The following is a 55989-nucleotide window of genomic DNA, read 5'->3' as shown; positions in this document are numbered from 1 at the left end:
TCGGCAAGCGCGCCCACTCGGAGACCGGCATCGACCGCGCGGGCCAGTCCCTGGTCACCTTCGGCCTTCAACAGCTCTCCTCCGGCACGGCGGTCGAGGCCTGGGCGAAGGGGAAACGGGCCCTGGTCATCGGCGCCGGTTCCATGTCGTCGCTGGCCGCCGCGACCCTCGCGCGTGCCGGGGTCGCCGAGATCGTCGTCGCCAACCGCACGTCCGACCGCGCCGAGCGCCTCGCCCAGATCATCACCGAGAGCCCCGAAACGGACGTGTCCGCCCGCGCGGTACCGATGGATTCGGTGCCGTTCGAGCTGACACGTGCCGATGTGGCCGTGTCCTGCACGGGTGCTACGGGCCTGGTCCTGACGGCCGACGCGGTCGCCGGAGCGGTCGAGGGTCGGGTCTCGCCGGATGCCACGGCCGGTCGTACGGCCGTAGCGGAGGTCGTGCGCGAAGAGCTTCCGCCGACGTCCGTCGGGACCGAGGACGGGTGTCCGCTGGACCTTTCCGCGGTGCAGGGGGCGAGTGGCTTCTCCGTGATGGGGGAGGCCGCCGTGGCCGGGATGGACGCGGCGACGCTGGAGCAGCACGCGGCCTGGGTCGGCGGCAGCGCCGTCGACCGGCGCGAGGCGGCCCGGAGCACGCCCGAGGCCGAGCTCATCACTGAACTTGCCACCATGGCCGCCACGGTCGGGCGGATCCCCGAGCGCCGCAGGCCCGAGCCCGTGGCCCACATCCCGCGCCCCGCGCCGGTGTTGTCGCTCCTCGACCTCGCGATGCCGCGGGACGTCGACGCGGCCGTGCACCGGCTGGCCGGGGTGCGCCTCGTGGACATCGAGTCGCTCGCCGAGGCCTCGGCGGACGCTCCGATGGCGGCGGACGTGGACGCGGTCCGGCGTATCGTCTCCGACGAGGTCGCGGCCTTCGGGGCAGCCCAGCGGGCCGCGCACATCACGCCGACCGTGGTCGCCCTGCGCGCCATGGCCGCCGAGGTCGTCGCCGGCGAGATCGCCCGGCTCGACGGACGGCTGCCCGGCCTCGACGACAAGCACCGCGCGGAGATCACCCAGACCGTGCGACGCGTCGTCGACAAGCTGCTGCACGCGCCGACCGTACGGGTCAAGCAGCTCGCGGCCGAGCCCGGCGGCGCCGGGTACGCGGACGCGCTGCGCACGCTGTTCGACCTGGACCAGGAGACGGTGGCCTCCGTCTCCCGGGCCGTAGAAGACTCTGAGATCAGCAAGAACCGAGGGCCAGCATGAGTAGCAAGGCACTGAGACTGGGGACCAGGCGGAGCAGACTCGCCCTGGCCCAGTCCGGGTTGGTGGCGGACGCCGTGAGCCAGGTGACCGGACGGCCCGTCGAGCTCGTCGAGATCACCACCTACGGCGACACCTCCCGTGAGCACCTCGCCCAGATCGGCGGCACCGGGGTCTTCGTGACCGCGCTGCGGGACGCGCTGCTCGGCGGTGAGGTCGACTTCGCGGTTCATTCGCTGAAGGACCTGCCGACGACGCAGCCCGCGGAGCTGGTGCTCGCCGCCGTACCCGAGCGCGAGGACCCGCGCGATGTCATCGTCGCCAGGGACGCCCTGAAGTTCACCGACCTGCCCCGCGGGGCGCGCATCGGTACGGGCTCCCCGCGGCGCACGGCCCAGCTGAACGCGTACGCGCGCAGCCACGGCCTCGACATCGAGACGGTCCCGATCCGCGGGAACATCGACACCCGCGTCGGCTTCGTCCGGGACGGTGAGCTGGACGCCGTGGTCCTGGCCGCCGCCGGACTGAGCCGGATCGGCCGCCTCGACGACGTGACCGACTTCCTGTCGGTCGACACGATTTTGCCCGCCCCCGGCCAGGGGGCCCTCGCGATCGAGTGTGCCGCGGACAACGCGGACCTCATCGCGGCTCTCGGTGAACTCGACGATCCGCTCACCCGGGTCGCCGTGACCGCCGAAAGGTCCCTGCTCGCCGCCCTGGAGGCCGGCTGCTCCGCCCCTGTGGGCGCGCTGGCCGACCTGCTGGCCGACGGGCAGATTGTCAAGGAAATGCGCCTGCGCGGAATAGTCGGCACGACCGACGGTTCGCGTACGGTGCAGCTGTCCACCACCGGTCCCGTGCCCGAGACGCATGACCAAGCACTGGCGCTCGGTCGCGAACTCGCCGCCGAGATGCTTGCCCAGGGCGCGGCCGGTCTGATGGGGGAGCAAGCCAAGTGAGCCCCACCACTCTTCCCGCCGCCGGTCCGGAACACGGGCACGTCACCTTCCTGGGTGCCGGACCCGGAGATCCGGGACTGCTCACACTGCGCGCCGTAGAGGCGCTGGCGAACGCGGACGTTCTCGTCGCCGAGCACGAGGTGCTCGACGTCGTACGTGCGCACGCCCGACCCGGCGTGGCCGTCGTGCATCCGGATCCGGGTCCTTCTTCGGACTCGTTCCCGGGCACAGGCACGCCTCAACTAACGGTTGTTGACGGTGCGTCAACAACCGTTGGCCTACCCGCTGTGCGGGATGCGGCACATCTTGTCATGGAGGCCGCGCGGGGCGGCAGGCGGGTCGTGCGTGCGGTGTCCGGGGACCCCGGACTAGATACGTACGCCGCCGAGGAAATGCTCGCCTGTGTCGCCGCGGGTGTGCCTTTCGAGGTCGTCCCGGGTGTCGCGGCGGCCGTCGGCGTACCCGCGTACGCCGGTGTCCCGCTGCGGGACGCGCAGGGGGCGGACGTCCGGTTCGTGGACGCCCGTACCGCGTCGGACCGGTGCTGGACGGAGGTGGGGGCGTCGGACGGCACGGTCGTTGTGTCGACGTCCCTGGACTCGGTGGCTTCGGCTGCTGGTGAGCTCGTGGCTGCGGGTCGTAAGCCCGATACGCCTATGACCGTCACAGTGGCTGGTACGACCACTCGTCAGCGGACCTGGTCCGCGACGCTCGGGACGATCGCGCAGACGCTGAAGCAGGCGAAGGTGCTGCCGTCCCCCGATGGTGGCCGGCCGGTGATAGCCGTGGTCGGTGAGCGGTCCGCCGCCGCGCAGCGCGACCAGTTGTCGTGGTTCGAGTCCAAGCCGTTGTTCGGCTGGAAGGTGCTCGTGCCGCGGACGAAGGAGCAGGCGGCGTCGCTCTCCGACCAGTTGCGGTCGTACGGAGCCGTTCCGCACGAGGTGCCGACGATCGCCGTCGAGCCGCCGCGGACGCCTCAGCAGATGGAGCGGGCGGTCAAGGGGCTCGTCACCGGGCGGTACGAGTGGATCGCTTTCACCTCCGTGAACGCGGTCAAGGCCGTGCGGGAGAAGTTCGAGGAGTACGGGCTCGATGCTCGTGCCTTTGCCGGGATCAAGGTCGCAGCGGTGGGGGAGTCGACCGCCAAGGCGCTGGTTGCCTTCGGCGTGAAGCCGGATCTGGTGCCGAGCGGGGAGCAGTCCGCGGCCGGGTTGCTGGAGGACTGGCCTCCGTACGACCCCGTCTTCGATCCGATCGACCGGGTGTTCCTGCCCCGTGCGGACATCGCTACGGAGACCTTGGTCGCCGGGCTGATCGAGCTCGGGTGGGAGGTGGATGACGTGACCGCCTACCGGACCGTGCGGGCGTCGCCGCCGCCGGCCGATACGCGGGAGGCGATCAAGGGGGGTGGCTTCGATGCCGTTCTCTTCACGTCGTCGTCCACTGTGCGGAACCTGGTGGGGATCGCCGGTAAGCCGCACAACGTGACCGTGATCGCGTGTATTGGTCCTGCTACGGCGAAGACGGCCGAGGAGCATGGGCTGCGGGTGGATGTGATGGCTCCGGAGCCGTCTGTGCACAAGTTGGCCGAGGCGTTGGCGAACTTTGGGTTGCGCAGGCGGGCGGCGGCTCAGGAAGCGGGGGATCCCGTTACTCGGCCCAGTGAGCGTCGGCCTGGTGCTCGGCGGCGTCGGACGACCTGAGGTTCAGGGTTCGGTTGCGGTGAGTGGGGGCGGGGGGCGCGGGGATTTTTCGCCCCCGCCGCCCCTACCCGTCCCATCCCTGGGGGCTGTGCCCCCAGACCCCCCTTCGGCCTGAACGGCCTCGTCCTCAAACGCCGGACGGGCTGATGGTGCGCACCGGAACTGGAAAGTGCACCGAAATGTCTACCGACTCACCGTCGGCAAAGGTGCCCCTGAGGCGGGCGTAGCGTAGATGGCATGACGACGTACGGATCCTTTCCCGGCTCGCGGCCGCGGCGGTTGCGGACCAGCCCTGTGATGCGGCGGATGGTCGCTGAGACCCGGTTGCACCCGGCTGACTTCATTCTTCCGGCGTTCGTGCGGGAGGGGGTCAGTGAGCCGGTGCCGATCGGGGCCATGCCTGGGGTTGTGCAGCACACTCGGGACAGCCTCAAGAAGGCTGCCGCTGAGGCTGTTGCCGCCGGGATCTCCGGGATCATGCTCTTCGGGGTGCCGGAGGAGTCCAAGAAGGACGCCCTGGGGACGCCCGGGACCGATCCTGACGGGATTCTTCAGGTGGCGTTGAGGGATGTGCGGGCCGAGGTCGGGGACGAGCTGCTTGTCATGTCTGATCTGTGTCTTGATGAGACCACCGACCATGGGCACTGTGGCGTGCTTGATGAGCACGGGCGCGTCGACAATGACGCGACCCTTGAGCGGTATGCCGAGATGGCTCAGGTGCAGGCCGATGCCGGGGCCCATGTCGTCGGGCCCAGCGGGATGATGGACGGGCAGATCGGGGTCGTCCGGGACGCGCTCGATCAGATCGGGCGGGAGGATGTCGCCATCCTCGCCTACACCGTCAAGTACGCGTCCGCGTTCTTCGGGCCGTTCCGTGAGGCCGTGGGTTCCTCGCTCAAGGGGGACCGCAAGACCTACCAGCAGGACCCGGCCAACGCACGGGAGTCCATGCGGGAGTTGGCGCTCGACCTGGAGGAGGGTGCCGACATGGTGATGGTCAAGCCGGCGGGGCCCTACCTCGACATCCTGGCCAAGGTCGCCGAGGTCTCGGACGTGCCCGTCGCCGCCTATCAGATCTCCGGCGAGTACTCGATGATCGAGGCCGCCGCCGAGAAGGGCTGGATCGACCGGGACAAGGCGATCTTCGAGGCGCTCACCGGGATCAAGCGGGCCGGGGCGCAGAACATCCTCACGTACTGGGCGGTGGAGGCGGCGCAGAAGCTGCGCTGACCTGACCGTCGAACGCCCGCTGAACATCTGTCAATTGACAACGCTTGGAGATCGTTCCGGCGTCGGGGCGATCTCGGTCGGGCGGCCGGGGCATGTCCTGGCGTGAAATCGACGGCCGTTGTGGGTGGGTGTGACCCCAAATAAGCTTCGGCGTCCCGTACTTATGCGGATTTGACGCGTCCGCATCAGCCTCCATACCTTCTGCGCCTGGCCTGATCCGTTCCGGACGGCCCGGACGTCGATCCCTGGGGGACACCATGAGCTCGTTCATCGAGGCACTGAAGAAGTACGCGGTATTCAGCGGGCGCGCGCGTCGCAAGGAGTACTGGCAGTTCGGTCTCTTCTCCGCGATCATCGCCCTCGTGCTGGTCGTGCTCGCCGTCGTGACCAAGTCGTCGGCCCTCTTCGCTCTGGTGGGCATCTTCTACCTCGCGATCCTGCTGCCCGGCCTGGGTGTCAGCGTCCGTCGCCTGCACGACATAGGCCGTTCCGGCGGGTGGCTGTTCTTCTACCTCGTCCCGATCGCCGGTCCGATCACCCTGCTGGTGTTCAACTGCACGGACAGCGCCCCCGGCGCCAACGAGTACGGCCCGAACCCGAAGGAAGCCGCCGGGATCCCGGCGCACGTCTGATCGCAGGCGGCATTCCGACCGCACGCGCCGCGAGGCCCGTCAGGGCGTGGACCCCGTCGACACCGACGACGTGGGGCTCACGCCGGACGGGCCTTCGTCGCGTACGCCCATGCCGTCCTTGCATCCCGAGAGCAGCAGCAGCGCGGTGAGTACGGCCGCCGTGGTGGCCAGGATGCGGGTGCCGGTGCGGGCGGTGCGGGCGGGCATGGGGTCCCCCTCTGGAAGCGAAGCGTCATCGGGTGCAGCTTGGGTGGTCGCGCGGGGCCCGGTCTACGGCTGTCGCCGGATTCGGGACGCCCGAACCGTCCCGCCCGCGCTGACCTGCGGGGATGCCGGTCCGCACGGGCACGTCGTGGGACGCCGGGAAGGGCACGGCGGCCCGTCCCTCGGACTGGGCACCATCAAGTCCCGGCGGGAGTTAGGTTGTTGGCCACTGCTCTTGTTGCCCTTTGAATGACCCACTCTTCTGGGAGACGCGCATGCCCGGTGACGCCCTCAGCCAAGACCCCGCCGAGCTGAGAAGGAGGATCGACACCACCAAGGCCCACCCGGCCCGCGTCTACGACGTCTTCCTCGGCGGCAAGGACAACTACCCCGTCGACCGCGAGGCCGCAGCCGCCGCGCTCGCCGCCAACCCGCGCGGGTATCTCGACGTACGGCACAACCGGGACTTCATGCGCCGCGCGGTCACCCGGCTGTCGCAGGAGCACGGGGTGCGCCAGTTCCTCGACATCGGCACCGGGTTGCCCACCGCGGAGAACGTGCACCAGATCGCGCAGGGCGTCGAGCCCGAATCGCGGATCGTCTACGTCGACAACGACCCGGTGGTCCTCGCGCACGCCCGCGCGCTGCTCACGAGCAGTCCCGAGGGCCGTACCGACTACATCGACGCCGATCTGCGCCGCCCGGCCGACATCCTCGAACAGGCCGCCAAGACCCTCGACTTCAACGAGCCGATCGCCCTGCTGCTGGTGGCGATCCTGCACTTCGTGGAGGACGACGAGGCGTATCCGCTGGTGCGTGAGCTGGTGGATGTGCTGCCGTCCGGCAGCCACCTGGTGCTCAGCCACCTCACCGACGAGATCCACCCGATCCCGACCCGGGCGGTCCAACGGACGTACACGGAGCGGGGGTTCACCTTCGTGTTCCGGTCCAAGGACGACGTCGAGCGGTTCTTCACCGAGACCCCGGGCATCACCCTGGACGAGCCCGGTGTGGTCCCCGCCCACCAGTGGCACCCCGGGCCGGCGCCCGCGCCGCCGGTGGTCGAGCAGGCGTACTTCGAGAGTCTCGACGACATCGAGAAGATCACCTACCGGGACATCAACGACGTGACCGACGACGACATCAACGTCTATGGGGCGACCGGCAAGAAGGCCTGACCGGTCCGGGGGCGGTTCCGTGGCCGGCCCCGGGTCTGTCCGGATCGCGGAAAGCTGCTTGTAGGCGGCACCTACATTCCTACGCTGTCCGGCATGACCGTCATCGAACCCGCCCCCGCCCCTGCCGTTCTCCCGCCCCTCGCCGCGCGCGCCCGTTCGATCGGGGGTTCGCCGGTGCGGGACATCCTCGCCGTCACCGCCCGCCCCGAGGTGATCAACTTCGCGGGCGGGCTTCCGGCGCCCGATCTCTTCGACACGGCCGGTATCGCGGCCGCGTACCAGGCGGTGTTCGCGGAGACGCCCGCGCGGGCGCTGCAGTACGCGACGACCGAGGGCGAGCCGGTGCTCCGGGCCGCGCTCGCCGAGCGGACCTCCGTGCGCGGGCTGCCGACCGGTGCCGACGACCTCCTCGTCACCACCGGTTCGCAGCAGGCGCTGTCGTTGATCGCGACCGCGCTGCTGGAACCCGGGGATGTCGTCCTCGTCGAACAGCCCTGTTATCTGGCGGCACTTCAGGTCTTCGCGTTCGCCGGGGCGCGGGTCGTCGCCGTGCCGGGGGACGGGGACGGGGTCGATCCCGAGGCGCTGGACGAACTCGTCGTGCGGGAGCGGCCGAAGCTGTTCTACACCGTGCCGACCTTCCAGAACCCCACCGGCCGCACCCTGCCCGCCGACCGCCGGGCCGCCGTCGCCGCGGTCGCCGCGCGGCGCGGGCTGTGGATCGTGGAGGACGATCCCTACGGCGAACTCCGCTTCGAGGGCGAGCGGTTGCCGTGGATCGCGGCGCAGGAAGGCGCGGCGGACCGTACGGTGCTGCTCGGCTCCTTCTCCAAGGTGATGGCACCGGGGCTGCGGCTCGGGTGGCTGCGCGCGCCGGCTGGCCTGCTGCGGGCCTGTGTTGTCGCCAAACAGGCCGCCGACCTGCACACCCCGACCGTCAACCAGCTCGCCGCCGCACGGTACTTGGCGGACAACGACCTGGACGCCCATGTGGCGCGGGTGGCCGGTGTGTACCGGGAACGGCGCGACGCCATGCTCGAGGGTCTTGCCAACGCCCTTCCCGAGGAGTCCAGTTGGGAGCGGCCCGAGGGCGGCATGTTCCTGTGGGCGCGGCTCCCGGAGTCGTACGACACGACGGAACTGGTGTCACGCGTGCTGCGGCAGGACGTGGCCTATGTGCCGGGGGCGCCCTTCTACGCCGGGGAGCCCGACCGTTCGACGATGCGGTTGTGCTTCGTGACACAGACGCCGGGGGAGATCCGGGAGGGGCTCAGGAGGCTGGGGGAGGGGCTGCGGTGAACCACCTTTGACACGCGGCGAGTTGGACACGGAGTTGACCGCGTCGACCGCTAGGAATACTTGATGGCGCAAGTATAGAGTTGATCGTCACAGCGCTGCTGATGTCATCGCCCCTGGAAGGAAGTGTCATGGCACCGGTGCTCGTCGGACGTGAGGGTCTGCTGGCGGGAGAGCGCATCCCGATGGTCGACACCCGCGTCACCTTCGGACGCAACGCGGGGAACACGGTCGTCATCGCCAGCCCGAGCGTCTCGCGTTTCCACGCGGAGATCGTCTTCGACCAGGACGAGGGCTACGTCCTGCGCGACTGCGGCAGCAGCAACGGCACGCAGGTCAACGGGGAGGAGGTGGAGGCCCGCCTGCTGCAGCCCGGTGACGAAATCACCATCGGGGACCAGGAGTTCCGCTTCGAGGTCGCCGACGCCATGCAGACCCTGATGGCGCTCAACCTCCCTCGCTCCGTGACCCACCCGGAGGAAGAGGGCTCGCTGTTGCGGGTCACGGTCGTGGGCGGCGGCCCCGTCGGGCTGTCCATGGCCCTGCTCCTCGAACACTTCCTCGGCGCGCAGGTGAAGATCACGGTCTACGAGGGCCGTTGGCGCAAGGACGGCCGCCGCGTCGTCTGGAAGAGCGAGGCCGAGGGCAATGTGCGGCGCCAGCAGGTGGTGACGGTGCAGAGCCGGCAGTATCTCGCCTGGCCGCAGTACGTCCAGGAGCGGCTCTTCGACCCCGAGCACTACACCGAGATGTGGCCGTCCGGCCCGGACTCGATCGGCGACCACCACCCGCGCAACATGCGGATCGCCTACATCGAGGACAAGCTGCTGGAGCTGGCGAACGAGAAGCGGGACCGAATACGCCTGATACCGGCCAAGTTCGACCCGGCGGATCAGCGCGACGAACTCGCCTCGCAGCATGTCCTCGCGATCTGCGACGGCGGCCGGTCGCGCACCCGGGAGCACTTCGCGGCGCGGTTCGGCAAGGCGGACGAGTCGATCTACTCCCTCGACGGGGTCCATCTGCGGGACGTGGTCCTCGGGCTGAGGGTGAAGTCGGAACTGCCCGACCCCATGGCGATCCTGCTGACGGTTGCTCAGAACCGGTTCCTGCTCAACTCGTTGCGCGGCGAGGGCTTCCTCAACATGCGGCTGACCGACACCGAGTTGGGGGAGGTCATCGGCATCGACCCGGTCCGCCGGGTCTTCGAGGAGTGCATCGCCTCCCGCCCGTGCCTGATGAACCGCGACGAGCACGGCGACTTCCAGTGCGCCACCCACGGCACGCTCTTCCTGCCCGCGCTCATCAAGGGATCGCCCTTGTGGAAGCGCGTGCACGAGGGGCTGCGGCTCTTCGACGTCTCGGACCAGGATCTGTCCGCGGTCACCAGCTTCCGGCTGGACATGGTCCAACGCCCGCGTTTCTCCGCCGAGTTGCTGCCCCCGACCGTCAACTCGCCCGGCACGTACGGCTTCCTGCTCGGCGACGCGGCCAACGCGATCCACTTCTGGCCGGGCCGGGGCCTCAACAGCGGCCTGGCGTCGGCCATTTCGCTGGCCCGCTCCCTCAACAGCGCCTGGAACGGGCGGCCGTTCCGCGACGCGGACTTCCTACGGCACGAAGCCGCGATGTCGATGCTCCAGTACCGGCACAAGAGCCGCGCCTGGAAGGCCATGGTCACCACCGACGACCAGGGCGTCACCTGGGCCATCAAGGACATCATCGACCACGGCATCGACGGGATCGCGGAGGAGCCGGACCGCGAGGCGGACACGGCCACGCTGCTGGCCCGCATGGCGGCGATCCGCGACCGGCTCGCGCCCCGGCTGGCGGGCATGCCGGACGACGAGGCGATCCTCGAACGCCTCCAGACCCTGGAGTCCAGGACCCTGCGCATGCTCGTCCTCAGCGGTGCGTGGGACACCCTGACGATGGGCGGTGAGGAGGTCGACATCGACATCTTCTACGGCCAGGACTCGACGGCGGCGGCCGCGGCGGTGGAGGCGCTGGAGTCGGCGACGCAGCAGTGACCGGGGTTCGTCCGGCGACCTCTTCGGCCGGCGCGCCACCCCTGACCGCCGCCATCTCCCGCTCCACGGCCGCGTGTTGACCTGGAGGCGGGCCGACGGGGCGGTGGGCGAGCGGGAGTTGAACGGGCGGTCAGGGGACGGCGGCTCGGCTCAGGTGGTCTTGCGTCGGCGTACCGGCAGGTTCAGCAGGTCCGTGCCCAGCATCATCGGTCCGCCGAAGCCCGCCGTGCGGGCGCTGTCGCGGAGCAGGCTCCGCCAGGTCGTGTCGGAGACGGCGGTCGACTGGCCCGGGCTGATGTGGGTGGCGAGCAGTGTCCGGACTCCGGCCTCGGCGGCGATCCGGCCGAGGTCGGCGACGTCCGTGTGGACGGAGAGGATGTGGTCGATCAGCGCCTGGGGCAGGCCGAGACTCGCGAGCCCCGCCGGGTACAGGGCCTCGTGGACCAGGACGTCCGCCCCTGCCGCGAGTGTGATGATGTTCGGGGTCGGCGCCGTGTCGCCGGAGAAGACGACGCTTCCGTTGTCGGTGTCGAAGCGGTAGGCGTAGGCGGGGAACACCGCGCCGTGCGGGACGAGGACGGCGGTGACCTTCATGTCGTCGTTCTCCATGACCGTGAACGGCGCCATGGCCGGCGCGGAGTTCGTCGCCGAGGCACCGGCACTCGACGGCGGCAGCACGTCGTGGACGTTGAGCATGGTCGCCGGGTCGATGCCGGCGTGCTCGGTCATGAAGAAGGTCGGTGAGGCCGCGTACGCTTGACCGGCCAGCTTCGTCATCTCGACGGTGCCCGGCAGGAGCCCGGGGGCGCCGGTGACCGTCGAGGCGATACCCGCGGAGCCGGGGCCGTAGACGTCGATCGGAGTCTGGAAGCCCTGCACGCCCGCGACGCCCGCCGACAGCATCGGGAAGGAGTAGTAGTCGACGATGTGGTCGGCGTGCAGGTGGGTGAGGAAGATCCCGGACAGGGCCGGCATGGACAGTCCGGCGCGCAGGTACTGGGTCACCGCTCCGCGTCCGCAGTCGACCACATACGTCTTGCCGTTGACCGTCAGTGCGGACGATATGCCGTACCGGGTCGCCAGGGGCGGCGGGCCGCCGTTGGTGCCGAGCAGGGTCACGGACAGACCCGTCGAGGAGGCCGCCGTCGACGTCGTCGACGTGGCCGCGACAGCCGACGAGCTGCCCAGCAGTGGCACGGCGGCGGTCGCGGCGGCGGCCGCGGCCGCGACCGCCAGCACAGTCCTGCGCGACGTCGAGGTGGTGTTGGATTCGTTCGTGCAATCACACATGACGGGTAAGCCCCTTTGTTGCTCGGATGGTGTGCTGCCGCAGTCGTCTGCCGCCACAAGTCGGCCTTCGACGCCGGGTTCTGCGTGGTCCACGTCGGTGACGGGTGCTGTCCTGACGATCAGCCGTCCGTGTCGCAGTAGATGTGTGCGGTGTCCGCGTTGCCCTTGGTCACCAGGCGGACGGTGACGCGTGCGATCTTGTTCTTCTCCTCCTTGCGCAGGAGGCCGAGCGTGTGGGTCACCGCCAGGGCTCCCAGGTCCTGGACCGAGTTGGACACGGTCGCCGCGAACTTCCCGCTCTTGAGGGCGGCGAGCCCCGGATCGGTCCCGTTGACGGTCACGATCTTCACGCTCTGCGCGCCCGCCGCGTCGAAGGCCTGACGCGCGCCGAAGGCCATGTCCTCGTTGGCGACGAACGCGTACTGGATGTCGGGGTGGTCCTGGATCAGCTTCGCCGCGGCGGCCTTGGCCTTCGGCTGGTTGTACATGCCCAGCTCTTCGCCCACCACCTGCACGTTCGCCGGCAGGTTCTTGGTGAATCCGGCGACCATCATGTCGGACGACGTGCTCCCGTCGCCGGAGATGACACCGGCCTTGACGGACTTGCCGGCGGCGTCGTCGCCGACCCATTGGGCGTCCAACTTGCCGATACCGGTCAGGTCGCCGACGGCGGCGCCGAGGATCTTGCTGTCGTCCGCGGGCATCAAGGCGATCAGGAAGATGGGTACGTGGGCCTTCTGCGCCGTGGCGATGTCGGCGTTCAGCGCGCTGGCGTCCACGCTGATCAGGATGATGGCGTCGACCTTGTCCGCGATCATGCGCCGCACGTTGCGCAGTTCCGCCGACTTGCTCCCGTTCGAGTTGGCGGTCACCACTTTTGACAGGTTGTTCTGCGTGGTCGTCGTGACCGCTGTCTGCAGGCAGGTGTGGTACGGGTCAGTGCCCCCGTTGATGAACCCCAGAACGGTAGGTCCCTTGGAGGAGACGGTGTTGTCCGGGACCAGGGAGCATCCGCCGGCCAGGAGGGCAAGGCCTAAGGCGGCGGTGAGAACAGGTCTGCTGGATCTGGGCATGCGAAAGGAGCCTTTCTGCCGTGCGCGACGTCGATGTCGGGACCGGTACCGCCCTGATGAGCAGCCGTGCTCACGAGGCTCACCTTCATCGGCGTCGTGTCCGTCACGCTACTGGATCGATTTAGTGGAGAGCGGCGAAATCCTATGACGCGTGCGGGACTTGAGGGTGCGGAAGCGCAAACTCTGTGTTCGTTCGGTGTTTGCTCGCGCGAGAAAGCCGGCCGACGACCGCGGCACCACGACGAGGGCCGCCTGGCAGTCGTCCGGTTCGCACCCCGAACTGCCGAGCGGCCCTGCTGTCACGCGTCTTCGCTGAGGTCGTTCAGATTGCCCAGCCCGGTCAGTCCCACCAGAAGGACCACACCTGCTGGTTGAGCACGTCGTGCTGGGCGTACGCGCGCAGGGTCTCGTGATGGCCCTGGGTGATGTTGTCCGAGCAGAAGGCGAAGTGCTCGGCGGCGATGGCCTCGGCCTCCTCCTGGGTGGTCGGCGGGGCCGCGACCGACAGCACCAACTGGTCGGAGGTGAGCGCCACGACCCGTATGCCGAAGCGGTCCTCCCAGGAGCGCAGGACGGCACAGAGCCGGGCCACGTCCCCCTCGTAGTTGATCTGTCCGGTCCAGCCGATCGCCGCCGGGATGTCGGCACTGCGGCGGGCCGGTACGAGGGCGAGGTGCGGTTCCTTGAGCCAAGAACCGCTCTCCGTAAGGGAGTCGGCGAGTTCGGCGGCGCGGGCGTCCGGGTCGGCGGCCTGTTCCTGCCCGGGTTCCGTGGCGGGCGCGAGCCCCGGCCACTCGGGGCCGTAGGGGGCGATCATCTCGTCGTAGGCGGCCTGCTCGGGGGAGTGCTCGGCGAAGGAGTCCGTGCTGGGACGGTCGGCGTCCGGGGCGAGTTCGTCCGCCGCGTACTCCTCCCAGAACTCCTCCAGGACCTCTTCGGCGTCGTGGTCCCCGGGGTACGACGCCTCGTCGGGCAGCAACTGCCATTCGTCCAGGGCGCCTTGGTCGCCGCCGAGGTCCAACAGCACGGGGAGCAGCCCGGCGGCCCGGCGCGCGGGCTGGAGGGCGTCGTAGTCCCCGGGCCTCGCCGGCTCGTCCGCACACCACAACAACGGTTCGTCCGCCGGGCCTTCGGCGGTCACGTCGATCAGACTCCCGGCGGGGAGTTCAAGCCCGAGCGAACTGCCGCTCGGGTCGGCCGCCAGGGTCGGCAGCGGGTTGGGAAGGGTCGCCATGCCGAAAACTGTAGAGGCGGGCACTGACAGTCGGGGCGCGGGGAGTTGTCCGGGGGCGGCTCTGCCAAGCTGGTCAGCCGGGTCGGCCGCGTCAGCAGGTGGGCGATCGGAGCCCGGCATGAAAGGCGGTGACGAGGGTGACTCGTAGCGTTCCAGTGGAACTGGCAGGGTTCACCGAGCTGTTTCGGGACCTGGAGGAGTACGTCGTCTCGCTGGACCGGGTGTTGTCGCGCATCGGTGCGGGGGAGGATCCCCGCGTACTGCTCGGGTACGTCGTGGAGTTCGGCCTCCCCGCACGGCTGGCTCGCGCTCGTGGTTTCGTCGGCGATGCCCTGGAATCCGTCATCGGAGCGGAAGCGCTGGAAGCGATCGCTGATCAGGTCGAGGGGTACAGGGGGTGACTGCCCATGGCCGTGTACGACTTCACCCGGCGTGAGGAGCCGTGGGTCGTCATCGCTCCGCAGGACGACCCGCTGCTGGAGCGGCAATTGATCGCCCTGGAGGAACAGGGCGGGCTCGTCTTCCACCTGTCCGCCGAGCAACTGGCCACGCAGGAAGGCGTGTTCGCCGCGTTCGCCCGGACGCTGGAGTCTCCTGGCTACTTCGGCCGCGACTGGGACGCGATGGTCGACTGCCTGGACGATCTGCACAGGTCCTGGCACGGCGGCAGGGGAGTCGCGGTCGTCGTCCGCGACGCGGACCTGTTGCTGGACGCCGGTCATCCGCGCCTGTTCGTCTCCCGTACCGCGTCGACGGGGGACTTCGCTTCAAGGCTGACGGGCGCGAGGGGTGTTGCCCTCGGCTGAGGCCTGCCGGACGGGACCCTGTTGGCGGAAGTGTGACACTTTGGCGCGGAGTGTCACACTTCTGCGGGTCACCTTGCGGGAGGGGCGAGCGTTCCCGGGCATCGCTCAGCCTGGACTTGTCGACTACCGGGTGGCGGTGAACGCAGCCCAGGCGGCGGGGGCGAGTTGGAGCGTCGGCCCGTCGGCTTCCGGGTTCTTGGAGTCGCGGATGTGGATGGTGTGGGGGCAGGCGGCCACCTCGACGCACTGGCCGCCTTCGCTACCGCTGTACGTCGACTTCCGCCAGGCGTAGGCGACTTCGAGGCAGGCGCCGCCGTCGCTGTTGCTGTAGCTCGACTTGAACCACTGAAGTGCGGTGCTCATTACTCTCCCAGCAGACGGTCCAGCAGGCTTCTGGAGTCCTCAATGGTGAGGGCCTGCGTCCGCAGCATTGCATATCTGCGGGTGAGGATGGACACCTCATCAGGGTCGGAAACCCACTGACTGCCGCGCTGGGAGTCGGTGTAGGCGAGGTGCTGGTGATCGGGCGTCTCCAAGAGGATGAAGGGGCCCGCGTCGCCGACATGCGAGGTCCGATTCAGCGGAAGGATCTGGAGGGACAGGCCCGGGAGTTCGGAGTATTCGCGCAGCGCGCGGAGTTGGTCGAGGTGTGTCTCACGACCCCCGTTGGGCCAGAGCAGGGCCGGCTCCCAGATGACGAAGCTCATCGTCGGTGGCACCTTGCGCTGCATGATCTCCTGGCGGCTGAGGCGACCCGCGAGCTTCGTTTCCAACTCCTCTTCGTCGTAGGCCGGAATACGACTGCTCAGCAGCGCGCGGGCGTACGCCTCCGTCTGGAGGAGGCCGGGGACGACCAGCGCGTCGTACCAGGACAGGGAGATGGCCTCGCGCTCCTGCCGCACGTACTCCTCGGCGTAGAGGGGGAATTGGTCGATCTCCGGCAGATTGTCGACCCCCGCTTCCAACGTCCCCTTCGTGCCGAGGATCCTGTCCAGCGTCTTTGCGAGCGACGGCATCAGCCGGCGCCTGCCCTGCTCGACCGACGCGATGGTCTCCTCGTCGACCAACGCCCGCTCGGCGAGCTGGCGTTGCGTTAACCCGGCGGCCATGCGGGCCGCTTTCACCTGTGCGCCCAGCAGCCGCATCGTCGAGCGGTTCTTCTTGGAGTTCATGCTGTGGTGCTCCCCACATCCACCCGTTCCGGACCCCGCACGAACCCGTACTCCGCCCGTACAAAAAGGAGTCCAGGGCTCACGCCCTGTCAACAGTAGTGACGCTACGCAACTCTTGTCCCGTGAACCTGAGTGAGAAGTTCTTCCGGCGCGAACGCCGGTCCGTTCCCGCCGCGAGGCAGTTCACTCACGCGTACCTCGCGGAGTGGGGACTCGCGGGGACCGAGCGCGGCGCCGATGTGCTGGTGTGCGTAAGCGAGTTGGCGACCAACGCGCTGGTGCACGGGGTGCCGCCGGGGCGTCAGTTCCGGCTGTTGCTGCGGTGCGACGGGTACTCGTTGCGGGTCGAGGTGCATGACAGCGGGGGTGGTGTTCCGCGTCTCGACACCCACCCCGACGACACCGACGAGGGTGGGCGCGGGCTGCTGCTCGTATCGGCGCTCGCCGACAAGTGGGGCGTGGGGGAACGGGACTTCGGCAAGGTGGTGTGGGCCGAGTTCGACACTGAACAGTGCCCGACGGAACCGTGAACTCCGCAAATCAGGGCACAACCCTCCACCCGTACCGGCGGTCACTCGTGATTGTCGGAATCCCCTGCTTCACACGGAGGTTGTGCCATGTCGGCTCCCCGCATCAGTCGCAGAACCCTGCGCGCCGCCTCGGCCGTAGGCCTGGCCGTCGGCGCCGGGCTGGCCGTGACCGTCGCCCTGCCCACCGGCGCGGGGGCCGCGACGGCGTCGGCGACCGTGACGAAGACCGGCGACGGGCGGCTCGCGTACACGGCGGCGCCCGGCCAGACCAACAAGGTGAGCGTCAGGGCGACGTCGAAGGACGGCGTCCACATCGCCTACGTCATCGACGACGTGGTCCCGGTCGGCATCGCGGCCGGCGTCCCCTGCACCCACCCCACCGCTGCGGACCTCACCAGGATCTCCTGCGAGGTCACCGGCAGGACGAGCGGCAACCCGTACGCCGTCCTCCTGATGTCCCTCGGCGACGGCAACGACACCGTCGCCTACGACAACGCCACCGGCCAGGTCCGCAACTCGGCCCTGCTGAGCCTGGGTTCGGGCAACGACAGGGCGACCGACACGGGCAAGGTCGATGGCAACGAGATCGACGGCGAGGCGGGCAACGACACCATCACGGCGGGCACGAACGCGCTCGTCTTCGGCGACGCGGGCAACGACACGATCCACATCGGCGCCCGGTCCTACGCGTCGGGCTGGACCGGTACCGACACCCTCTACGCCACCGGCGACGGCAGCCGCGTGGACGCGGGCGCGGGCAACGACCTCGTCTACGGCGGCCCGGGCCGCCAGGAGCTGTACGGCGAGGCCGGCAACGACAGGATCAGCAGCGGCACCGGAAACGACCTCCTGTACGGGGGCACCGGCAACGACCTCGTGTACGGCAGCGTCGGCAACGACACGATCTACGGCAACGAGGGCGACGACACCCTGTACGGGAACAGCGGCGCCGACACGATCTACGGCAACAGCGGCAACGACAAGCTGTACGGCGGCACGGGCCGCGACACGCTCTCGGGTGGGCCGGGCCGGAACGTCGTCCACCAGGACTGACCCGAGCCGAACTCCCTTACGTCCCCGGCTTCCCCAACTTCCGTCGCACCCGCCGCACTTGACGGTTGTCCCCGACGGAGTCGAGGAGGCGTCGCCCGCTCCCGGCCTCGTACGCCGGGCCCTCCAGGCGGAGCACCGTGCCGTCGCGCACGACCGCGTACGCGAGCGGGCCGGTCGTCTTCGGGAGGGTGACCGGGTGGCGGCCGGAGGGGAGCTTCAGGCGGGCGGGGAGGCGGAGTCGGGCCGTGGTGGCGTCGGGGGTGGGGAGCAGTTCGGCGGTCACCGCGAGTGTCGCCACAGTGACCTTCACGCGGGCGGGGGCGGAGTCCGCCGTAGCCGCCAGGTACGGCAGGGGGAGTGAACTCCCCTCACCCCGCTCGGAGTTGGTCGCGGCGACCGCGGCCGTGTCGGGGCCGAGCTTGCGCTGGCGCTGGTCGATGTCGAGGGCGAGCTGGCCCTTGACCGTCCAGTACGGCAGCGCGAGCCGGCCACCCGTCAGCGCGGGACCCGCCGCCGGGCCCTCGCCCGTCACGCGCACCATCCGGTCCACGCCCAGCAGTTGGACGTACGCCCACACGTCGTGCACCCCGCGCTCCAACGGCCGGCCGCCCGCCAACCGCTCGGGGTCCAGGGACAGTTGTCCGGAGGCGACGACCTGCGAACGGCCGTCCCCGAGGGGCTTCAGCCGTACCTCCAGGTCGCCCTCCGGGTACCACCAGTCCTCGCGGTCCCGGTCCTTCACCACGAGCTCCGCGTACGCGAGCCGGAAGGGGTCGGCGACCTCCCAGCCGTCCTCCGTCCCCGGCACGCCTTCCAGCAACTCCGGGTCCAGGTACTGCTTTCCGTCCCGCTCGACGAGGACGAGGGGCTCGCCGTCACCGCGCAGCAGGTCCAGCGTCACGTCGGCGACCAACCGGCCGTTCTCCCAGCGTAGTTCACCGATCTCGCTGCGGGCCTTGACCTCGCGGACGCGCTCCGCGAGGGCGACGGCGCCGTCGAAGTCACCGGCCTCCAGCAGCGTGGCGCGCAGCCGGGACACCGCGGGGAGGCCTTCTCGTACGGCCGCGGGGAACTCGGTCAGTGCCAGTTCCCGGGCCGCCTCGAAGCGGGGGCGTTGCTCGGCCGGGTCCTCGCGGAGGATCTCCGGCTCGCGGGCGCGGGAGAGGATCTCCACGTGGTAGTTGCGGTGCAGCAGTCGGTTCTGGAGTGCGTCGAGGTCGTCCGAGGGCGTGGTGCCGTCCTTGATCTGGCGGACGATGGTGCGGACATTGGGCCAGAACCCGAACCGGGGATGGAACCGGTGCTGGGTGTTGTTGCCGCCGTCGTCCCGCTTCATCCAGTAGTAGACGGGATAGTCGGCGAGGACCGATATGCGCTCGGCCTTCAGATAGGCGGCGCTGACGAACAACATGTCCTCGAAGAACCACGGCCCTTCCGGGAACCGCAGTCCGTGTTCCTCGACGAAGGCCCGCCGGAACATCTTGTGCGGGGTCATGCTCTGCATGAGTTCGTCGTTCTCGATGGTGCAGGCATCCACCGTGTGCCGGAACAGTCGCCGGGGCCGCACCATCGTGCTGGACATCTTGCCGAGGACCACGTCCGCGTCGTTCCGCTTCGCGTGCTCGTACAGCCGCTCCAGGGCCTCCGGCCCGAGCGTGTCGTCGTGGTCGACGAATTGGATGTACTCGCCCTTGGCGTGTTTCATGCCGAGATTGCGGGGCGCGCCCGGCCAGCCCGAGTTCGGTCGGGTATGCACCTGGACGTTCGGGTGTGTGCCCGCGAGCTTCTCCAGCCTGCCCAGCGTGTCGTCGGTCGAGCCGTCGTCGACGTAGAGCACCTCGTACTCGTCGGAGGGCAGGCTCTGCCCGAGCAGTGACGGCGCGCACTCGTCGATGTATTTCCCGGTGTTGTACACGGGAACGATCACACTGACTTTGACTCTCGACATTCCCCGGACCCTTTACTCAATTCGCTCGGCGACGTCGAGAGTGAATTCGACATTCGACGGAAAGGTGAGGGCCGAAGTTTCATTTTGCGCAGGGAAAGCCACTTGGCGACCTCATGAACTTACCACGACCTTACCGTACCCGTCATGTGTAAATTTGGTGAAGTGCCGGTCGGTTGCCTCGGCCTGCGGTGTGAGTGGTCGGGAGTTTTGTCCGCATTGGTCACTGAAAGGTGACTTCTTGATCGCCGTCGCGTGAAAAGCCAAGATAGTCACAGCCTGTGTATCTGCTGTGCGCATACAGTTTTCGAATTCCCCTTGACGCCCTTTGTCTCGCTCGTATTAAGTCTCCTCTTACGTCATTCATAGGGTGGTCTTACCTGGGTGCTACGGGGTCGTGACATCGGCGTCGCCACGGTGAACGGCGCCCAGGGGCGCGGGGCTCGTGCGGGTCGTCCTCGGGGGCGGCAAGGGGGGCTCCAAGGCCTCTTCGGTGACACGCCCCTGCCTTTCCATGGTTCCGGCGAGCCCACCTGGTGGGACCGGTTCCTCGGTTCTTTCTGAGCGGTCTCAGGTGTCGAGTTCCGCAATGTCGACGGTGGGCTCGGTTCAGTGCACGCGTCCGTCAAAGCATTCCTGCTTCCCGCCCCCTGCTGGCCGGAAGCACGCCCGCACCACCGTCCCCGGCGCCGTCACCGCCATCAGCGTGTACACATACGACTCCGCGTCCACGGCGTTGCCCACCTCCGCGCCGTGCGCCGCTCCCGCTCGGCCCGGGACGCTCAGCTCGATGCGGTCGCCGGTGTGGCCGCCCCAGGTGCGGGCCCAGGTCGTGCCGCACTCCCGGCTGTGGCGGAGTTCCATCCAGGCGCCGGTGGCCGTCCGGTGCTGGGCGACGGTGTCCGGCTGGGCGGCGCAGCGCATGGCGATCGGGCTGCGGCCCTCGCAGGCCGCGCCGTGGCAGCCCGGGCCGTCGGGGGCGGCTGTGGTGGCGGCGGTGGGGGAGAGAGGGTCGGACGCGCGGGAGTCGGGGAGCAGGAGCAGGGCGAGGACCACGGCGGTCACGGCCACCGCGCAGACGGACGCGAGGACCGCGAGGGTCACGACGCCGCGTTGCTCCTGAACCGGGGGCGGGGAGGTGGGCGTTGGGGGTGCCGCCGTTGCCGTTGGTGGCCGGCCTTGGTTCGTCGCCCCGCGCCCGCTCGCCTCCGCCTCCGCGATCTCCCACAGCGCCACACATCGGCCCACCGGTTCACCCGCGAGCCGGCACAGCTCCTCCACCGCCTCCCTCGGGGGCAGCGTCTTGCCGTTGAGGTACCGCTCCCAGGACGACTTGCTGTACGGCGTCTTCGCGGCGAGGGCCGCCAGGCTGAGGCCGGTGGCGGTTCGCAACTCCCTCAGTGCAGAGGTCAGTTGGTTCATCCCCGGAGGGCCTTCCAGGTGTGCGGGCCGACCATGCCGTCCACGACGAGGCCGGACCGCTTCTGGAACGCCTTGACCGCGTGTTCCGTCAGCGGGCCGAAGATCCCGTCGATGCCGCCCGGCGATATCCCCGCCCTGCGCAGCAGACACTGCGCCTCGGCGACATCGGGCCCGGTGTCGCCCACGGCCAGATTCTCCTGCTGGGTACGGCTGTTGCCCGCGTACCAGTGGCCGTCGGTCCGCCGGATCCGGCAGGGGTACGGCGACGCGGCCGTCGGCGCGGCGAGCGGGGCCGCCGATCGGGTCGTGGCCGTACTCGAAGCCGTAGAGGCGCCGCTGTTGTCGGCGTCCATGATGCGGACCGTCACCAGCACCGCCGACGAGACCGCCAGGACCAGGGTCACCGAGCCCGCCACCAGCGCGATGCGCAGGGCGCGTCGCTCGGGGGACCGGGGGGCCGGCTCCGGTGACGGCAAGTGGCCTGAAACCAGGGGTTGTTCGGGCGTGGCCGTCCAGCCCTCCGCCGCCACCTCCCGCAGTGCCAGCAGGCGGGCAGGGTCCTCGCCGCAGACCCGGGCGAGGGCCTCCAGCGCCTCGGCGGGCGGCAGGGAACGGGCGCCCAGATACCGTTCCCAGGACTTCGCGCTGTACCCCGTCCTCGACGCCAACTGCCGGATGCTCAGGCCGCTGTGGTCCTTCAGCCGGCGCAGGCGTACCACCAACTGCCGTACGCGCGGGTCGAGTTCCGCGGGCAGCGCCTTCCAACGCGACATGTGTTCCCCCCACTTCGCGTTCAGGGGCCGGGGTCAGCGGTCCCTGTCGCGTCGCATTCTGCATCACTGACACCGCATCGCACGGTTATTCGGTTCCAGCGCGCGGGGGGAATCGGCCATGGTCCGCAAGGGACCGTCAGGCGTCCCGTCCCACCGTCCCGACTGTCGGTGTCCTCGCAGGTCAGATTGGGTGGTGTCCCGTCGAGACGTCACTTCGGCGGCGACTGTGGCGGGGCGGCCCGGGCGGGCCGCAGTCTCGTTCCAGCACGACGACCGACTACCTGAAAGAGGAACGCATGCGACCGAATGTCGTGGCCAGGACCCTCGTCAGCCTCACCGCCGTCGCCGGTATCGCGGTCGGGGGCGTCGCGTTCGCCGCCCCCAGCTTCGCCGCGCCGGCCGCCTCCGTACAGGCGTCCGACGTCTCGATCCAGGCGGTGCAGAACTTCGGCCTCACCACCGCCGAGGCGAAGAAGGTGCAGAACTGGCTGCACACGTACTGGGGTTACACCGACACCGTCGACGGACAGCTCGGCCCGAACAGCTGGAAGGCGTTCCAGCGCAACCTCCAGACCTACTGGGGCTACACCGGCGCCATCGACGGCGACCCCGGTGTCAACACCATCAAGGCGCTCCAGCGGCTGCTGCAGAACTGGGGCTACACCGGCGCGATCGACGGCGACGCGGGCTCCGGCACCCGGGCCGCGTTCAAGAACTTCGCCAACGGCATCTGAGCCGACGGCCTTTGGCGGCAAGGACCCTTGACGGCAAAGGCCGTTCATGAAAGTGGCCCGCCCTCCCGGGGGAGAGGGCGGGCCACAATCACAGGTGCCTTCTGAACATCTGCCTTCTGGACACCCTTACAGCTTCTCCGGCGTCCTGATCCCCAGCAGCGCCATGCCCCGCTGCAACGTCCGCGCCGTCAAGTCCACCAGGAACAGGCGGTTCTCGACGACCTCCGGGGCGTTGTCCGGGGACAGCACGTGGCACTGGTCGTAGAACGTCGTGAGGGTGGACGCCAGTTGGTACAGGTACGCCGTCAGCTTGTGCGGGGCGTACTCCTTGGCGGCCTCCGCCACGACCTCGCTGAACTGGTCCAGGTGGAGGCCCAACGCGCGCTCCGCCGGGGCCAGTTCGAGCTCCGGGTGGGCAACCGGGCGGGCCTCGCCCGCCTTGCGGAGGATGGACTGGATGCGGGCGTAGGCGTACTGGAGGTACACCGCCGTGTCGCCGTTCAGGGAGACCATCTGGTCCAGGTCGAACTTGTAGTCACGGACCGCGGACGTCGACAGGTCGGCGTACTTCACCGCGCCGATGCCCACGTAGCGGCCGTTGTCGATGATCTCCTGCTCGGTCAGGCCGACCTTCTCCGCCTTGTCCCGCACGACCGCCGTGGCGCGCTGGACCGCCTCGTCGAGGAGGTCCTCCAGCTTCACCGACACACCCTCACGCGTCTTGAACGGCTTGCCGTCCTTGCCGAGGATCGTGCCGAAGGCCAACTGGTACGCCGTGACGTCGTCGTTGAGCCAGCCGGCCCGCCGTGCGGTCTCGAAGACCATCTTGAAGTGCAGGGACTGGCGGACGTCGACGACGTAGAGGAGCGAGGTCGCCTTGAGGTTGAAGACCCTGTCCCGGATCGCCGACAGGTCCGTCGCCGCGTAGCCGTAGCCGCCGTCGGACTTGCGGACGATCAGGGGGACACGGTTGCCGTCCGGGCCCTTGATGTCGTCGAAGAACACGCACAGCGCGCCGTCCGAGATCTCCGCGACGCCGGACTCCTCCAGCAGGCGGCACGTCTCGTCCAGCATGTCGTTGTAACCCGACTCGCCGACGATGTCCGCGTCCCGGATCTCCATGTCCAGCTTCTCGAAGACGGAGAAGAAGTAGATCTTCGACTCGTCCACGAACTTCTGCCACGCGGCGAGGGTCTGCGGGTCGCCCGCCTGGAGGTCCACCACCCGGCGCCGCGCCCGCGTCTTGAACTCCTCGTCGGAGTCGAAGAGTTTGCGCGCGGCCTTGTAGAGACGGTCGAGGTTCGACATCGCCTCCTCGCCGGTGACGTCCGTGTCGGCGTGGTCCAACTCGCCCGGGTGCTCGTCCAGATACTGGATCAGCATGCCGAACTGGGTTCCCCAGTCGCCGATGTGGTGCCGCCGGATCACCGACTCGCCGGTGAACTCCAGGAGTTGGACGACCGCGTCGCCGATCACCGCGGAACGGAGGTGACCGACGTGCATCTCCTTCGCCACGTTCGGCTGGGCGTAGTCGATGACCGTCGTGCCGGGGTGGGGGGCGAGGGGGACGCCCAGGCGATCCGTGTCGTCGGCGTAGCGGGCGGCCAGGGTTTCGGTGATCGCCCGGTCGGTGATCGTGACGTTCAGGAAGCCGGGGCCGGAGACCTCGATGTCCTTGATCACGTCGCCGGTGGTCACGTTCGCCACGACCTGGGTTGCCAGCTCCCGGGGGTTGGCCTTGGCCTTCTTCGCGAGGGCGAGGATGCCGTTCGCCTGGAAGTCGGCCCGGTCGCTACGTCGCAGCAGGGGGTCCGCGGCGGCCTCCGGCAGGGTTGCCGTGAGGGCGTTCGCGAGGCGCTGGTGGACTAGGTCGGTGAGCGACGTGACCGGGGTCATGGGGTGGGAGCCGTTCTCCTGGTGGGTTTGGTAGACACGCTCAGTATCCCATGGGGGGTAAAGCCAGTTTTTCGGGTGCGGGCCCGGTGGGGGCTGGTCGCGCAGTTCCCCGCGCCCCTAACGGCATCGGGATTCGCGGGGTGGAGAGGTGCGGGGCGGCGCCTTGGACGGCGGCGCAGCCGCCTTCAAGGGGCGCGGGGCTGCATCGATTTGCGGCTCCGCCGCGCGGGCGCGAGCAGCCCCCACGCACCCGCACCCCGCACACAACCGAAACCACCCACCTCCAACCCGGCCCCACCCACAGTCACGGGCTTGGAAAAGGCGTTTTCGTGGATGCTGGCTCGCCTGGGACAATGAAACGGTCAGTCGTGCGACCGTACCGGCTGCCCCGTGTCAGAAAGAAGGACGTGCCGATCGTGGCTCAGAGCACCGAGACCACCGACTGGGTCTCCCGTTTCGCGGATGAGGTCATCGAGGAGTCGGAGCGTCGGGCCCCGGGCAAACCGGTCGTCGTCGCGTCCGGGCTGTCCCCCTCCGGGCCCATCCACCTCGGGAACCTCCGCGAGGTCATGACCCCGCACCTCGTCGCCGACGAGATCCGCCGCCGGGGTCACGAGGTCCGGCACCTCATCTCCTGGGACGACTTCGACCGCTACCGCAAGGTGCCCAATGGGGTCGAGGGCGCGGATGCGAGCTGGGCCGAGCACATCGGGAAGCCGCTGACCTCGGTACCCGCCCCGGCCGGGTCCGCGTACCCGAACTGGGCCGAGCACTTCAAGGCCGCCATGGTCGCCTCCCTCGCCGAGCTGGGCGTGGAGTTCGACGGGATCAGCCAGACCGCGCAGTACACCTCCGGCGTGTACCGCGAGCAGATCCTGCACGCCATGAAGCACCGCGGTGACATCGACGCGATCCTCGACCAGTACCGCACCAAGAAGGCCCCGGCGAAGAAGCAACAGCAGAAGGCTGTCGACGCCGCCGAGCTGGAGGCCGAGGCGGGATCCGGCGCGGCCGAGGAGGACGACGGCAGCTCCGGTTCCGCCGGCTACTTCCCGTACAAGCCCTTCTGCGGCAGCTGTGGCAAGGACCTCACCACCGTCACGGCGTACGACGACGACACCACCGAGCTGACGTACGTCTGCACGGAGGACGGCTTCACCGAGACCGTCCTGCTCAGCGAGTTCAACCGCGGCAAGCTGGTCTGGAAGGTCGACTGGCCCATGCGCTGGGCCTACGAGGGCGTCATCTTCGAGCCCTCCGGTGTCGACCACACGTCTCCCGGCTCGTCCTTCCAGGTCGGCGGGCAGATCGTCGGGATCTTCGGCGGCGAGCGGCCCATCGGGCCCATGTACGCCTTCGTCGGCATCAGCGGCATGGCCAAGATGTCCAGCAGCATGGGCGGGGTCCCCACCCCGGCCGACGCGCTCCAGATCATGGAACCGCAGCTCCTGCGCTGGCTCTACGCCCGCCGCCGCCCCAACCAGTCCTTCAAGATCGCCTTCGACCAGGAGATCCAGCGCCTCTACGACGAGTGGGACAAGCTCGACGGGAAGGTCGCGGACGGGTCCGCCCTGCCCGCCGACCTTGCCGCGCACTCCCGTGCCGTGCGTACCGCCGCCGGTGAACTTCCCCGCACGCCCCGCCCGATGCCGTACCGGACCCTCGCGTCCGTCGCCGACATCACCGCGGGCGACGAGGAGCAGTCGCTGCGCATCCTCAGCGAACTGGACCCCGCCCACCCCCTGTCCACCCTCGACGAGGTCCGCCCCCGGCTCGACAAGGCCGAGGCCTGGATCAACACGCACGTCCCCGCCGACCAGCGGACCATCGTGCGCGAGGAACCCGACACCGAACTCCTCAAGTCCCTCGACGAGCCCTCCCAGCAGTCGCTACGGCTCCTGCGCGACGGCCTCGCCGACCACTGGTCCCTGGACGGCCTGAGCCACCTCGTCTACGGCGTCCCCAAGGTCCAGGCCGGCTTCTCCGCCGACGCGACCGCCAAGGAACTCCCGCCGGAGATCAAGACCGCCCAGCGCACGTTCTTCGCCCTCCTCTACCACCTGCTGGTCGGCCGCGACACCGGCCCGCGTCTGCCCACGCTGCTCCTCGCGGTCGGGCAGGAGCGGGTGCGGAGGCTGCTGGGGGAGTAGCACCCCGGCCAGTCGGCTCTACGACGATGAGGGCGCTCCGAGCTGCTGAGCTCGGGGCGCCCTCATCGTCGTAGGAGATCGGACCGGAACCGCTTACGCGATGTGGTCCTCCTGGAGTTCCGCCGTGTGGCGGTTGGTGAAGCGCTTGGCCATGCGGTCGGCGTCGCGGTGCGGGAGCGTGATGCCGTAGGTGGCCTCCACGTCGTCCCGGAACTGGCCGCCGGTCGGGTAGCTGCCGTCTATCGACTTCTTGAAGATGAGGTAGTAGTCGTCCTCGGACGGCTCGGTGCCGCCGCCCGCGCCCAGTTCACGGGTACGGCCGGGGCCCGCCGGGATCGGGAACGTGCCGGTGTCCTCGGGCGAGGGCTCCGGCTCGGGGAGCGGCGGCTCCTCGAACTGCTGCTGGGGGAAGGCCTGTTGCTGCGGGAACGGCTGCTGTTGCTGCTCGAACCGCTGCTGCTCCTCCTCGTACTGCTGGAACTGCTCGGCCTGTTGCTGCTCCGCGTACCACTGCCGGTAGGCCGTGTCCGGGTCGTACGTCGGGTCGTAGCCGCCCTGGTACGCCACCGTCTGCGGGTCCCGCGAGTGCAGCCACGGGTTCTGCGGCTCGGCCTGGTCCCGCGACTGCTCGTGCCGCTCGTTGCCCTCGGCGGCCGGGAGTTGCTCGCGGACCGGTGCCGGGGTGTTCTGGACGGCCGGTGCCGCCGGCTGCTCCTGCTCGCGGACCGGCTCCAACTGCGGGGCCGGGGGCAGCAGTACGGGCTCGATGCCCGCCGCCGCCAGGCCCGAGGGGGCCGTCTCCGCGAGGGGGACGCCGTAGCGGGCCAGCCGCAGCGGCATCATCGACTCCACCGGGGCCTTGCGGCGCCAGGCGCGGCCGAAGCGGGAGTGCAGGCGGGCCTGGTAGACGAGGCGGTCCTGCTCCAGCTTGATGACCTGCTCGTAGGAGCGCAGCTCCCACAGCTTCATGCGGCGCCAGAGCAGGAACGTCGGGACGGGGGAGAGCAGCCAGCGGGTGAGCCGGACGCCCTCCATGTGCTTGTCGGCCGTGATGTCGGCGATCCGGCCGATCGCGTGCCGGGCCGCCTCCACCGAGACCACGAACAGGATCGGGATCACCGCGTGCATGCCGACCCCGAGCGGGTCGGGCCAGGCCGCGGCGCCGTTGAACGCGATCGTCGCGACCGTCAGCAGCCACGCCGTCTGGCGCAGCAGCGGGAAGGGGATCCTGATCCAGGTCAGGAGCAGGTCGAGGGCGAGCAGGACACAGATGCCCGCGTCGATGCCGATCGGGAAGACGTACGCGAAGTTCCCGAAGCCCTTCTTCAGGGCGAGCTCGCGCACGGCGGCGTACGAACCGGCGAAGCCGATACCGGCGATGACGACCGCACCGGAGACGACCACACCGATGAGTACCCGGTGCATACGTGTGAGCTGAATGGGTGCGGACACCCGGACTCCCCTCCCCTTACATGTTGTTGCGCGCAACAGGGTGGCACATGTGTGCGGCGTCCCGGGTGCCGGTCCGTCAGGAGCCCGGTCCGCGACAGGGCCGGGCTCCGTCAAAGGGCTGTGCTGACCTGCGAGTTGGGGTCCGGAGACGAACCGGATGTGAAATGTGCGGTCAGCTCTTGTCGGCGGCGGAAGAGGCGGAGGAGGAAGCGGTGGCCGCCGGGGCCTTCGCGTCGGACTTCGCCGCGGACTTGGAGGCGGACGGGGAGGCGGACTTGGTGGGAGCCTTGGAGGGTGACTTCGAGGGCGTGCTGCTCGCGCCGCCCGAGCCGGAGCCCGAACCCGCGTCCCCGCCCGTGCCGTTGGCCGACGTGACCGCCGCCACGGCCTCCTTCACGGCCTTCTCCGCCGCCTTCGTCAGCGTGTCCGCGCTCGGGGCCTTCTCGCCCGCGAGGCCCGCGCCGTTGTAGTCGATCGTGACGACCACGTTCTCGACCCGCGCCACCACCGTCTGCTGCTTGAAGGCGCCTTCCTTCTTCTTCAGGTCGTAGCGCACCGCCGTCGCCTCGGCGCCCGCGCCCGCGACCGGCTCCGACTTGGCGTTCTTCGCGCCGGTGACGGACTGCGCCTCCTGCACCTGCTTCGCGTAGTACGCGGCGGCCAGCTTGTCGCCCTCGCCCTGCGTCTGCGAGGAGTCGAACCGCAGCAACGACACGTTCAGCCAGCGGAACTGCGACCCCTTGACCCCGTTGTTGTCCAGGCTCGTCCAGGAGCAACTGCCGCGCGACGCCGTGTCGCTGGAGGTGCCCTCCTTGCCCGACTTGGCGCCCTTCGGCACCAGATCGGTCAACGTCTTCTTCGACAGCACCGCACACGGCTCGGGCAGCTTCTGGTACGCCGCCGCCTGCACCGTCGGAGCGGCGGTCGCGTCGGCGGACGTCGTCGCACCGGGGCCGGTCGTGTCCTTGCCCGCGCCGTCGGCGGAGCCGGAGTCCGAGGAGCAGCCGGCCGCGATCAGCATCACCGGAACGGCCGCCGCGCAGACAAGGACGCGGCTCAGACGCTTCGCCCGCTGCTGGTCACTCCGGTCTCGCTGTGCTGGTTGATGCATGGTTCCTTCACTCATGACGCTCGTGGTTCCTGCCGTCGGATCGGGTCCGAGGGGCCACGGTACGCGGTGAGTCAGCTGTGCGGTCTCCGTTCACGGCCTTTGCGCGACCCCGCGAACGGCCCTCCCGAACGCCTCAGCCGTTGAGCGAGTCGGCCAGCTGCGCGGCCAGTTTCCGGGCCCTGTCCTGCATCTTCTGGCTGTCCGGCACGACACCGACCGTCGCCGGCTGCTCCTCGTACTCGATGGTCACAATGACGTTGGACGTGCGAAACACCACAGTCACCGTGCGCTGTTGAGCCGTCGAACCGGAGCTGCTCAACGCGTCGTCGAGGAACGCCTCGTCGCCGAGACCGGAGAGGGCGCGGGGTTCGAGACCGGTGGGGGAGGCGGAGGGGGAGGCCGACGTCGAGCTGGAGTCGGAGGCGGACGCGGAGGACGAGGACGAGGACGACGGGGTGGCGGAGGGTGTCGTGGAGTCCGACGCCGAGTCGGACGCCGACGCGGAGTTCGACCCGGTGCCCGACGCCGTGGCGCTCGCCGTCGGCTCCGGGAGATCCGCCGCCGTCTCCTTCGTCGCGAAGATCGTCTGCGCCTGGTTGTCGTCGCTCACGGCGTTGTCGTAGGACACCACCCGCTCGAAGTCGACCAGGAGATGGTCGGTCGCCTCCGTGGACTCGACCTTCCAACGGCAGCCGACCTTGCGGTCCGTGTCGTACGTCAGTGTCGCGTCGCCCGCGTACGCCGCCTCGCGCTGCTCCGCGTCGGCGATCTGCTTGATGCCGGGGAGCAGGGAGTCGAGGGTGCCCTGACTGACCGCCCCGCAGGGCTCCGGAAGCGTGCGGTACTTGCCCGGCTGGGCCACCGCCGTCGCCGTACCGGCCTCGCCCGGGTTCGCGTCGTCCGTCGTACCGCTGTCGGTCGAGCCGCTCGTGCAGCCGGCCAGCAGCGCCACGAGGAGCGCGGCGGTGCCGGGTACGTACGCCTTCCGCTGCACGGTCGGGCTCCTCTCGACGGTGTGTCGGGTAGGTGTCGGGTGTCGGGTGCCGGCGGTGTTCCGCGCCCCTCGACCCCTTGAACGATCCAAGGTCTGCCAGTGTCCCCGCTGGTTAATCGCTTGCCGCACCGGGGGACCCCCTGGAGACAATGTCTATCGCACGCACAGCCGTGGATGCCGGTCCGCTGTCCCTTTCGTTGACCTTGGCGCAGGTTTTGCGATGTATGGCTTTTGACTTTTTTTGATTGTTTCCGGGGGAATGAGGACGCTATGTCGTACGTGGAGATGCCGGGCGCCAAGGTACCGATCCGCATGTGGACCGACCCGGCGTCGGTCGAGGAGGGCGCGCTCCAGCAGCTGCGCAACGTCGCGACCCTGCCGTGGATCAAGGGCCTCGCGGTCATGCCGGACGTGCACTACGGGAAGGGCGCGACGGTCGGTTCGGTCATCGCGATGCAGGGCGCGGTGTGCCCCGCGGCGGTGGGGGTCGACATCGGCTGCGGAATGTCCGCGGTGAAGACGTCACTCACGGCGAACGATCTTCCCGGCGATCTGTCGCGGCTGCGGTCGAAGATCGAGCAGGCGATTCCGGTGGGGCGGGGGATGCATGACAGTCCTGTGGAGCCGGGGCGGTTCTACGGGCTGGCCACTGGGGGGTGGGACGACTTCTGGGGGCGGTTCGACGGGGTAGCCGAAGCGGTCAAATTCCGTCAGGAACGTGCACAAAAGCAGATGGGAACGCTCGGATCCGGCAACCATTTCACAGAAGTGTGCATAGATGGCGACGGTTCGGTCTGGCTCATGCTCCACTCCGGGTCCCGGAACATCGGCAAGGAACTCGCCGAGCACCACATAGGTACGGCGCAGAAGCTCCCGCACAACCAGGGCCTGGTCGACCGTGATCTCGCCGTCTTCATCGCGGACACCCCGCAGATGGCGGCGTACCGCAACGACCTGTTCTGGGCGCAGGAGTACGCGAAGTACAACCGCACGATCATGATGGCGCTCCTGAAGGACGTGATCCGCAAGGAGTTCAAGAAGGCGAAGCCGACGTTCGACGCCGAGATCTCGTGCCATCACAACTACGTGAGCGAGGAGCGGTACGAGGGCGTCGACCTGCTGGTCACCCGTAAGGGAGCGATCCGCGCCGGCTCCGGCGAGTACGGGATCATCCCGGGCTCCATGGGCACCGGTTCGTACATCGTGAAGGGCCTCGGCAACGAGAAGTCCTTCAACTCGGCCTCGCACGGCGCCGGTCGGCGCATGAGCCGTACCGCGGCCAAGCGTCGCTTCTCGACGAAGGACCTGGAGGAGCAGACGCGGGGTGTGGAGTGCCGTAAGGACTCCGGCGTCGTGGACGAGATCCCGGGCGCGTACAAGCCGATCGAGCAGGTCATCGATCAGCAGCGGGACCTTGTCGAGGTCGTGGCGAAGCTGAAGCAGGTCGTGTGCGTGAAGGGTTGATGTGTGAGGCCCCGGCCAGAGTCCGGGGCCTCACACATCGAGTCACCGAGGGTTTGGCATGGGGGCCTGGCCGGTTCGCAGGCGCCAAGCGCGGAGATTGCAGCTTTGGGCTGTCCTGCCCAGTTTCTCCGCTGCTGCCGATGGGCTGTTGAGTTCCAGAAGGATTCGGTCCTCCCATTCCTCCCAGCGGCGTGTGGTGTAGGCGGCTCGCATGTCAGAAGGGCGTAGCCAGGTGTCGATCGACTTGGCGGCTGCGTGCTTTCGCTCCAGGGACAAGCAACCTGGGTAGTAGAGGTGAGCTGCCAGTTTTTGGGCGGTCTCCATCATGTAGAGGACGTTGTAGATGTCGTCGCGGGTGTTGCGCTTGATGAGGCGCTCGGCGCCCGTGACCTCCTGTGCGTAGTGGCCCAGGTAGGTGGCGATGGCCGTGCTTGCTGTAGTGAGGGAAACGAACGGGAAGCCCTTGTTCATGTAGCCCACCGAGCCGTCGGCGTCGATGATCCCCCTGAGGTAGTCACGGTGTGAGAACTCGCCGTGAGGTGGCGCGATCGTCTTCGATTTACGGCCGTACGGCAGGCCGAGTTCGTTGAGTGTGGTCCGAGCTTCGAGGGAGTACAGGCTCCAGAGCGCCGCATGGTGAGACTCGGCGAAGTTCGTCGACCGCGTGCGCTCGGTGATGCTGCTTTTGTGCGGTGTCAGTTTCTGGAACTCACGCAGGAGACCGATGTCCCGCGCGCTGATCTCGACCGTCAGTCGCCCTCGTTGCCTCGACTGTTGGTACAGATGCCCGTCCGCCTGCAAGAACCCGAACATGTACGCGTACTCAGGGACTGTCAGGTCCATGAACCGGTGAGCGATAGGCTCGCAATCAGCCACAGGGAAGGTCCACTTCCGTGCTGGTCAGGCCCTCGTTCGGGATGGCAGTCCCGGGTGGGGGCCGTCGTGTTGATGTTGTGGCGCGAGCCTAGGTCGACTGTTCGGACGCCGCGCGGGTGATCGACACGGTTCACCCGTGTGGGCTGACCGAGGGGGGTGCGGAAAGTCAAGGTGGCGGCCGCTCTGAGATCGCTCTGGGGTCTCTCTGATGCCGCTGTGAATTCGCGTCCTATTGCTATGAATTCCAGCCAACGTCGCACGTCAAAATGCATACGTCATTCGCGAAAGCATTGATTGCGCGCGCCCCTCATTGTTGCCCTCGAAATTCGCTGTGATGCTGCCCGGCAGTTGGTCCCACCCCCACCCGCAGCTTCTCGGAGGACAGCACATGCGTGAACAACACCAGAATCAGAGTGAGTTGAGCCGGCGGACCGTCGTGGCCGCCGGTGCGGTCACCGCCCTCGCGGCGACCGCACTCGGTACTGCCACTTCCGCGCAGGCCGCCACGAAGGCCACCGGTGGGCTGAAGGTCGGTGTCGGGAAGGCCGCGTTCACGCCCGGTGCCTCGCTGCTGCCGTTGGACAGCTTCACCGCCGTGCACGACGACCTCAACGTCCGTGTCCTGCTGGTGGAATCCGGGTCCCGCCGTATCGCGCTGGCCGTGCTGGACCTGACCTCGATCAGCGCGGAGGCGGTCGCGCTGATGCGGGACGCGATCACCGCGGCGACCGGTACAGCCACCGCGAACATCATGGTCACCGTCACGCACTGCTTCTCCGCGCCGCACGTGCAGGCGAGTTCGTCCTCGGCCGGTGCCGCCGCGTACGTGCAGAACATCGTCGCCGCCACCAAGTCCGCGGTCGCCGACGCCGTGAAGAACCTCCAGGACGCCGAGGTCGGCTACGGCTCCGGCAGGTCCGACGTCAACGTCAACCGCAACGTCCTCACCGCCGACGGCTATTGGCTCGGCGTGAACGAGCAACTGCCCTCGGACAAGGGCGTGTACGTCGCCCGCTTCAACGACCTCGACGGGAACCCGATCGCCGTCCTGACCAACTACAACGTGCAGTCGTGCGTGATGCAGGACTCGGTCATGGCCGACGGCACCCTGCCGATCTCCGCCGACCTCGCCGGCGCGGCCGTAGCCCACGTCGAGGCCCAGTACCCCGGTGCCGTCGGCTTCTGGCTCGTCGGCGCGTGCGGTGACCAGTTCCCGGCGTACCGGTCGAAGCGGTACACGATCGACAAGGACAAGGGCTGGACCTACGGCGTCGATCTGCACGACGCCGGATTCGCGCTGCTGACCGCGCAGGGCGAGCGGCTCGGCGACGAGATCGTGCGGGTGGCGCAGGGGATCGGCAAGTACGAGAGCGGCAAGCAGGTCGTCGTGCGGCTCGTCACCGACGACATCACCACGACCCAGGTCACGGGTCCCCAGGCCAGCGCGCCCACCAAGTCCGTCACCTTCACCCCCACCGGCACCGCCCAGGTGCCGATCTGGGTCTTCCAGGTCGGCAAGGGCGTCTTCGCGGGCGTGGAACCGGAGTTGTCCACCTCGACCGCGAACGCGATCCGCGAGAACTCGTCCTTCTCCAGCACGTTCGTCATGTCGATGTTCGAGGGCGGCGCCAAGAACATGCCCGACAAATGGAATTTCGACCACGTCACCTATGCGGCGGTCGACGGTTTCTACATCAAGGGCACCGCGGAGAAGGCTGTGGCGCGAATCGATCGCATCATCAAGTCCTTGAACTGAATCCGGGTGAGGTGAATGGAGATGCGGATAATGACCACAAGGCGTGCCTTTTTAGGGCGGGTTCTGGGGGTGGCGGCGGTGGCCACGACGGGGCTTGCCGCGTGCGATTCGGATTCGGGCTCGGATTCGGGGAGCGGTACCGGCCACATGCAAAGCGCCACCGCGATCACCAAGGTCTACGGTGACGGCCAGAAATTCATCGCGGTCGCCGTCGAGTACGACACGGAGATCGACACGTCCAAGCTCTCGGCCTCGTCCTTCAAGGTCGAGGGCCGGAGCGTCACGAAGGTCTACGCCAACACCGGTGCGGCGACGGCGGATCAGGGCACAGACGGGAAGTACGTCATCGTCGAGCTGTCCCCCGACGACAAGAGCGCGCTGCTGTGGGGAGGCGTGGGGTCGGGCGAGGGCGCCCCGGGAACCGCCCAGCCGTCGGCCTCGGCTACGGCTACGGCTACGGCGTCGAGCGCACCCTCGGCGTCCTCCTCGAGCAGCCCCTACGTCATCCCCGGTCCCCAGGTGGGCTCGACGGGCGGACCGGCCACCATCAAGGCGGCGAAGGGCACCGTCACCCAGGCAGGCACCGTCACGACCACCGGCGGCACCGGCTACCCCGCCGGCGGCACCGGGCTCGGCACCAGCAGGACGGTGAACCTGATCGTCGACGACTTCGAGCAGTTCACGTACAAGGACTCGAAGACCGGCAGGTCGCTGCCGTACAACCTCTACATCCCCAAGGGCTACGACCGGACCAAGTCCTATCCGCTGGTCCTCTTCATGCACGACGCGAGCCTGATCACCACCACGGTGCGGGCGACGCTGGTGCAGGGCCTGGGCGCGGTGTGCTGGGCGTCCCCCGAGGACCAGGCCGAGCGCCCGGCGTTCGTGCTGGCACCGCAGTACCCGGAGGTGGTCGTCGGCGACGACTACAAGCCGACGGCGCTCTTCGACACCACCGTCGACCTGGTGAAGGCGCTGACCGCGAAGTACAGCATCGACACCGATCGCCTGTACGCCACCGGCCAGTCCATGGGCGCGATGATGACCCTGGGCCTGAACATCAAGTACCCCGACCTCTTCGCTGCCTCATGGGTCGTCGCCGGCCAGTGGCCCGCCGCGCAGGCCGCGCCGCTGGCGAAGAAGAACCTCTGGGTCACCGTCTCGCAGGGTGACACCAAGGCCTATCCCGGAGAGAACGCCATCATGGCCGTCGTGGAGAAGGCCGGGACGAAGGTCAGCCGCGCGGTCTGGGACGGCCAGTCCGGTGCGGCGGAGTTCGCCGCGGACGTGAAGGCCATGGTGGCCAAGGGCACGACGGTCAACTACGCCACGTTCAAGAAGGGTTCGACCCTGGCCGGAGGACTGGCGAACGCGCACGGCGTGGAGCACAACTCGACGTGGCCGATCGCCTACACCATCGAGGACATCCGGGCGTGGATCTTCGCGCAGCGGAAGACCGGCTAGCGGAGACCTGGAGGCTCGACTGCCGGGCCGCGCCTACTTGTTCGGGGCGTGCATCACCGCGTAGATCATCACGAACGCGACGAGGTGGATGCCGAAGAGGAAGTAGCCGAGGAAGTACCAGACCTTGCGTTCGTTCCTGGTCTCCTCGGCCAACCGGCGCTTGTCCAGGGCCTGTTGGGAGTTGTCCGGGCCAACTGGACCGGCCGGGCCGCCCTCTTCGTCGGGCATCACAGCTCCCGGTGGACCTTGGTGTTGGAGGCCTGGGCGCGGGGGCGGACGACGAGGAGGTCGATGTTGACGTGGCTGGGGCGGGTGACCGCCCAGGTGATGGTGTCGGCCACGTCGTCGGCGGTGAGCGGTTCGGCGACGCCCGCGTAGACCTTCGCCGCCTTCTCCGCGTCGCCGCCGAAGCGGGTCAGCGCGAACTCGTCCGTCCTGACCATGCCGGGCGCGACCTCGATGACCCGCACCGGGGTGCCGACGATCTCCAGCCGCAGCGTCTCGGCGAGGACGTGGGCGCCGTGCTTGGCGGCGACATAGCCCGCGCCGCCCTCGTACGTGCCGTGTCCGGCCGTGGAGGAGACGACCACGACCGTGCCGTCGCCGCTCGCGGTGAGGGCGGGGAGGAGGGCCTGGGTGATGTTCAGGGTGCCGAGGACGTTCGTCTCGTACATCGTGCGCCAGTCGGCGGGGTCCCCGGTCGCGACCGGGTCGGCGCCGAGCGCGCCGCCCGCGTTGTTGATCAGGACGCCGATGGTCTTGAAGGCCGTAGCGAACTCGTCGACGGCGGCGCGGTCGGTGACGTCCAGGGCGTACGCCGTGGCCTGGCCACCGTTGCCGTTGATCTCCTCCGCGAGTGCCTCGATACGGTCCTTGCGGCGGGCGGTGAGGACGACGCGGTAACCGGCCGCGGCGAGCTGCCGGGCCGTGGCGGCGCCGATTCCACCGCTCGCCCCGGTGACGACCGCGATACGGGAGGCGGCGGACGGTGCGGCGGGGGCCATGGGCTGCTCCTCGGGAATGATCAACGAGACCGTGTGGACGAGATCGTATGTACGACTCCGTCCAGGATAGGGGGGCCGGTTCCGGGGGGCCGGGTCAGTTCCCTCTGGGCGCCCACATGATCACGGCCATCCCCGCCAGGCAGATCAGGGCGCCGGTGATGTCCCAGCGGTCGGGCCGGTAGCCGTCCGCGATCGCGCCCCAGGCCAGCGAACCGGCGACGAAGATCCCGCCGTAGGCCGCGAGGATGCGGCCGAAGTGGGCGTCGGGCTGGAAGGTGGCGACGAAGCCGTAGACGCCGAGGGCCATGATCCCGCCGCCGATCCACAGCCAGCCGCGGTGTTCGCGCACCCCTTGCCAGACCAGCCAGGCGCCGCCGATCTCGAAGACGGCGGCGACGACGAAGAGGGCTGCGGAGCGGAGGACGAGCATGCCCGTCATCAGATCACGCGGCTGTCACCTGATGGACGGCGCCTGTCGCCCGCTCTGCGTGGGATACATCCGTACGACCACGGTGGCGTGGTGCAAGGGCGCGGCGTACTGAGGAGCGGATCGCATGCGGGTACTACGGGTACTACGGACCCTCGCTGTAGGGGGTGCCGCGCTGGCGGCGATGGGCGCGGCCCCGGCTCACCCTGACATCCCCGGCCCGGAGGCGGATCTCGCCTACCACGGCTCCGCGACCATGACCGGCGGCCGTGTCGACGTGCGGTTCACCCCGCGCAACCACGGTCCGTCCGCGGTGCCCGACGCGACCGTACGGCTGCGCTGGTCGAAGCCGCTCGCGGACGCGCAGACGCTGCCGGAGGGGTGCGCGCGGTCGGGGGAGCGGGTGGTGGTGTGCCGGACGGGGGCGCTGGCCGCGGACGCGGTGGGCGAGCGGATCGAGGTGCGGGTACGGCTGCGGGACGCGTCCTCCGAGGTGCTGCTGGAGCTGGACACGGTGTGGGGCGGGGGCGCGGTGGACGGGAACCGGGCCAACGACCAGCAGCGGGTGCTCGTCCTGGACACCGGTGACACCTACTACTTCTGAGCCACACCCGTAGGACCGAGGAGCCACGCCCGCGACCACGTCGTACGATCTCGATCTCCGCACGGCACGTACGGCACGTGCGGAACGGGACAGGCGACGAGGGGTGCGAGATGTCCGGGAACGCGCGGGCGCGGCTGCTGGACGAGTTGTCCTCCGTATCGCGCCGGTACATGGCGTCGTACGCCCTGTTCAACCAGGCCGTCGCCGACCGGCTCGGGCTGCACCCCACCGATCTGCAGTGTCTGAACCTGCTCACGCTGGAGGCCGGGCCCGTGACCACGGGCCGGGTCGCCGAGCTGACCGGGCTGACGACCGGGTCGGCGACCCGGCTCGTGGACCGGCTGGAGCGGGCCGGGTACGTCGTCCGGGAGCGGGACGCGGAGGACCGACGGCGGGTGCTGGTGGCGACCGTGCCGGAGAAGATCACCGAGTTCGGGCGCATGTGGAACCGGCTCGGCGGCGGCTGGTTCACCCTCTTCGACGAGCTGGGCGACGCCGAACTCGCCGTGATCGTCGGCCACATGAGGCGGACGGTGGAGTTCAGCGGGAAGCAGATCGCGCGGCTGCGCGCGGGCGACGTGTAGCGCCGCGCGCGCCGAAAACCCGTTGAGCGGCGCCGTCGCGCGCCGTTATCGTCCTGCCGAATCCAGTCGTCTGGGTGAGGACGTGCCCTTGTACACCGTGTGAGACCCCCCGAGTGCTGATCTGTCGCGCGTCGCGCCTGTGCGCCGCGCCCCTTTCCGCTGCGGACTTCTCACTGGAACCGGTGTACTTCTGTGCTCGCGACCTGGTTTGTCATGCCCACCTGCCTTCCGCTCGTCCTCCGCCGTTGCCACGCGTGCGCGTCCGAACGCTTCCGGGCGCACGGCAGGTTCCGCGTCAACGCCCACCACAAGCTCATCGACGCCTGGCTCCTCGCGCTCTGCACCGGCTGCGGGGACACCACGAAGATCACGGTCCTGGAACGGGCGACCGTGCGCTCCGTACGACCCGTCCTGCTGGACCGGTTGCACGCCAACGACCCTGCCCTGGCAGCCGAGTTGCTTCAGGATCCGGTCCTACGGCGCCGTAACCGCATCGCCCTCGACTGGGACGGCGCCTGGCGTCTCGACACCGGCGGAACGGACTGCCCGGACCGTGAGGTGATCGACATATCGGTGCGTTTCGCGGCGCGGATACCGGTCCGGCCGGTGCGGCTGATCGCCGAGGGCTTCGGTCTGTCGCGGGCCGAGGTCGGGAGGCTGATCGAGGAGGGGAACCTCGTGTCGGCGGTCCGGCTGAGCGCCAGACTCGCCGGCGACTTCACCTTCACGCTCAAGGGCTGAGCACTTCTCGGGACCCGGGGCCTGCCCGGCGGGATCCGATCCCGCCGGGCAGGCCCTGAGAGCCCCTTAGGGGGAGGCTCCACCTCGCGTCTCCACCCGGAAATCCACCCGTGGGTCCGGGAGCTTTCCCGGCTTCGGCGGGAGAGTCGGACTCAGGAAAACGCGAGGCGGGGACACCGCCGGGAACCGAGGAGTGCGACGTCATGACGGACATGGAGCAGGCGCTGACGATCAGCGGGGGCATCTTCGCGGTGATGATGCTGACGCAGTACGGGCGCCGGAAGTACGACCTGCACAAGGTGCTGATGCCGATCGCCACGGTGTCCGCGATCGGCTACTTCTATCTGAAGGGGATGCCCACCCAGCACGTCGACGTGATCGTCTACCTGGTGGGCGCCGCGATCGGACTCGCCTGCGGAGTCGTCGCCACGTTCACCACCGGCGTGGAGCGCGACCCGGCCTCGGGCCACGTCCACACCCGGTGCGGCGTGGGGTTCGTCGCGATCTGGACGGTGGTGGTCGCGGCGCGCGTCGCCTTCATCTACGCCGCCGAGCACAACACCTGGTTCCGCGACCACCTCGGCACGTTCATGACCGAGCACCAGATAGTCCAGGACGCCATCGCCCCGTTCTTCGTCATCATGGCGCTGGCCATGGTCCTCACCCGGGTGTTCCTGCTGCTGGCCCGCGTGCGGTTCCTGGCGCCGGCCGGGGCTGCCCTCAGCCAGGGGTCTTCACCAGTCCGTGGATGAACGCGTACTTCACGGCATGCGCCCGGTCCCGCAGATGCGCTTTGGAGAAGAGGTTGTTGATATGGGTCTTCACCGTGGCCTCGCTCACCACCAGCCGCTCCGCGATACCCCGGTTGGTCAGGCCCTCGCCGATCAGCGTGAGGACCTCGACCTCCCGGGGCGTGAGATCCGGGGCGAGTCCGGCGCCCGGCCGCTCGACGGGGGCGCCGCCCCGCGCGGCCGCGGCGACGAGCCGGTCCCGTACGGCGGGGTCGAGCACGGACTGCCCGGCCGCCGCGACCCGCACCGCGCGGGTGATGTCCTGCCGGCCGGACTCCTTGGTGAGGTAGCCGCGGGCACCGGCACCGAGCGCGGCGAGGATGTACTCCTCGTCGGCGAACGTGGTCAGCACGACGACGGCGACCTGCGGGAAGCGCTCGGTGAGCAGCCGGGTGGCCTCGACCCCGTCCATCCGCGGCATGTTGAGATCCATCAGGATCACGTCCGGGGAGTGCTCCTCGGCGGCGAGCACGGCCTCCCCGCCGTCCTTCGCCGTCGCCACGACCTCCACGCCGGGCTGCAGATCCAGTACGGTCGCCAGCGCCTCGCGGACGGCGGTCTGGTCGTCGGCCACCACCACTCGTACGACGGCCCGCTGATCGCCCTGACCTTGCTGCTCGTCGCTCATCCCGGGATCACCACGCGCACTCGCCATCCTCCTGCGTCGTCGCCGTCCACGATCGGCCCGGCCGTGACCGTGCCGCCCACCAGGTCGAGCCGCTCGCGCATCCCGACCAGCCCCATCCCGCTCCCGGCACCGGCCAACGGCCGCGAGCCCTCCGGCGGCGCGGAGTTGACCACCTCGAAGACGGTCTCGTCCGGGAGGTACTCCAGGCGCATGCGGACCGGGGCGCCGGGCGCGTACTTGTGCGCGTTGGTCAGCGCCTCCTGGGCGCAGCGCACGATCACCTGGGCGAGGCGGACGGGCAGTTCACGCTGCGGCCCGTCGACGGTCAGGGTACCGGCGTCGGACACGGAGTCGAGCATGGACCGCAAGGTCTCCACCAGCGGCAGCGCGTCCTCGCGCAGGTCCCCGACCGTGCGCTGCACCTCGGTCAGCCCCGAGCGCACCAGGCTCTGTGCCCGCTGGGCCGCCTGCCGGGCCCGTTCGACGTCACCGGACTCCAACAGGGCGTCGGTGACCTCCAGTTGCATGTTCACCCCGGCCAGGGAGTGGGCCAGCACGTCGTGCACGTCCCGGGCGATCCGGGCCCGCTCGGCGAGTGCCTCGGCCCGCGCCTCCGCCCGCGAGGCCAGCTCCGCCTGCTCGGCGGCGGCCCGCGCGGAGCGCAGTGCGGCCGTGTGGGCGCGGTTGGAGAGCCCGACCAGCACGCTGACGCCGGTGAAGGCGCCCACGAGCCACGAGGTGCCGTGGTTGCCCCACGGCAGGAGCAGCACACCGGCGCACAGGGCGCTGGTGCACGCGGCGAAGGGCAGCGAGCGGCTGCTGTCGAGGCGGTATCCGGCATGGCCGGTGGCGAAGTACGCGAACAGGGCCGAGGCCCCCGAGCGGTCCAGGCCCATCAGCGCGGCGGCCCCGGCCGACCAGACACACAGCACGGCGAACTGCGGCCCCGGCGCCAGCCGCCCCTCCGGGATCAGCCGCGTGCACGTCATCAGCGAGACCAGGACCAGCAGACACAGCACGGCGAGCCCGGTCCCGGAGAACCCGATGGGCCGCACCGCGATCGCTCCGACGACGATGGCGGCGGCGGTGCCGAAGACCTGGATGGGGTTGTTGTCCGCCGTGAACCACCGAATAGCGCTCTGAGTTCGGTTCACCGGGGGCTCTCTTCCCGCTGTCGCTGTCGCTGTCGCTGTTGCTGTGACTGTCGCTGTTTCCGGGGACGGTGACCGCCGCCGCCTTCCGACCGCTGCGAAAGCTACCAGCGTGCGGGCGTGCCCGTCGGCGCTCAGTGACCATGGTCCGCCGGTGCCGAGCGCGGCAGCAGCCGTACGAGACACAGGCAGAGGGCGACGGCCGCGCCGACCACACCCAGGCTCACGAGCAGCGCGTGGGTCGTACCCCCGCCGACTGCCGCGAAATACACGGTGGTCACGGCCGCCGCGCCGATCGCGTTGGCCAGTTGCTGCACCGCGTTGAGCGAGCCGCTCGCGCTGCCCGCCTCGGCCGGTTCGATGTCGCCGATCGTGACGTCGTAGATCGTGCCGAAGCAGGTGCCCATGCCGAGGCCGACGAGGAGGAGGGGCGGGACGAGAGCCCAACCGCCGACCTCCGTACCGGAGTTGGCGACCAGTGCGGCGAGGTGGCCGCAGCCCGCCAGGATGATCAGCAGGCCGGTGGCGGCGAGGCGGCGGCCGTGGCGGTGGATGAGCCGGTAGCAGGCGATCGACGCGACGACGATGCCGGCGGAGAGCGGGATCAGGCCGAGGGCGGTGCCCGCGGGGGAGCGGCCGAGGCCTTGTTGGAAGTAGAGGGAGATGACGTAGAGGAGTCCGGCGACCGCGGCGAAGGCGACGACGCCGAGGAGGAGGCCGGCGGTGAAGCCGCGGTTGTGAAGGAGGGAGGGGCGGATGAGCGGTTCGGGTGCGGTGCGCTGGCGGTGGCAGAACCCGGCGAACAGGGCGAGGCCGAGGAGCAGGAGGGCGAGCGCGGGTCCGGTCCAGCCGTGTTCGGAGCCGTAGATGATCCCGCCGAGCAGGCCGAGCATGGCGCCCGCGATCAGGGCCGAGCCGGGGCCGTCGACGGGGGCGGTGCCGTCGCCGGTGTCGTGGGGGAGGAGGCGCAGGGCGGCGAGGAGGGCGGCGCCGCCGAGGAGGAGGTTGATGAGGAACATGGGGCGCCAGCCGAGGCCGCCGAGATCGGCGTCGACGAGGAACCCGGCGAGGATCGGCCCGCCCACCGCCGACAGCCCCATCACCGGCCCGAACAGGCTGAACGCCTTGCCGATCTGGTCGCGCGGCCAGCTCGCCCCGAGGATGCCGAAGCCCTGCGGGATGAGCAGCGCCCCGAAGGCGCCCTGTACGAGCCGGGCGACGACCAGGAACGCGGGGCCGGGAGCGAGACCGCAGGCCAGGGACGCGACGACGAACCCCGCGAGCCCGACGAGGAAGACCCGCCGCCGCCCGTACCGGTCGCCGAGCCGTCCGCCGGGGACGAGGAGGACACCGAGGGCGAGGGCGTAGGAGGCGCCGAGCCACTGGACGAGGGCGGAGCCGCCGCCGAGGTCTCTGGCGATGGTCGGGGCCGCGATGTTGGTGATCGTCGAGTCGAGGAGGTCGAGGATGTCGGCGGCGAGGACGACGGCGAGGATCGCCCAGCGGGTGCGGGCGGGGAGGGGAGGTTTTTCGGTGTGTTCGGGGCCTTCGGGTGCTCCGGGGCCTTCGGGTGCTCCGGGGCCTTCGGGTGTTCCGGGGCGTTCGGGTTCTCCGGGGTCATTGCTTGCGTCGCGCATTGTCTGTGTCACGCAAATAAATGTGCGTGAGGAGGCCTTCGCCGGTCAACCGGATTAACGCGATGCGTTGGTCAGCGCACGCCCTGTACGCCCTGCGCGTACGCCGTCGGTGTCACCCCGACCGTCGCGGTGAAGTCCCGGACCAGGTGGGCCTGGTCGGCGTAGCCGAGGTCGGCGGCCAGGCCCGCCCAGTCCACGGGTTCCTCGGCGCCCGCGCGCTCCAGGGCCTCGTGGATGCGGTAGCGCAGGATGACCCACTTCGGGCCGACGCCGACGTACGCGGCGAAGAGGCGTTGCAGCAGCCGTACGGACAGGCCTTCCGCGTGGGCGAAGTCGGTCACGCGGCGGATCGTGCGGTCGGTGCGGATGCGGTCGACCAGGGTGGTCGCGAGGTCGGCCTGCGGGTCGGGACGGGGGTCGAGGGTGAGGAGGAAGGCGTCGAGCGCGGCGACGCGGGCGGTCTCGTCGGGCGGGTCGAGGACCGTGGTCGGGTCGATGTCCGGGAACACGTCGGGCTGCCGGACTCGCAGGCCGGTCCATGCCGACACCGGGCGGTCCGGGGCGACGGAACGGAAGGCGCCGGGGCGGAACTTGATGCCGCAGACGCGTCCCCGCCCCTCCAGCTTCTGGGCGAAGAGGCCGTTCGGGATGCCCGCGATCTCGACGAAGGCGTCCTCGCCGGCGAGGCGTTGGAAGACGATGTGCACGGCCGGGTGCGGGACGACGTGGGAGACGTAGGGCTCGGTCAGGTCCCAGTCGATCAGCCAGTAGTGCTCGATGTGGGGGCGGAGGGGTTCGGCGGGTTCGGGGCGGCGGAAGTGCACGTGGGTGAGGAGTTCGGCGGGGTCGACGATTCCTCGGGTGTCGCGGTGCGGGACGGCCATGTACGGATCGTAGAACCGCCCACTGACAGTGCGCGGAATATGTGTGAGGGGGTGGCCGTTGGGGGGTATAGTTGAATAATCAACAACCTGGAGGGTGAACGACCATGCAGTTCGGGATCTTCAGCGTCGGCGACGTCACACCGGACCCGACCACCGGACGGACGCCGACCGAGCGTGAGCGCATCAAGGCCATGGTCGCCATCGCGCTGAAGGCCGAGGAGGTCGGGCTCGACGTCTTCGCGACCGGTGAGCACCACAACCCGCCGTTCGTGCCCTCGTCGCCCACCACGATGCTCGGTTTCATCGCGGCCCAGACCGAGAAGCTGATCCTCTCCACCTCCACCACGCTCATCACCACCAACGACCCGGTGAAGATCGCGGAGGACTTCGCGATGCTCCAGCACCTGGCCGACGGCCGGGTCGACCTGATGATGGGCCGTGGCAACACCGGCCCGGTCTACCCCTGGTTCGGGCAGGACATCCGCCAGGGCATCAACCTCGCCATCGAGAACTACGCCCTGCTGCGCCGCCTCTGGCGCGAGGACGTCGTGAACTGGGAGGGCAAGTTCCGCTCCCCGCTCCAGGGCTTCACGTCGACGCCGCGTCCGCTGGACGACGTACCGCCGTTCGTCTGGCACGGCTCGATCCGCAGCCCCGAGATCGCCGAGCAGGCGGCCTTCTACGGCGACGGCTTCTTCCACAACAACATCTTCTGGCCGGCCGACCACACCAAGCGGATGGTCGAGCTGTACCGGGAGCGGTACGCGCACTACGGCCACGGCACGCCGGAGCAGGCGATCGTCGGGCTCGGCGGCCAGGTCTTCATGCGCAAGAACTCCCAGGACGCGATCCGGGAGTTCCGCCCGTACTTCGACAACGCTCCGGTCTACGGCCACGGGCCCTCCCTGGAGGACTTCACCGACCAGACCCCGCTGACCGTCGGCTCCCCGGAGGAGGTCATCGAGAAGACCCTCGCGTTCCGGGACTACGCCGGTGACTACCAGCGTCAGCTGTTCCTGCTGGACCACGCCGGGCTCCCGCTCAAGACGGTCCTGGAGCAGCTCGACCTGCTGGGCGAGGAGGTCGTACCGGTGCTCCGGAAGGAGTTCGCGGCGAATCGCCCGGCGGATGTGCCGGACGCGCCGACCCACGAGTCCCTCAAGGCCGCCAAGGCAGCCGAGTCCGCTCAGGAGGTGAGCGTCGCATGAAGCTCGTAGTCGTCTCGGCGGGGCTGAGTGTGCCCTCGTCGACCCGCCTGCTGGCCGACCGCCTGGCCACCGCCACGGCAGGCCGTACGGCGGCGGAGATACAGGTGGTGGAGTTGCGCGACCTCGCCGTGGAGATCGCCCACAACCTCACCAACGGCTTCCCGGGAAAGAAGCTCGCGGCCGCGCTCGACACGGTGACGGAGGCGGACGGCCTCATCGCCGTCACGCCCGTGTTCTCGGCGTCGTACAGCGGACTGTTCAAGTCCTTCTTCGATGTGCTGGAGAAGGACGCGCTGGTCGGAAAGCCGGTGCTCATCGCGGCGACGGGCGGGAGCGCGAGGCACTCCCTGGTCCTGGACCACGCCCTCCGCCCCCTCTTCGCCTACCTCCGAGCCGTGGTCGTCCCGACCGGGGTCTATGCCGCCTCGGAGGACTGGGGCGCGGAGGGCTTGCCGGAGCGGATCGAACGGGCGGCGGGCGAGCTGGCGGCCCTGATGCGGGGCCTGTCGACAACGCGCCCGGCGAGCAAGCCGACGGTCGTACCGTTCACCGACCAACTAGCGGCGCTAAACATCAGCCCGTCCGGCGTTTGAGGACGAGGCCCCTTCAGGGCCGAGGGGGGTCTGGGGGCGCAGCCCCCAGGGACGGTCACCCCGAGGCACCCGACAGTGAGAAGACGGTAGGAGCCAAACCCGGGTTGCGCCCACCTCGGTGAGAGCCAGGTAAAAAGGGTGATCGTAGACCTGCCCCCACCGGTCAACCGCCGGAGGCCTTGGCACACTGGGTGCCGTGCCCCAGACTGTGCTGCTCGCCGAAGACGACCGTGCCATCCGTCATGCCCTGGAGCGGGCCCTGACCCTGGAGGGCTACCAGGTGACCGCGGTCGCCGACGGTGTCGAGGCGCTCGCGCAGGCGCACCGCACCCCACCGGACGTGCTGCTTCTCGACGTGATGATGCCCGGCATCGATGGCCTCCAGGTCTGCCGGGTGCTGCGCGCCGAGGGCGACCGCACCCCGATCCTCATGCTGACCGCCCTGGTCGAGACGGCCGACCGCATCGCGGGCCTGGACGCGGGCGCCGACGACTACGTCGTGAAGCCCTTCGACGTGGAAGAGGTCTTCGCGAGGCTGCGCGCCCTGCTCCGCCGCACCAGCCCGGTCCCGGCGAACGGCATCCCCGGAACCCCCGGCACGGCCACCGCCTCCGGCGCCTCCACGGACGTACTACGGGACGGCCCGCAGGCGGCGTACACGACCACGCCCGCCGACAAGCAGATCACCGCGGCCGGCCTCCGCATGGACCTCCAGGCGCGCCGCGTCTGGCGTGACGAGCGCGAACTGGAGCTGACCCGGACCGAGTTCGAGCTCCTCGAACTGCTCGTGCGCAACGCGGGCATCGTCCTGGACCACTCCACGATCTACGACCGCATCTGGGGCTACGACTTCGGCCCCGGCTCCAAGAACCTCGCCGTCTACGTCGGCTACCTGCGCCGCAAGCTCGACGAGCCCGGCGCGCCGCAGCTGATCCACACGGTGCGTGGCGTGGGTTACGTGCTGCGGGAGGACTGAGTGGGCCGCCTGCGGCGGTTCGTGGCCACCAGGCGACCCAGACTGGTTTCACTCCGCACCACGTTCGTGCTGTCCTTCGCGGCGGTGACCGCGGCGGTCACGCTACTCGTCGGCGTGCTGTCGTACGGCGCGGCGGCCCGGCTGGTCCGGGTCGACCAGGAGTCCGTGTTCGACCAGGTCGTCCAGGATCTGCAGGACGAGGTGCGGACCCACCAGATGACGACCGACGACTTCTCCTCCTCCGCACCCGGCCACGACATCGTGCGGCCGGCCCGTACGGATGTGCAGGTGCTCGGGCGGGACGGCGGGGTTCTCGACAGCGGGAGCCCGGCGCTGCCCGTGACCGGTGACGACCGGGCGATCGCGGGGGACCGGATCGCCGGGAAGACGGTGGAGCACAAGGACGTCGCCGTCGGCGAGGACGTGTACCGCATCGCGACGGTCTCGCTCGGCGCCGGGCGGGGCGCGGTGCAGGTCGCGCAGGAGTTCAGCGACACGGAGGATCTGCTGCGGGCGTTGCAGCAGCGGACGTTCGTGCTGATGGCGGCCGTGGTGGTGCTGGCCGGGCTGTGCGGCTGGTGGCTGGCGCGGCGTATCACCCGGCGTCTGATCATCCTCACCGCCGCCGCCGAGGACGTGGCCCGCACGCGTCGCCTGGGTGTCCAGGTCCCGGTCACCGGCTACGACGAGGTGGGCCGCCTGGGCCGCGCGTTCGACCGGATGCTCGGCCGCCTCGCGCAGTCGGAGGAGGACCAGCGCCGTCTGATCCAGGACGCGGGCCACGAACTCCGCACCCCGCTGACGTCGTTGCGGACCAACATCTCCCTGCTGCGGCGGATCGACGAGCTGCCGCCCGCCACGCGCGAGGAACTGGTCGCCGACCTCTCGCTGGAGGCCCGCGAACTCACGGACCTGGTCAACGAGTTGGTGGACCTGGCGGCGGGCCAGTCCGACACCGAACCGCCCCAGCAGGTCGACCTCGCCGACATCGCGGAGGACGTGGCGGGCCTCGCCCGTCGCCGCACCGGCCGTGACGTCACGGTCCGCGCGAGCGGCGACACGACGACCGACGGCCGCCCCGGCATGCTCCAGCGCGCGATCTCCAACCTCGTCGAGAACGCGGCCAAGTTCGACCGGGCGGGGCAGACCCCGATCGAGATCTCGATCTCGGGCCCGGCCCGCCCGGGTACGGTCCGCGTGGAGGTCCTGGACCGAGGCCCCGGAGTCTCGGAAACCGACCTCTTCCGCATCTTCGACCGCTTCTACCGCGCGGCCGACGCCCGCTCCCTCCCCGGCTCGGGCCTCGGCCTCTCGATCGTCCGCGAGGTGGCCCTGGCCCACGGCGGAGCACCGTTCGCGCTGCAGCGGGAGGGCGGCGGGGCGGTGATCGGGTTCACGGTGGGCGGCGTGACCGGGCCGGGAACCGGGCCACGCGGCCGCGGCTGACGGTTTCGGGGCGGGGGGGGAGGATGGGTGTCTCAGAAAAGTGTGACAGTTTCTGGGGAAGTGTCACACTTTTCCGGGGATGGGTCCCGGGGCGGCTGCTGGAGGGGCATCCGCCCGTACCGCGTACGGCCGGTCAGCCGGTCGACCCCGTGCGCCCGAAGCAGCGCTCCAGCTCGTTCAGGTCGTAGAACTTGCTGCCCTTCGAGACGGGGCGGCAGCCGGCCTTGAACGCCGTCTCCTTCTCGTTGTAGAGCATGCGGACGAGGTAGGTGTTGCCCTTGCGGAACACGTCCCACTGGATGTTGGAGCCGAGGGGTGCGACGGCGGCGCCCCGCCACGGGTTGCCGCCGTAGGTGTACGGCTTGCCGGTGGTGACGCCCTTCGTGCTGCCGGGCAGGCCCATCAGCGCGGCCAGGGGGATGATCTCCTCGGCGTGGGTGAAGCGGAGTTCGGCGCCCAGGTCGCTCGTGCCGTCGCGCTTGGCCTCGGCCTTCTTGAAGAAGTCGTCGAGCAGGACGTCCGCCATCTTGTACGTGATGTCGCTGTCCGCGAAGCCGGGCCCCTTCTCGTAGAAGTCCTCGGCGTCGGAGATGTACCCGAACCAGTCGGCGTCGCCCGCCGAGATGTACCGGTCCATGCCCCAGCCCTTGCCGCCCGGGCTCTCCTCGCTCATCGCGGGGGCGATGGCGTACAGGTTGTAGACGGCGGTGGCGGCCTCGACGTCCGTGCCGATCGACGCGAACTCGCCCGCCGTGATCCGGTCCACGAACGCCGGCTTGAACAGCTTCTTCAGTACGTCACGTGCGGCGCGGTGGGTCTTCGGCTGGTCGGTGACGGACTTCAGGGTGGCCGCGAGGCGCTTGTCGTTGGCGATGTAGTCGCGGTAGGCGGCACCGCCGTCGGCCTTGTGGAAGTAGAGGAGGTCCTTGTCGGTACGGGTCGCGCCGATGAGGGACGTCAGATCGGGGTCGGTCTGGGCGAGGGCGGCGCCGTAGAGATTGGCACTGTCGACGGCACGCCCCTGCCCCGAACTGACGACGTCGATGGGCTCCTTCTTCTTCGCGATCGACGCGAAGAGGGTCGGCAGCCGCTTCTCCATCCGTACGGCGGTGTCGTGGATCTCCTCCTTGCCGCGCGCGCTGAGGTCGCCGTAGCCGACGGTGCTCATGGCGGCTTCGAGGGCCTGCGCCTTCGGCCCGAACTCACGCCCCTTGGGGGTGAGTTGGCCCTCGGCCTGCGCCTTGTCGAGCAGCGCGAGGATCAGGTCGCCGTCCGAACTGTCGGTCGCGGAACGGGACCCGTGCCGCGACACGTTCTCGGTGAAGACGGGGGTGAAGCCGGCCGGGACCTTCTGGTACGAGCGGGAGTTCTGCTCCGGCTCGTACACGGCCTTCGTGCCGAAGCTGTCGGTGTGGGCGTTGCCGTTGCCGGGGGCGGCCTGGGCGGCGAACGGGGTGGCCAGCAGCGCGGTCATGCCGAGGACCAGGGCGGGAGTGACACGTCTCATGAGGCGCATGGTTCGCGGGGGATGTGAACGGCGGGTGCACTGGGGGTGACTCCGAGGGCCTGGCTTTCGCGGCGCTTTGGCGGTGCTTTGTCGGCGCTTGTCGGCTGTGCGGGGGGTCGGTGGAGGCTGTGGGTAAATCTAACCTCTGTCTACCCAAGTGACCGGTTAGAAACTTGTGGGTTCACGGCCGCAGCGTGCCGTCGGCCGGGGCGAACAGGTGGGCCATCGCCTGCCAGAGGGGCATCACGCGGGGGGTGGTGCGAGGGGTTCGCCGGGAGGGGGACGGCTGAGCGGTGCGGGCGTCCTTCGTGAGGGAGACGGCGGTGTGAGGCATGTCGGTTTCCTTCCGGCGAGTCGTTGACCTCGGCCTTGGCTCTGGCCTTGGCCTTGTGAGATCAACGATCCCGTCATCGGGCTGCCGTCACGAGGGGGTGGGCTACCTGGTTGGGGGTGCAGCTGGCACCACCATGCAGAATGCACCGCATGTTCGGACCCGCCGCGCTCCAACGCCTGTCCCTGCCCGAGGAGTTCGCCCTGTTGTCGTACGGGGAGAACGGCAGGGTGCCCAACTCGGCCCAGACGGCGGCCGGTTGCGCGGCAGCGGAGCTGGGTGAACTGGCCCTGCGCAGACGCCTGTTGGTCAGACCGCGGAAGACCAGAAAGCTGGGCGTCGAGATCTACCAGCACCGCGGCGAGATCGAGCTGTCGCCCAACACCGCCCGCACAGACCTGACTTGGGCGGACGACCTGCTCTCCTCGTTAGGGACCCGCACCGCCGGCCTCACCCCCCGCCCCCTGACGGTGACCCGCTGGCTCAGGGAACGCGGCCGGGAAGCGCTGGCACTCCACACAGGTGCCCTCGCCGAACGAGGGGTGCTGCGCCACAGCCCCGGCACCCTCCTCACCAGAACACGCCACCACCCGGACCCCGTCCTCCGCGCCGCCCTGCTCGACGGCGTCCGTGCCGTCCGCGCCGAACAGGTGCCGCTCGACGAACACATGCTGTTCCTCTGCGACTTGCTGGACGGCGCCGGCCTGACGAAGGACTTCGGTCTCACCCTGACCCGCCCGCAACGCATCGAGCGCGCCCGCGGCATCGGCGCGGCGGGGGCCCTCCCGGAAACCCTGCGCGACACGAGCACCGTACTGGGCTTCTCGCTGCCGGGCCGGGAGGGCAGAACGATCACGATAGGTGACTAACTGCTGGGCGCCGGGCGGCTAGTTGTCCTTCCGCGCCACCCCGCCGTAGATGCCGATCGGCGCGGCGCCCGGGGCCGGAGTCTCCTCGGGGCGCCAGTGGGTGACGCGGACCAGGCCCGGGTCGACGAGCGTGAAGTCGCCGAAGAAGTCCAGGACTTGGGCATGCGTGCGGAGGTTGAGGGTGGCGGTGGCCCGGTTGTAGACGGACGCCGCGTCGTGCCGGCCGTCCTCGTGGACGTCGCCCGTGGCGTGCGACAGGACGAGGTAGGAACCGGTCGGCAGCGCGTCGCGCAGGGTGGCGACGATGCCGTAGGGGTCACCGTCGTCGGACAGGAAGTGCACGACGGCGACCAGCAGTACGGCCACCGGTTCGTCGAAGTCGATGGCCTTGCGGACCTCGGGGTGGTCGAGGATGGAGCGGGGATCGCGCAGGTCGGCCAGGATGACGGAGGTGTCGGTGTCCTCCATGAGGGCCATCGAGTGGGTGCTGACGATCGGGTCGTTGTCGACGTAGACGATCCGCGTGTCCGGGGCGATGGCGTGCGCGATCTGGTGCACGTTCGGCTCGGTCGGCAGCCCGGTGCCGATGTCGAGGATCTGCCGCACCCCGCCCTCCGCCACGACGTGCCGGACGGCCCGGTGCATGAAGCGCCGGTTGGCCCGGACCCCCTCCCGTACCTCCGGCGCCGCCTTGATGAACTGCTCGGCGGCCTCCCGGTCTACCTCGTAGTTGTCCTTGCCGCCGAGGAAGTAGTCGTACATCCGGGCCGGGTGGGGCTTGCTGGTGTCGATGATCAGTGGCTGCGCGCCACTGCCGTCCCCGCTGGGAGAGGTCATGAGGCCAGGCTCCGTCTTGAAGAGTCGCTGTCAGATCATCATCCTGACACGCCTGCCGCCGGGGTCAGGGCCACACCGGGCAATACGGTTCCCGAAGTTCCGAGGGGTTTCCGCCGCCCGTCGGGAGTGTTCTCACGTCCCCGTCGCCAGGCCGTGCGCGAGGAGGCTCTCCGCGGTGTCGGCGATGGTGTCGGCGACGGGGCGGGGTGTCCATCCGAGGAGGCGTTGCGCCGGTGGCGCCGGTGGCGTCGAAGTCCTGGCCGAGTTGCGGGCGCAGGGCGCGCAGTTGGGGGTTGAACCAGCCGAGGAAGCGGGCCAGGACCAGGGGAAGTTCGCGCGTGGGCGCCTTCGCGGCACGGTCACCGAGCCGCCCGCGCAGGATGCGGGCGACCTCGACGGCGCGCAGGCTGCGACCGGCGGAGGCGAGCCAGCGCTCACCGGGCGCCGCGGGGTCGGTCATGGCAACCCCGAGCGCGCGGCCCAGGCCGACCGCCTGATGGAACTCGCGATCGACGGCTTCCGGCCGTAGAGCGCCTTCTGGGGACCGTCAGTTCGACGCGCTCGACGGCGCCGCGAGTGCCGTGATCTCGCCGGATCCCCGCTCGATCAGCCGGGTCGGAATGGTGACGGCGCGGGTGGGTGACCGGTCGCCGTCCAGTCTGCGGAAGAGCATCTCGGCGGCTGTCCTGCCCAACTGCTCGACGTCCTGGGCGATGACGGAGATCCCCGGGCTGAGGAGGTCGGCCAGGGGGAAGTCGTCGAAGCCCACGTGGGCGACGGTGTCCTGGAGACCGAGGGCGCGCAGCGCGCGTACGGCTCCGATGGTGACGAGGTTCTGGCTGGTGAACAGTGCGGTGGGCGGGTTCGGCAGCGCCAGGAGCCGCTCGGTCGTGGCGATCGCGGACTCCTCGCTGGCCCCGGTGTGCCGGACGATCTCGTCGTCGTACTCGATGTGCCCGACTTCCAGGGCGTGCCGGTAGCCGTCGAAACGCTGGGCGGCGGTGGAGATGGTCGCGCGGTCGCCGAGGTAGGCGATGCGGCGGTGGCCGGCCCTCAGCAGGTGGTTGACGGCGGTGAGGGAGCCCTGCCGGTTGTCGGAGACGACGGTGTCCGCGTCGAGCAGGCTGGGCTCGCGGTCGACGAAGACCATGCGGGTGCCCGAACGCTGCTCGCTGATCAGATAGCTGTGGTCGCGGCCGGCCGGCACGATCACCAGGCCGTCGACCCGCCGGTCGATGAGAGCACGGGCCAACTCCCGTTCCCGGGCCGGGTCTTCGTCGAGGCTGCCGACCAGCACGAGCACTCCGCGCTCGCGCGCCACGTTCTCGACGGTGCGGCTCAGGGCCGCCGAGAACGGGTTCGCCGAGTCCTCGACGAGCATCCCGATCGTGGCCGTACGACCGTCCCCGCGGCGCAGGCTGCTGGCGGTCAGGTTGGGCCGGTAGCCCAGTTTGTCGGCCGCGTCACGCACCCGGGCGGCGATGACCGGATCGACGGTGGGCACCTCGTTGACCACGCGGGACACCGTCTTGATGGCGACGCCTGCCAGTGCCGCCACCTCGCGCATCGTGGGACGGCTGCGCGGGGACGGCGACGGCGGCTCGCCCAGGGTCATCGTTGTCTCCAACTGATTCTGCGTTACCGACTCGTTGCCGACGCATGTTTACCAGTGTCTTGACGCGCTCGTCCATACGGGCCCACTATCCCGTCGAGTCAACGTTGTCTCAGCGTCGACCAAGGGCCGGCTCGAAAGGGATCACGCCATGAACCTCTCCTCCACCCAGACACCCGGCCTCCGCAGTCGGCGCACCCGGGCGGCAGCCGTCGGCGTCACCATCTGCCTCGGCGCCACCCTCGCGGCCTGCGGTTCCTCCGACTCGGGCTCCTCGTCGTCCGGCAGCGGGAAGGTGGGTGTGTCTCTGATCCTGAAGACGTTGAGCAACCCGTACTTCGTGAGCATGGAGAAGGACGCCAAGACGCAGGCCACCAAGGACAAGGTGAGTCTCACCGTGGCGGCGGGCACGTCGGACGGCGACACCCAGACCCAGATCACCGCCATCGACAACGCCGTCTCGCGCGGCGACAAGGGCATCCTGATCACCACCAACGGCGACGCGGTGAACACCGCGCTCAAGCGCGCCAAGCAGGCCGGCCTCTTCGTGATCGCCCTGGACACCGCACCGAACCCGGCGAACGTCGCGGACATCACCTACGCCACGGACAACGAGCAGGCGGGCAAGCTCGACGGCCAGTACGCGGCGGCGGCCCTGAACGGCAAGCCCGCGGTCATCGCCATGCTCGACCTGTTCAACAACCAGGTCGTCTCGGTGGACATCGACCGCGACCACGGCTTCCTGGAGGGCATGGGCATCGACCCGGGCAGCAAGACCGAGAACGGCAAGGAGGCCAAGTCCGGGAAGTACACCGGCGGCACGGGCGGTACGTACAAGATCGCCTGCCACCAGCCGACCCAGGGCGCCATCGACGGCGGCCGCACCGCGATGGAGAACTGCCTCTCGGCCAACCCGGACATCAACGTCGTCTACGCCATCAACGAACCGGCGGGCGAGGGCGCGTACAACGCGCTGAAGGCGGCGAACAAGGAGAAGAGCGTCGCGATCTACGCGATCGACGGCAGCTGCTCCGGCCTGAAGAACGTCACCAGCGGCAAGTTCGCCGCCGACGCCGTGCAGTACCCCGGGAAGATGGCGGCCCTCGGCGTCAGCTCCATCGCGAAACTGGCCCGCGGCGGCAGCAAGCCCAGCGTCACCAACGGCAAGTCGTTCTACGACACCGGCACCGCGCTGGTCGCCGCGAAGTCCCTCGCGGGTCTGACGGTCCAGTCCCCGGCGCAGGCCGCATCCGCCTGCTGGGGCAGCTGACTTGGTCGGCCGGGTGGGCCGCCGGTACAAGTACCGGCGGCCCGCGCACACCACACGAGCTCACCAGTCGTACGAAGGCCCGCACGAGGGACAGAACCGGAAGGACCCCCTGTGACCACCCACGTGGACAGTGAAGCGACACCGGCGCCGGCGGAGGACTTCCTCAACCGGCCCGCCACGCCGGCCCAGCGCATCCAGTCGGTGCTGCACCGTCAGCCGGCCCTCAGCCCGGCGATCGTCCTGGTGCTCGCCGCCATCGTGTTCTCCCTCATCAACGACCGCTTCTACGCGCTGCAGAACCTGTCGCTCGTCGCCCAACAGGTGGCCGTCATCGGCTCGTTGGCCGTCGGCCAGACCGTCATCATCCTCACGGCCGGCATCGACCTGTCCATCGGCGCGGTCATGGTGCTGGCCTCGCTGCTGATGTCGAAGCTCGTCGCGGACAACGGCGTGCCGGGCGTGCTGGCCCTGCTCGCGGGAGCGGCCGTAGCCATCGCCGCGCAGGCCGTCAACGGGCTGCTGGTGACGAAGATCAAGCTGCCGCCGTTCATCGTCACGCTCGGCACCCTCAGCATCTTCACGGCGATCACGCTCATCTACGCCAAGGGCCAGACCGTGTCCTTGCAGCCCGGCAACATCCTCATGTGGAGCGCGGACACCGTCTCCATCGGGCAGTTGAACCTGACCACCGGCGTCCTGCTCATGATCGCCCTGTACGCGGTGATCGGCTACGCGCTGCGCTACACGGCCTGGGGCCGTCACCTGTACGCCGTGGGCGACGACATCGAGGCCGCCCGCCTCGCCGGTATCTCCGTCAACCGGGTCCTGCTGAGCGCGTATGTGGTCGGCGGCTTCGCCATCGCGGTGGGCGCCTGGATCCTGGTCGGCCGGGTCGGCGGCGGCGACCCGAACAGCGGCCTCAACGCCAACCTGCAGTCCATCACCGCCGTCGTCATCGGCGGCACGAGTCTGTTCGGCGGACGGGGCGTGGTGCTCGGCTCGTTGATCGGCGCGCTCATCGTCCAGGTCTTCGTCAACGGCCTGGCACTGGCCGGGATCGACCCCAACTACCAGGTCCTGACAGTCGGCGTGCTGGTGATCGCGGCTGTCTCCGTCGACCAGTGGATACGGAGTGTGAAGTCATGACGACTGTGCCCACCCCCACCCCCGCCCCCGTTCTCGAGGCCAAGGGCCTGGTCAAGGTCT

55 protein-coding genes (2 of these 55 cut by a window edge) are annotated in these 55989 nt (G+C 69.5%); 30 read left to right on the top strand and 25 right to left on the bottom strand.

The window, feature by feature from the left end; all coding sequences use genetic code 11:
- From OG504_RS23995 to OG504_RS23975, 5 genes are all read left to right on the top strand, one after another.
- A protein-coding gene (locus tag OG504_RS23995; RefSeq protein WP_405991667.1) for a glutamyl-tRNA reductase crosses the window boundary here: on the top strand, positions 1–1259 show its 3' portion. Its footprint begins 442 nt before the window's first position; only the last 1259 of its 1701 coding nucleotides appear in the window; the start codon falls outside the window, past its left edge; its stop codon occupies positions 1257–1259.
- Positions 1256–2215 carry a hydroxymethylbilane synthase gene (gene hemC / locus OG504_RS23990; RefSeq protein WP_405991666.1) on the top strand — a complete coding sequence of 320 codons (960 nt, stop codon included), beginning with the start codon at positions 1256–1258 and terminating at the stop codon, positions 2213–2215. The genes OG504_RS23995 and hemC overlap by 4 nt, the downstream gene beginning before the upstream one ends.
- Complete coding sequence (locus OG504_RS23985) at positions 2212–3918, top strand: bifunctional uroporphyrinogen-III C-methyltransferase/uroporphyrinogen-III synthase (RefSeq protein ID WP_078652519.1); 1707 nt, start codon at positions 2212–2214, stop codon at positions 3916–3918. Before hemC ends, OG504_RS23985 begins: the two co-directional genes overlap by 4 nt.
- A gap of 237 nt (positions 3919–4155) precedes the next feature.
- Positions 4156–5148: a porphobilinogen synthase gene (gene hemB / locus OG504_RS23980; RefSeq protein ID WP_405991665.1), complete on the top strand. Its 993-nt coding sequence runs from the start codon at positions 4156–4158 to the stop codon at positions 5146–5148.
- Positions 5149–5405: 257 nt separating this feature from the next.
- The gene (locus OG504_RS23975; RefSeq protein ID WP_405991664.1) at positions 5406–5780 is read left to right on the top strand and encodes a DUF805 domain-containing protein; all 375 of its coding nucleotides are present in this window, start codon (positions 5406–5408) and stop codon (positions 5778–5780) included.
- A 39-nt stretch (positions 5781–5819) separates the two neighbouring features.
- Here the strand turns inward: OG504_RS23975 and OG504_RS23970 are convergent, their stop codons facing one another.
- A complete protein-coding gene (locus tag OG504_RS23970; protein ID WP_405842810.1) occupies positions 5820–5987 on the bottom strand; it encodes a hypothetical protein in 168 nt (55 codons plus the stop codon).
- A gap of 272 nt (positions 5988–6259) precedes the next feature.
- Here OG504_RS23970 and OG504_RS23965 point away from each other — a divergent pair, with 272 nt between their 5' ends.
- The 3 genes from OG504_RS23965 to OG504_RS23955 all read left to right on the top strand — a co-directional run bounded on the left by OG504_RS23965 (position 6260) and on the right by OG504_RS23955 (position 10488).
- Complete coding sequence (locus OG504_RS23965; protein WP_405991663.1) at positions 6260–7162, top strand: SAM-dependent methyltransferase; 903 nt, start codon at positions 6260–6262, stop codon at positions 7160–7162.
- A gap of 93 nt (positions 7163–7255) precedes the next feature.
- The gene (locus OG504_RS23960; protein WP_405991662.1) at positions 7256–8461 is read left to right on the top strand and encodes a PLP-dependent aminotransferase family protein; all 1206 of its coding nucleotides are present in this window, start codon (positions 7256–7258) and stop codon (positions 8459–8461) included.
- Between the two features lie 128 nt (positions 8462–8589).
- Entirely contained in the window at positions 8590–10488 is a 1899-nt protein-coding gene (locus OG504_RS23955; protein WP_405991661.1) for an FHA domain-containing protein, read from the top strand.
- Positions 10489–10638: 150 nt separating this feature from the next.
- Here OG504_RS23955 and OG504_RS23950 read toward each other — a convergent pair whose 3' ends face one another.
- From OG504_RS23950 to OG504_RS23940, 3 genes are all read right to left on the bottom strand, one after another.
- The gene (locus tag OG504_RS23950; protein ID WP_405991660.1) at positions 10639–11778 is read right to left on the bottom strand and encodes an MBL fold metallo-hydrolase; all 1140 of its coding nucleotides are present in this window, start codon (positions 11776–11778) and stop codon (positions 10639–10641) included.
- 119 nt (positions 11779–11897) lie between these two features.
- Positions 11898–12851: a sugar ABC transporter substrate-binding protein gene (locus OG504_RS23945; protein WP_405991659.1), complete on the bottom strand. Its 954-nt coding sequence runs from the start codon at positions 12849–12851 to the stop codon at positions 11898–11900.
- A 340-nt stretch (positions 12852–13191) separates the two neighbouring features.
- Positions 13192–14085 (bottom strand): DUF4253 domain-containing protein, encoded by an 894-nt coding sequence (locus tag OG504_RS23940; RefSeq protein ID WP_405991658.1) that lies wholly within the window; start codon positions 14083–14085, stop codon positions 13192–13194.
- 137 nt (positions 14086–14222) lie between these two features.
- Between OG504_RS23940 and OG504_RS23935 the strand changes: the two genes are divergently transcribed.
- Together OG504_RS23935 and OG504_RS23930 are read left to right on the top strand one after the other, a co-directional pair.
- The gene (locus OG504_RS23935; protein WP_405991657.1) at positions 14223–14486 is read left to right on the top strand and encodes a hypothetical protein; all 264 of its coding nucleotides are present in this window, start codon (positions 14223–14225) and stop codon (positions 14484–14486) included.
- Between the two features lie 6 nt (positions 14487–14492).
- Entirely contained in the window at positions 14493–14891 is a 399-nt protein-coding gene (locus OG504_RS23930) for a barstar family protein (RefSeq protein ID WP_405991656.1), read from the top strand.
- A gap of 123 nt (positions 14892–15014) precedes the next feature.
- Here OG504_RS23930 and OG504_RS23925 read toward each other — a convergent pair whose 3' ends face one another.
- Positions 15015–15254: a DUF397 domain-containing protein gene (locus OG504_RS23925; protein ID WP_405991655.1), complete on the bottom strand. Its 240-nt coding sequence runs from the start codon at positions 15252–15254 to the stop codon at positions 15015–15017.
- Positions 15254–16063: a Scr1 family TA system antitoxin-like transcriptional regulator gene (locus OG504_RS23920; RefSeq protein ID WP_405991654.1), complete on the bottom strand. Its 810-nt coding sequence runs from the start codon at positions 16061–16063 to the stop codon at positions 15254–15256. The genes OG504_RS23925 and OG504_RS23920 overlap by 1 nt, the downstream gene beginning before the upstream one ends.
- Positions 16064–16185: 122 nt before the next feature.
- Here OG504_RS23920 and OG504_RS23915 point away from each other — a divergent pair, with 122 nt between their 5' ends.
- Together OG504_RS23915 and OG504_RS23910 are read left to right on the top strand one after the other, a co-directional pair.
- Positions 16186–16593 carry an ATP-binding protein gene (locus tag OG504_RS23915; RefSeq protein WP_405991653.1) on the top strand — a complete coding sequence of 136 codons (408 nt, stop codon included), beginning with the start codon at positions 16186–16188 and terminating at the stop codon, positions 16591–16593.
- A gap of 87 nt (positions 16594–16680) precedes the next feature.
- On the top strand, positions 16681–17646 hold the full coding sequence (locus tag OG504_RS23910) for a calcium-binding protein (protein ID WP_405991652.1): 966 nt from the start codon (positions 16681–16683) through the stop codon (positions 17644–17646).
- 16 nt (positions 17647–17662) lie between these two features.
- Here the strand turns inward: OG504_RS23910 and OG504_RS23905 are convergent, their stop codons facing one another.
- From OG504_RS23905 to OG504_RS23895, 3 genes are all read right to left on the bottom strand, one after another.
- Positions 17663–19594 carry a glycosyltransferase family 2 protein gene (locus OG504_RS23905; RefSeq protein ID WP_405991651.1) on the bottom strand — a complete coding sequence of 644 codons (1932 nt, stop codon included), beginning with the start codon at positions 19592–19594 and terminating at the stop codon, positions 17663–17665.
- A 606-nt stretch (positions 19595–20200) separates the two neighbouring features.
- Positions 20201–21013, bottom strand: coding sequence for a helix-turn-helix domain-containing protein (locus tag OG504_RS23900; RefSeq protein WP_405991650.1), 813 nt, complete (start codon positions 21011–21013; stop codon positions 20201–20203).
- The gene (locus OG504_RS23895) at positions 21010–21786 is read right to left on the bottom strand and encodes a peptidoglycan-binding protein (RefSeq protein ID WP_405991649.1); all 777 of its coding nucleotides are present in this window, start codon (positions 21784–21786) and stop codon (positions 21010–21012) included. Before OG504_RS23895 ends, OG504_RS23900 begins: the two co-directional genes overlap by 4 nt.
- A 296-nt stretch (positions 21787–22082) precedes the next feature.
- Here OG504_RS23895 and OG504_RS23890 point away from each other — a divergent pair, with 296 nt between their 5' ends.
- Positions 22083–22520, top strand: a complete 438-nt coding sequence (locus OG504_RS23890; protein ID WP_405991648.1) for a peptidoglycan-binding protein — start codon at positions 22083–22085, stop codon at positions 22518–22520.
- Positions 22521–22646: 126 nt separating this feature from the next.
- Here the strand turns inward: OG504_RS23890 and argS are convergent, their stop codons facing one another.
- Positions 22647–24416: an arginine--tRNA ligase gene (gene argS, locus OG504_RS23885; protein ID WP_405991647.1), complete on the bottom strand. Its 1770-nt coding sequence runs from the start codon at positions 24414–24416 to the stop codon at positions 22647–22649.
- A 407-nt stretch (positions 24417–24823) separates the two neighbouring features.
- Here argS and lysS point away from each other — a divergent pair, with 407 nt between their 5' ends.
- Complete coding sequence (gene lysS / locus OG504_RS23880; protein ID WP_405991646.1) at positions 24824–26566, top strand: lysine--tRNA ligase; 1743 nt, start codon at positions 24824–24826, stop codon at positions 26564–26566.
- A gap of 93 nt (positions 26567–26659) precedes the next feature.
- Here lysS and OG504_RS23875 read toward each other — a convergent pair whose 3' ends face one another.
- The 3 genes from OG504_RS23875 to OG504_RS23865 form a co-directional block, all read right to left on the bottom strand.
- On the bottom strand, positions 26660–27991 hold the full coding sequence (locus tag OG504_RS23875; protein ID WP_405996411.1) for a DUF2637 domain-containing protein: 1332 nt from the start codon (positions 27989–27991) through the stop codon (positions 26660–26662).
- A gap of 199 nt (positions 27992–28190) precedes the next feature.
- Positions 28191–29129: a DUF3558 domain-containing protein gene (locus OG504_RS23870; RefSeq protein ID WP_405991645.1), complete on the bottom strand. Its 939-nt coding sequence runs from the start codon at positions 29127–29129 to the stop codon at positions 28191–28193.
- 133 nt (positions 29130–29262) lie between these two features.
- Positions 29263–30123, bottom strand: a complete 861-nt coding sequence (locus OG504_RS23865) for a DUF3558 domain-containing protein (protein WP_405991644.1) — start codon at positions 30121–30123, stop codon at positions 29263–29265.
- A gap of 270 nt (positions 30124–30393) precedes the next feature.
- Here OG504_RS23865 and OG504_RS23860 point away from each other — a divergent pair, with 270 nt between their 5' ends.
- A complete protein-coding gene (locus OG504_RS23860) occupies positions 30394–31587 on the top strand; it encodes an RtcB family protein (RefSeq protein ID WP_405991643.1) in 1194 nt (397 codons plus the stop codon).
- A 42-nt stretch (positions 31588–31629) separates the two neighbouring features.
- On the opposite strand, the gene OG504_RS23855 is transcribed toward OG504_RS23860, so the two are convergent.
- Entirely contained in the window at positions 31630–32430 is an 801-nt protein-coding gene (locus tag OG504_RS23855; protein ID WP_405991642.1) for an LAGLIDADG family homing endonuclease, read from the bottom strand.
- Positions 32431–32851: 421 nt separating this feature from the next.
- On the opposite strand from OG504_RS23855, the gene OG504_RS23850 reads away from it, so the two are divergent.
- Complete coding sequence (locus tag OG504_RS23850) at positions 32852–34219, top strand: hypothetical protein (RefSeq protein WP_405991641.1); 1368 nt, start codon at positions 32852–32854, stop codon at positions 34217–34219.
- A gap of 147 nt (positions 34220–34366) precedes the next feature.
- On the top strand, positions 34367–35683 hold the full coding sequence (locus tag OG504_RS23845; RefSeq protein WP_405991640.1) for an alpha/beta hydrolase-fold protein: 1317 nt from the start codon (positions 34367–34369) through the stop codon (positions 35681–35683).
- 33 nt (positions 35684–35716) lie between these two features.
- On the opposite strand, the gene OG504_RS23840 is transcribed toward OG504_RS23845, so the two are convergent.
- From OG504_RS23840 to OG504_RS23830, 3 genes are all read right to left on the bottom strand, one after another.
- Positions 35717–35911 (bottom strand): hypothetical protein, encoded by a 195-nt coding sequence (locus OG504_RS23840; RefSeq protein WP_405991639.1) that lies wholly within the window; start codon positions 35909–35911, stop codon positions 35717–35719.
- Positions 35911–36687, bottom strand: a complete 777-nt coding sequence (locus tag OG504_RS23835) for an SDR family NAD(P)-dependent oxidoreductase (protein ID WP_405991638.1) — start codon at positions 36685–36687, stop codon at positions 35911–35913. The genes OG504_RS23840 and OG504_RS23835 overlap by 1 nt, the downstream gene beginning before the upstream one ends.
- 94 nt (positions 36688–36781) lie before the next feature.
- Positions 36782–37117: a YnfA family protein gene (locus tag OG504_RS23830; protein WP_366435880.1), complete on the bottom strand. Its 336-nt coding sequence runs from the start codon at positions 37115–37117 to the stop codon at positions 36782–36784.
- A gap of 124 nt (positions 37118–37241) precedes the next feature.
- Here OG504_RS23830 and OG504_RS23825 point away from each other — a divergent pair, with 124 nt between their 5' ends.
- The 4 genes from OG504_RS23825 to OG504_RS23810 all read left to right on the top strand — a co-directional run bounded on the left by OG504_RS23825 (position 37242) and on the right by OG504_RS23810 (position 39795).
- A complete protein-coding gene (locus OG504_RS23825) occupies positions 37242–37718 on the top strand; it encodes a hypothetical protein (RefSeq protein ID WP_405991637.1) in 477 nt (158 codons plus the stop codon).
- 110 nt (positions 37719–37828) lie between these two features.
- Complete coding sequence (locus OG504_RS23820; protein ID WP_405991636.1) at positions 37829–38302, top strand: MarR family winged helix-turn-helix transcriptional regulator; 474 nt, start codon at positions 37829–37831, stop codon at positions 38300–38302.
- Positions 38303–38494: 192 nt separating this feature from the next.
- On the top strand, positions 38495–39043 hold the full coding sequence (locus tag OG504_RS23815) for a DUF1062 domain-containing protein (RefSeq protein WP_405991635.1): 549 nt from the start codon (positions 38495–38497) through the stop codon (positions 39041–39043).
- Between the two features lie 203 nt (positions 39044–39246).
- Positions 39247–39795, top strand: coding sequence for a hypothetical protein (locus tag OG504_RS23810; protein WP_405991634.1), 549 nt, complete (start codon positions 39247–39249; stop codon positions 39793–39795).
- Here OG504_RS23810 and OG504_RS23805 read toward each other — a convergent pair.
- From OG504_RS23805 to OG504_RS23790, 4 genes are all read right to left on the bottom strand, one after another.
- Positions 39764–40462 (bottom strand): response regulator, encoded by a 699-nt coding sequence (locus OG504_RS23805; RefSeq protein ID WP_405991633.1) that lies wholly within the window; start codon positions 40460–40462, stop codon positions 39764–39766. The two genes, OG504_RS23810 and OG504_RS23805, sit on opposite strands and share 32 nt — an antisense overlap.
- The gene (locus OG504_RS23800) at positions 40459–41616 is read right to left on the bottom strand and encodes a sensor histidine kinase (RefSeq protein WP_405991632.1); all 1158 of its coding nucleotides are present in this window, start codon (positions 41614–41616) and stop codon (positions 40459–40461) included. Before OG504_RS23800 ends, OG504_RS23805 begins: the two co-directional genes overlap by 4 nt.
- Positions 41617–41747: 131 nt before the next feature.
- Positions 41748–43262: an MFS transporter gene (locus tag OG504_RS23795; RefSeq protein ID WP_405991631.1), complete on the bottom strand. Its 1515-nt coding sequence runs from the start codon at positions 43260–43262 to the stop codon at positions 41748–41750.
- A 59-nt stretch (positions 43263–43321) separates the two neighbouring features.
- Positions 43322–44134 (bottom strand): DUF6597 domain-containing transcriptional factor, encoded by an 813-nt coding sequence (locus OG504_RS23790; protein WP_405991630.1) that lies wholly within the window; start codon positions 44132–44134, stop codon positions 43322–43324.
- Positions 44135–44238: 104 nt separating this feature from the next.
- Between OG504_RS23790 and OG504_RS23785 the strand changes: the two genes are divergently transcribed.
- The 4 genes from OG504_RS23785 (at position 44239) to OG504_RS23770 (ending at position 48357) form a co-directional block, all read left to right on the top strand.
- On the top strand, positions 44239–45342 hold the full coding sequence (locus tag OG504_RS23785) for an LLM class flavin-dependent oxidoreductase (RefSeq protein WP_405991629.1): 1104 nt from the start codon (positions 44239–44241) through the stop codon (positions 45340–45342).
- A complete protein-coding gene (locus OG504_RS23780; RefSeq protein WP_405991628.1) occupies positions 45339–45935 on the top strand; it encodes an FMN reductase in 597 nt (198 codons plus the stop codon). The genes OG504_RS23785 and OG504_RS23780 overlap by 4 nt, the downstream gene beginning before the upstream one ends.
- A 196-nt stretch (positions 45936–46131) precedes the next feature.
- On the top strand, positions 46132–46911 hold the full coding sequence (locus OG504_RS23775) for a response regulator transcription factor (RefSeq protein ID WP_405991627.1): 780 nt from the start codon (positions 46132–46134) through the stop codon (positions 46909–46911).
- Positions 46912–48357 carry an ATP-binding protein gene (locus tag OG504_RS23770; protein WP_405991626.1) on the top strand — a complete coding sequence of 482 codons (1446 nt, stop codon included), beginning with the start codon at positions 46912–46914 and terminating at the stop codon, positions 48355–48357.
- Between the two features lie 133 nt (positions 48358–48490).
- On the opposite strand, the gene OG504_RS23765 is transcribed toward OG504_RS23770, so the two are convergent.
- The gene (locus OG504_RS23765) at positions 48491–49864 is read right to left on the bottom strand and encodes a histidine-type phosphatase (protein WP_405991625.1); all 1374 of its coding nucleotides are present in this window, start codon (positions 49862–49864) and stop codon (positions 48491–48493) included.
- 181 nt (positions 49865–50045) lie between these two features.
- Entirely contained in the window at positions 50046–50198 is a 153-nt protein-coding gene (locus OG504_RS23760; protein WP_405991624.1) for a hypothetical protein, read from the bottom strand.
- Between the two features lie 149 nt (positions 50199–50347).
- Between OG504_RS23760 and OG504_RS23755 the strand changes: the two genes are divergently transcribed.
- Positions 50348–51064 (top strand): GPP34 family phosphoprotein, encoded by a 717-nt coding sequence (locus tag OG504_RS23755; RefSeq protein ID WP_405991623.1) that lies wholly within the window; start codon positions 50348–50350, stop codon positions 51062–51064.
- 18 nt (positions 51065–51082) lie between these two features.
- Here OG504_RS23755 and OG504_RS23750 read toward each other — a convergent pair whose 3' ends face one another.
- On the bottom strand, positions 51083–51901 hold the full coding sequence (locus OG504_RS23750; RefSeq protein WP_405991622.1) for an SAM-dependent methyltransferase: 819 nt from the start codon (positions 51899–51901) through the stop codon (positions 51083–51085).
- A gap of 175 nt (positions 51902–52076) precedes the next feature.
- On the opposite strand from OG504_RS23750, the gene OG504_RS23745 reads away from it, so the two are divergent.
- Positions 52077–52430, top strand: a complete 354-nt coding sequence (locus tag OG504_RS23745; protein WP_405991621.1) for a hypothetical protein — start codon at positions 52077–52079, stop codon at positions 52428–52430.
- 18 nt (positions 52431–52448) lie between these two features.
- Here the strand turns inward: OG504_RS23745 and OG504_RS23740 are convergent, their stop codons facing one another.
- Positions 52449–53516 carry a LacI family DNA-binding transcriptional regulator gene (locus tag OG504_RS23740; protein WP_405991620.1) on the bottom strand — a complete coding sequence of 356 codons (1068 nt, stop codon included), beginning with the start codon at positions 53514–53516 and terminating at the stop codon, positions 52449–52451.
- 148 nt (positions 53517–53664) lie between these two features.
- On the opposite strand from OG504_RS23740, the gene OG504_RS23735 reads away from it, so the two are divergent.
- The 3 genes from OG504_RS23735 to OG504_RS23725 form a co-directional block, all read left to right on the top strand.
- Complete coding sequence (locus OG504_RS23735; RefSeq protein ID WP_405991619.1) at positions 53665–54783, top strand: substrate-binding domain-containing protein; 1119 nt, start codon at positions 53665–53667, stop codon at positions 54781–54783.
- Positions 54784–54894: 111 nt separating this feature from the next.
- Positions 54895–55929, top strand: a complete 1035-nt coding sequence (locus OG504_RS23730; protein ID WP_365308817.1) for an ABC transporter permease — start codon at positions 54895–54897, stop codon at positions 55927–55929.
- Positions 55926–55989: the 5' portion of an ATP-binding cassette domain-containing protein gene (locus OG504_RS23725; protein WP_405991618.1), read on the top strand. It continues 731 nt past the right edge of the window; the window shows 64 of its 795 coding nt (coding positions 1–64); the start codon lies at positions 55926–55928; its stop codon lies off the right edge, out of view. Before OG504_RS23730 ends, OG504_RS23725 begins: the two co-directional genes overlap by 4 nt.

This window comes from Streptomyces sp. NBC_00986 (assembly GCF_045162565.1).
In the GTDB taxonomy this organism is placed as follows: Bacteria; Actinomycetota; Actinomycetes; order Streptomycetales; family Streptomycetaceae; genus Streptomyces.
Note: the sequence above shows the minus strand (reverse complement) of the source record. Positions and strands in the feature narration are given on the sequence as shown.

Bases quoted from the DNA above. Each gene is read 5' to 3' on its own strand.
- OG504_RS23785 (WP_405991629.1), top strand. From the start codon at position 44,239: ATGCAGTTCGGGATCTTCAGCGTCGGCGACGTCACACCGGACCCGACC.
- OG504_RS23955 (WP_405991661.1), top strand. From the start codon at position 8,590: ATGGCACCGGTGCTCGTCGGACGTGAGGGTCTGCTGGCGGGAGAGCGC.
- OG504_RS23765 (WP_405991625.1), bottom strand. From the start codon at position 49,864: ATGAGACGTGTCACTCCCGCCCTGGTCCTCGGCATGACCGCGCTGCTG.
- OG504_RS23860 (WP_405991643.1), top strand. From the start codon at position 30,394: ATGTCGTACGTGGAGATGCCGGGCGCCAAGGTACCGATCCGCATGTGG.
- OG504_RS23820 (WP_405991636.1), top strand. From the start codon at position 37,829: ATGTCCGGGAACGCGCGGGCGCGGCTGCTGGACGAGTTGTCCTCCGTA.
- OG504_RS23910 (WP_405991652.1), top strand. From the start codon at position 16,681: ATGTCGGCTCCCCGCATCAGTCGCAGAACCCTGCGCGCCGCCTCGGCC.
- OG504_RS23850 (WP_405991641.1), top strand. From the start codon at position 32,852: ATGCGTGAACAACACCAGAATCAGAGTGAGTTGAGCCGGCGGACCGTC.
- OG504_RS23810 (WP_405991634.1), top strand. From the start codon at position 39,247: ATGACGGACATGGAGCAGGCGCTGACGATCAGCGGGGGCATCTTCGCG.
- OG504_RS23740 (WP_405991620.1), bottom strand. From the start codon at position 53,516: ATGACCCTGGGCGAGCCGCCGTCGCCGTCCCCGCGCAGCCGTCCCACG.
- OG504_RS23735 (WP_405991619.1), top strand. From the start codon at position 53,665: ATGAACCTCTCCTCCACCCAGACACCCGGCCTCCGCAGTCGGCGCACC.
- OG504_RS23905 (WP_405991651.1), bottom strand. From the start codon at position 19,594: ATGTCGAGAGTCAAAGTCAGTGTGATCGTTCCCGTGTACAACACCGGG.
- OG504_RS23755 (WP_405991623.1), top strand. From the start codon at position 50,348: ATGTTCGGACCCGCCGCGCTCCAACGCCTGTCCCTGCCCGAGGAGTTC.
- OG504_RS23845 (WP_405991640.1), top strand. From the start codon at position 34,367: ATGCAAAGCGCCACCGCGATCACCAAGGTCTACGGTGACGGCCAGAAA.
- OG504_RS23890 (WP_405991648.1), top strand. From the start codon at position 22,083: ATGCGACCGAATGTCGTGGCCAGGACCCTCGTCAGCCTCACCGCCGTC.
- OG504_RS23950 (WP_405991660.1), bottom strand. From the start codon at position 11,778: ATGTGTGATTGCACGAACGAATCCAACACCACCTCGACGTCGCGCAGG.
- OG504_RS23920 (WP_405991654.1), bottom strand. From the start codon at position 16,063: ATGAACTCCAAGAAGAACCGCTCGACGATGCGGCTGCTGGGCGCACAG.
- OG504_RS23835 (WP_405991638.1), bottom strand. From the start codon at position 36,687: ATGGCCCCCGCCGCACCGTCCGCCGCCTCCCGTATCGCGGTCGTCACC.
- hemB (WP_405991665.1), top strand. From the start codon at position 4,156: ATGACGACGTACGGATCCTTTCCCGGCTCGCGGCCGCGGCGGTTGCGG.
- OG504_RS23970 (WP_405842810.1), bottom strand. From the start codon at position 5,987: ATGCCCGCCCGCACCGCCCGCACCGGCACCCGCATCCTGGCCACCACG.
- OG504_RS23805 (WP_405991633.1), bottom strand. From the start codon at position 40,462: ATGAGCGACGAGCAGCAAGGTCAGGGCGATCAGCGGGCCGTCGTACGA.
- OG504_RS23965 (WP_405991663.1), top strand. From the start codon at position 6,260: ATGCCCGGTGACGCCCTCAGCCAAGACCCCGCCGAGCTGAGAAGGAGG.
- hemC (WP_405991666.1), top strand. From the start codon at position 1,256: ATGAGTAGCAAGGCACTGAGACTGGGGACCAGGCGGAGCAGACTCGCC.
- argS (WP_405991647.1), bottom strand. From the start codon at position 24,416: ATGACCCCGGTCACGTCGCTCACCGACCTAGTCCACCAGCGCCTCGCG.
- OG504_RS23840 (WP_405991639.1), bottom strand. From the start codon at position 35,911: ATGCCCGACGAAGAGGGCGGCCCGGCCGGTCCAGTTGGCCCGGACAAC.
- OG504_RS23750 (WP_405991622.1), bottom strand. From the start codon at position 51,901: ATGACCTCTCCCAGCGGGGACGGCAGTGGCGCGCAGCCACTGATCATC.
- OG504_RS23945 (WP_405991659.1), bottom strand. From the start codon at position 12,851: ATGCCCAGATCCAGCAGACCTGTTCTCACCGCCGCCTTAGGCCTTGCC.
- OG504_RS23875 (WP_405996411.1), bottom strand. From the start codon at position 27,991: ATGCACCGGGTACTCATCGGTGTGGTCGTCTCCGGTGCGGTCGTCATC.
- OG504_RS23870 (WP_405991645.1), bottom strand. From the start codon at position 29,129: ATGCATCAACCAGCACAGCGAGACCGGAGTGACCAGCAGCGGGCGAAG.
- OG504_RS23760 (WP_405991624.1), bottom strand. From the start codon at position 50,198: ATGCCTCACACCGCCGTCTCCCTCACGAAGGACGCCCGCACCGCTCAG.
- OG504_RS23975 (WP_405991664.1), top strand. From the start codon at position 5,406: ATGAGCTCGTTCATCGAGGCACTGAAGAAGTACGCGGTATTCAGCGGG.
- OG504_RS23930 (WP_405991656.1), top strand. From the start codon at position 14,493: ATGGCCGTGTACGACTTCACCCGGCGTGAGGAGCCGTGGGTCGTCATC.
- OG504_RS23790 (WP_405991630.1), bottom strand. From the start codon at position 44,134: ATGGCCGTCCCGCACCGCGACACCCGAGGAATCGTCGACCCCGCCGAA.
- OG504_RS23780 (WP_405991628.1), top strand. From the start codon at position 45,339: ATGAAGCTCGTAGTCGTCTCGGCGGGGCTGAGTGTGCCCTCGTCGACC.
- OG504_RS23895 (WP_405991649.1), bottom strand. From the start codon at position 21,786: ATGTCGCGTTGGAAGGCGCTGCCCGCGGAACTCGACCCGCGCGTACGG.
- OG504_RS23900 (WP_405991650.1), bottom strand. From the start codon at position 21,013: ATGAACCAACTGACCTCTGCACTGAGGGAGTTGCGAACCGCCACCGGC.
- OG504_RS23855 (WP_405991642.1), bottom strand. From the start codon at position 32,430: ATGGACCTGACAGTCCCTGAGTACGCGTACATGTTCGGGTTCTTGCAG.
- OG504_RS23825 (WP_405991637.1), top strand. From the start codon at position 37,242: ATGCGGGTACTACGGGTACTACGGACCCTCGCTGTAGGGGGTGCCGCG.
- OG504_RS23830 (WP_366435880.1), bottom strand. From the start codon at position 37,117: ATGCTCGTCCTCCGCTCCGCAGCCCTCTTCGTCGTCGCCGCCGTCTTC.
- OG504_RS23940 (WP_405991658.1), bottom strand. From the start codon at position 14,085: ATGGCGACCCTTCCCAACCCGCTGCCGACCCTGGCGGCCGACCCGAGC.
- OG504_RS23960 (WP_405991662.1), top strand. From the start codon at position 7,256: ATGACCGTCATCGAACCCGCCCCCGCCCCTGCCGTTCTCCCGCCCCTC.
- OG504_RS23925 (WP_405991655.1), bottom strand. From the start codon at position 15,254: ATGAGCACCGCACTTCAGTGGTTCAAGTCGAGCTACAGCAACAGCGAC.